The following is a 57671-nucleotide window of genomic DNA, read 5'->3' as shown; positions in this document are numbered from 1 at the left end:
AAATGTCGAGGGCTTGGGGTTGAATGAAGTAGTGGCGAAACTGACGTAAAAAGTGGAGATAGTTGTCCGTTTCAAAGAATATTGGCTGTCGATTATTTCCCCGATTATAGATGTGATAATAACATCCTTGCTGAAATTGCACCTGACGATAGGGCATCGCTCTCACCCCAGAAATCGGGTTTTTAACTTTCCTATTTTATCTTAAGTTGTGGGAGAAGACCCCTGCGTAGACCAGAAACCGGGTTTCTTAGACCTCTCATTCGATCGTAACGAGTCATGAAGTTATAACGATGGGGAGGGAATGATTTGCGCTCGTTCGACTAATTCGGGAAAGAGGGCACTAAATTCTTGTTCGGCTTGCTTTTGAGCGAGTAAGGTCATGAGAGTGGTATAGGAAAAGAAACAGATTCCGGCTAAGTTACGATCGCGCACTTCTTGAGCTTCCTGTTTAATTTTCACCAGAGATGTATTCTGAGTTGATAGACCGAGACTGACGGGAATTTTATGTTTCGCTAGGGCGATCGCCGGATGGTCTAAGGAAGGTTTAGAGTCTGAGTAAACAATGAGTTCTTCAATAACCCGATCGGTTGCCCAAAGTTGGGGATCTTGGAGCGTATCGGTACGCTGAAGATCGGCGACAAAGCTGAGAATACAGTAGGGTTTTTGCGCTTTGATGCGGATAGAAATCTGTTTGAGAAAGTCTGTGAGGCGATCGCGTCTCCATTTCACCCAGGCTGGATCTTGGGGGTTAGAAGGGGGCTGTTTTCCGGAATGGTCTTGCTGATAAAGTTGCTTGGTAACCGCATCATAGCCTAATTCAACGGGCGGACAGAAGGAGGAGTCGAGTTGAATGCCTTCAATTTCATACTGACTGACCATTTCTCCCACTAAATTGAGGATAAAGGCTTGTACTTCGGGATGGAAGGGGTTAAGCCAAACATAACTGGATTCTCCTGTGCCAAATTGGACTCCATCTTGACGGGTAGCGATCCAATGGCGACGGTTTTCGAGTAAGGGAGAGTTCGCGGGAAGTTTCAGCCCTCCTTGCCACCAGCTAATGATGCTAATCCGGTTGCGCCCAGAGGCTTTGAGTAATTCTGTTAGGGGATTGTCAGAGGGTTGAGTAACTCCTGTAAGCTGTTGCAGCAGGGGGCTGGGGTAGAGGGTTTGACCCTGATTCCATAGACTGGGATAGAGAGTGTTGAAATTAAATTGGGATAAATAATCGATCGCCGTTTCCGTATTGTTGGGAAAGAAGTGCGAGTGGGGACTCAGTTGGGTTAACCAGAGTCCCCGCAGTTCTCCGGTAAGCTGAACTGGGGGAGCAATGTTGACTTTAGCAATATATTGATCGGGAACTGGAGAGACACTATTACCCGTTTGTAGGGCTTGGGCAATCATAGCGGCAATTTCGGCGCGGGTGGCGATCGCATCGGGACGCAGTTGGTTCGCGTCCGGATAGTTGACGACTAATTCATGTTCCGCAGCGGCGGCGATCGCCAATCTAGCATATTCGGGAATGCGATCGGCATCCTCAAAAGTTTCGTTTAAAGTCATCTCCACCAAGTTTTGCGGTTCATAGTTTAAGCCATTACTTAAAGCCAATAAAGCTTGCAGGCGGGAGAGCCGATCCGTGGGCTGAAAGCGTTGATTGGGAAAACCGCGCAGAAATCCCGATGCATAGGCACGGCGAATCACCCCATACGCCCAATAGGAAGGAGGTACATCCCTGAATTGAACTCCAGTTTGGCCCGTTTTCGGATGATGGGGAAAGGCGCGGGAGAGTACAGCCGCAAATTCTGCCCGGTTCATGGGTGCATCGGGCTTAAATTGACCGTTGAGATAGCCGCTAAAAATCTTTTGATCCGCCAGTTGTTCAATGACCGCTTGAGCCCAATGGTTTGTAATATCAGTGAATTTAGCCATAAACGGTTGCCCTCAGATTGAGGTGGATGTAACAGTAAATCATTATATTTGTAATCAGATACTTTTCCTTGCGTAAAGTTTAGTTGCAATGGCTTGATCTGACCCCAACAAATGTTTATAGTAAAAACATGAAGCAAGTAAAGCTTCGCTGGCAGATTAACAGCCATTTTGTACACAACCCAATTAAAAGTTAAGAGGTAAATCGCTGATTAACTGTTGTCTGTCTCAAGATAGCACAGCAGCACCCCTACTGAAACTTGAAACTTCCTAAACTGAAATAGCAGGGAGAAAAATCAACCAGTGTTCACGCCCATTTTGGTGAAGAGAGTTGAACTCCAGATAGGCTCAAATAATGAAGGGAAGTTAATCAGGAAGTAAGTCATCCGGGTGCTGTTGTCGTTTTAAAGGAAATATTTTGAACAGGAATTTATTGAGTAAAGTTTAGTTACAATCGCTTGATTTGAGTCGAAGAAATGTTTATAGTAAGAACATGAAGCAAGTAAAGCTTCGCTGGCAGATTAACAGCCATTTTGTACACAACCCAATTGAAAGTTAAGAGGTAAATCGCTGATTAACTGTTATCTGTCTCAAGAGAGTACGGCAGCACCCCTACTGAAACTTGAAACTTCCTAAACTGAAGTAGCAGGGAGGAAAATCAACCAGTATTCACGCCCATTTTAGTGAAGAAAGTTGGACTCCAAATAGGCTCAAACAATACTAGGGAAGTCACTCAGGAAGTAAGTCATCTGGGTGCTGTTGTCGTTTTAAATCAATCATTCAGAATAGATAACGTCTGCACCCTACTCCCTACTCCCTTTTTTGGGCTTATTGCGCCTAGAAAACCGCTGTAATTGCTGAGATCCTTCTTGGAAATGGATCAGGGTCGTCACGATCGCGATCGCCCCATAAACCGCGCGCAACAACCATCCTTGAACAGCAAAGACCCAATCGAGCCATTGGGCGCGATCGCCTAGGAAACCAGCTAAAATCGACTTTAAGCGGCTATCCTCGGCTTCTAATTGGTTAAGGCGATCGATTTGGGTGGGTAGAATGGGAAACTTAGCCGTATAGAGATAAAAGCCTAACATCCCCGTTTTTCCAGTTTTCTCTTCCAGAAACCCATCCGTTTTTTGCACAATTTCTCCAGACGACAACTGGGTATTTTCGGCAATATCATTGAGCCAGTTATTATAGCGAACGACTGTGGGAATGCTGAGAATAAAGGGAATGGTGGGAACGAGCAAGACTAGACTCACTTGTTTGCGAATACGAGGGGGCAAAAAAATGGTGGAGAGTCCAAACCCCAAGCCTAAAATGGCAAAGGAAATCAAGTTAGACAGTTCGCTCAAGTCTAACATGCGAAAAATATCGCCAATGATCGGTAGGGAATAGATATGCTGATCGGCCAGAAAAATAAATAGTAATTTACTTAAGACAACTAAACTGATCACTAAAGGAACGATCAGGATATAAAGGACAATTCGGAAAAGAAGTTTTAACCGATCCATGGGAGTGGGGGTAAGGAGTTCAAGATTCAGAAAGCATTTTTTGCTGCTAGGGTGCATTGATCAATAATAGACAAATCTAGGGCCCCACAGCTATCGGGATCTTCTGAAGCCATTTGTAACCAGAGCAGATATTCAATATTTCCCGCTGGCCCGGTAATGGGAGAATGAGTTAAGCCTCGATAGGACCATCCCAGACTACAGGCGCTTTGGTAGACTGTGGCGATCGCCTGACTATGGTCTTTGGGATCGCGGACAACTCCCTTTTTACCGACTCGCGATCGCCCGACTTCAAACTGGGGTTTGACTAACGCGACTAACTCCCTGGGAGGAGCTAACAATGTCCATAAGGCTGGTAACACTTTTGCTAAAGAAATAAACGACACATCAACTACTGATAAGGTTGCGAGGTCTTCCCCACTATATAACTCTTCGGGACTCAAATAGCGTAAATTGGTTCTCTCTTTCAAAATCACCCTCGGATCGGTGCGAATACGCCAATCTACTTGGCCATATCCCACATCAACCCCGTAAACCTGTTTTACGCCATTTTGTAGCAAACAGTCCGTAAAGCCTCCCGTAGAAATTCCGCCATCGAGGGCAATTCGTCCAGCAACATTTAAGTGAAAATAGTGAAGAGCATGGGCTAACTTTTCTCCTCCTCTAGAGACAAAGGGCGATCGCTCCTTAACTGTTATGGTTGCCTCCGTAGAAACCAACGTCCCGGGTTTATCTATCACCACCCGATCCACCATCACTTCACCCGCACGGATCAAGCGTTGGGCGAGTTGTCGAGAGTCACATAGAGACTGTTCTACCAGTAAAATATCCAGTCGTTGTTTAGCCAATTTTATTCAACGCCCAACCTTAAAAATGGGTTTATTTTAACACTAGAAACGCCATTTTCATGCCCTAATTCTCAGTACAGGACAAAAAACTGTAGTGGTTCATAGGGTTTCTGATCCTTTATACAGCGCTTGTCGATGTTATGGAGTACAGTGTTGAATCCTCAAAGCCCTGTACGACAACCCTATTCCCTATTCCCTATTCCCATTCCCTATTCCCTATTCCCTATTCCCTATTCCCTATTCCCTATTCCCTATTCCCTATTCCCTATTCCCTATTCCCTATTCCCTATTCTCTATTCCCTAGCGCGAAGCGCTATAAATATGCTCTAACTTTCAACTCGCGTAATTTTCCCATAGGGAATGGATTGATTGGCTTCAATAATCACGCCTCCAATGTTTTTCTGGGCGAATATATAATCCTTATCGAACCAGAGGGGAATATAGGGGACTTCTTCGGCTAATCGCTCTTGAATTTCGACTAGGAGCAAGCGACGTTTTTCTGGATCTTGTTCTTGCCGTTGTTGGGCAATTAAGTCATTGACGCGGGGATTATAGTAAAAGGAGCCGTGATATTGACTTGCGCCAGCCTTACAGCCATCGGTTTCTGAGCCTTCAGTACATTCGAGAAAGGGTTGTATATAGTTATCTGGATCGAGGAAATCGGCGTACCAATCGAGCATAAATGTGGGATAAACGCCTTTATCTAGGTTTTGGAATGCGGTGGTGGATTCGACGGAGTTCGGTTGTATATCTAAAAGTCCTTCCAGTTGAGTATCGGCGATCGCCTTCAGGGTACTCGCAATTAATCCCCGTTTGGTGGAGCTGGAGGGATACCAAATCTCCACAACTGCCGGTTTATCGACGGAATAACCGGCTTCAGTTAACCGTTTTTTCGCCAGTTCCACATTACCATCGCCATAAAGAGTTTTAAAAACCGGTTCTGAAGCGGCAAAGGTTTTGGGTATTAAGGTATACGCGGGTTCCGCTTGTCCTTGCAAAACGCGATTGTTAATGGTGGGGCGATCGGTGATGGCTGCTAAGGCTTGGCGAACGGGGAGTTGATTGAGCGGAGCGGATTGAACATTAACAATAATATAGTTCAATGTATTACCTTCGGCGGCAATTTCTTGCCATCCTTCTTTATCCATTTCTTTCTCTAAACTATCAATTTGATTGCTGTCTAATGAGCCGAGACTTACGTCAATCGCTCCAGTACGAAAGGCGTTAAATAAGTTGGCAGGAGAAGAAAAGACTTGAATATCAATGCCTTCATTTTGTGCTACCTCTCCCCAATAGTCAGTAAAGGGTTCTAATCGGAGGACATCGGGAGTAACTTCAGCTACTTTATAAGGACCGGTTCCCACAAAGGTATCGGGCTGAAATTGACCGCTACCGATCTGATAGGATTGGGGTGAAATCGGGCAAAGTCCAGCAAATGCTAGAAGAGAGGTAAAGCCCGCAAAGGGTTGGTTGAGTTTGATGGCGAGTTCATATTCTCCAGTCGCTTCAATGGATTCCACGATATCAGAAAGTAAAAAAGAGGGTCTACCCTGGTTTTCCATAAACCGCTTGAGGGAAAATACCATGGCTTCAGCGTTGAAGGGTGTGCCATCGTGGAACATGATTCCTTGACGCAAGGGAATCGTGTAGGTGAGCCGATCGCCGCTTATAACCGGTAATTCTGTCGCCAACTGTGGTGTTAAGTCCGATGTTCCATCCTGGTAAGTATACAGGCGATCGCCGATATTGTAGAGGACGTTGAGAGCAGGGATTTCATAGGCATCGGCTGGATCGAGGGTACGCAGTTTGAGTGTCGTGCCTAAAATTACTGGTTCATTTTCTCTCTTCGGAGTTTGGGTATTATTCGACTGGGGATTGCAGGCGATCGCCATGAAACAACAAACTAGCGCGATCGCCAAAAATTTACCGAAACCCTGCGATGGTTTTAACCCAGTAAATAGCAACTTCTCTCTTCCTTGCGTGACCATGGCTCTCATCATAATGCGTGTGCTAGAGGAAGGCAATAGTCATTCTCGTAATCGGGAAAACCTCGTTTTACTCTACCGCTTTGGTGGTTGCTGTACAAGATGGCGATTCGGACGATTGTTCACTGCATGCACAGTTTTGTATTTTTGACAACAAAATTTTATATTTTTTACGATACCCTAGTACGAGAAAATGATTAACCGAAAATAAAATAGAAACCACAAAATCACATAAGCACTATTGACTAAAACCATCAGGATTTTACCGAGCCACGATTGGACAAAAGACCAGCAATACACGGTTCCTCCCATCACTAAAAGTATTTCTAGAGCCGAAACCCAAACTCCATAATGGGCAGGATTCCAATAGGAGAAAGGACTAATGAAGCGATGATTGCTGAAGGGGAAGAAATGACGATGGGCATCGTCATGATGGACGGGTAAATCGAGGAGAGAATGACCGATTAAACCGAGAGCAAAGATTTCTAAGGGTTGCCAATTGAGCCAATAGCCGATGAGAAGAAGAATTACTGCTAAGGGGATCGAATGGAAAAGGGCGATCGCCGTTTGCCACCCTTGAGCATAATAAGCTTCTGACCAAATGGTAGCTTCAGGAAGCTTTTGGATCAGTTTTGCCCAACCATAAAATAAGAAAATGGGCACATCTGGCACAATTCCAGACAACAGAATTAAGAGGTTGTACTCTGGAAAATTGGATTTTCCCAAAGCAGTCAAGTTTAAAATGGCATGGCTGGGCGTATTCATAATTGCAAATCAGAATCTTAGCGGATGGAAAATTCTAAAGACCGCACCTTAGAATCTAAAGATCTTACCTTGGATTCTAGCTGACGGACTTGTTGATCGAGCAGACGCAGTTCTTGAGACAATATTTGTACCTCACTAGGACGGATATCTCGATTAAGGGGTTCGGGTGGATCGGACTGTCCGAAACTGGGCAATGAGAGTAGGCCTAAAATAACGGTCATCACGACCAATAAACTGATTAAAAAGGAGGAGGGTTTCATGTGAGAGAATAGGAATAGGGAAGAGTTAGGGGTTAGGGTGGACAAGAGAAGGGATCATCGGATTTACTTCTACAACTCTTGCCCTGGATACCCTATAATTGCTATAATAAAATAGTGCAAGAAATTTTGATCTCTTTTGTCGATCAGTTGGCAAATTAGGGTTTATGCATCCGGTACTTTCGCCTCCGATTCGCAATATGGCAGCCGCTCCTACCCAGGCCCCTGAAAAGTCGGGCCAAGTTATCCGTAAGCCTTATCCGAATTACAAAGTCATTGTCCTTAATGATGATTTCAATACGTTCCAGCATGTTCATGATTGCCTGGTGAAGTATATTCCTGGCATGACAACCGATCTGGCTTGGGAATTAACCAATCAAGTTCACTATGAGGGACAAGCCACGGTTTGGGTTGGCCCCCAAGAGGCGGCTGAACTGTATCATCAACAGTTAAGTCGGGCGGGTTTAACGATGGCTCCCCTGGAAAAGGCTTAAGGGGTGGGGAGCAGCGAGCGTGGGCAAGAAGAAGAAAAAGAAGTCAGAATGCTCTGAGGCGCCATCAAAGTCTACTGAAGCATCGGGTCGCTTGGTGTGGAATCATTCAACTCATTTGGAGGGGTTGATTCCCATTTTGGAGAAGTTGACGACCTATGAAGGCATCTCTACGATTACGCCAGGGGTCATTGGTCGGGTAAAAAGCCATATGCCCCATATGAAGTTAAAGGTTTCGGTTCCCATCCGGGGAGGGTTTAAGCTGATTGCGCGCCAAGGGAAGACGGTGCAAGAGGTGTTTATTGTAACGACTTTATCTCAAGCAGACCTGGAAGAGGCGATCGCCACAATCTTATAGGAACCTGTTCTGAGCCATAAGGTTGCATTCCATAGGATCGAGCCATTCCCAGTGTCCCCAGGTCTATTAAAAAAGGGTTGACTTAAAATTCAATCCTGGTTATAGTGATGGTGTTGATGAAATTATCAAGTCTGTGAGGCCAGAGGTAATGACCCCTACACCATCGAGTAAAAGTCAGTTAATGCAAGCGTTTGAGAAGATTGTCAATGAGAGGAAATCCCCCAATGCGCGGGTAGAAACGAAGGAACAAGAGGCGCAGCGGGAACAGAATCAGCAGGTGTTAGCGAAGGTTTCGAGTTATAGCCGCGATCGCCTGATTACGGGACTCGCCACGCTCCACTTAGATTTAGGCAATACCATTGAGCAGTTAACCGAGAAGTTATCCACAGAAACCGATAAGCTCAAGGAAATCAATCAGGCGATCGCCGTTAAACAGGAACAATTACAAGATCTCAAAAATGTCCGTATCGTTGCCGATGCTCTGCATCTTTTGACTCAAGAACATAACGCTAAACTGAATACGTTTGAGGCTCAAATTACTAGTCAGCAAGAAGCCTTACAAAAGCAACAGGAATCCGTGCGTAAATTCTGGTCAAAAGAGCAACAAGAGTATGAGGGTGTTCTCTCGGAAAAAACTGAACAGATTAACCGCGATCGCCAGCATGAAGAAACCGATTTTCAATATGAATTAGAGCGCTTGCGCCAAATGGAATCAGATGACTATGAAGAGCGCAAACGGCAACTCGAACACGAACTTCGTCAGCGTCAACAACAACTCGATAAAGACTGGCAACAGCGCGAAAAAGTCCTCAACGATCAAGAAGCAGAATACACCGAATCTTGTCAAAAAATTGCCGGTTACGAAGAAGAACTCAAACAAGCTTACACTACAGCTAAAGAAGAAGCCATTCAAGATGCCAACCGTGAAGGCAAAGTCAAGTCCGATCTTTTAGAAAAAGAATGGACAGGTATTCAACAGGGATACGAATTGCAAGTTCAATCCCTAGAAACAACCATTGAACGGCAAACTGAACAAATCACCGCTCTTTCTGAACAACTACAAGCTGCCGTTAATCAAGCTAAAGAACTGGCGATGCGAGCCTTTTCCAGTTCCGGCAGTAATAATTAATTTCTATGTCCCCACGATTGATACATTTTAACCATGGCTAAAAAACCGACAAGTCGCAATACAAAATCAGAAATTCTTGCCTCTTATCAAGAATTACTGCAAGAGAAAAAAGATCTAGAAAACAAAATTGCCCAAACCGCCGAGCCAAAACAAGCACAACCTTTGGTAAAACCAACTCCCGTGATTGAACATCCCAGCGCCCAGAACTCAGTACACCGAGTGACAGAACCTATGAAAAAAGTCTTGCAAGATTTAGAACAAATTCAAGCCACCTTTGGCGGAGCCTTAAATGAGCTTTCCGATCAACTTTTAAAAGAAGCGAGTGAACTCGAAGAGGTTGAGGAACAGGTACATTTAGAACAAGAACAATTGCAACAGTTACATGATTTAGAAGTGGCTGAAACCACCTTAGACGAATTAATTGAACAATATCAAACCCAGGCAAAAACCTTTGAACTCGAATGGGAAGAGCAGCGAGAAACCCTAGAGCAAAGTTTAGCGGAAGCCCAAAAAGCTTGGGACAAAGCACGCCAAACCCATCAACGGGAGATTCAAGAGCGCGATCGCGCCAGTCAGACGCACCAAGACCGGGATGGACAAACCTATGACTATAATTTGCAACTCCAACGCAAGTTGAATACAGAAACCTATCAGCAAACGCGAGAGCAGCTAGAGCAAGAGCTTTTAGAGTTGCGGGAAACCCAAGAGCAAACCTGGCAAGAGCGAGAGAAGGCGATCGCCGAACGGGAAAAAGCCTATACTGAAGCGAAAGCTAAAGTAGAAGCCTTTCCAGAAGAATTACAAGAGAACACCAAACGCGGTAAGGAAAACGGTCGCAATATTGGTCACTATCAAGTCAAAATCAAAGCCGATCTTCGCACTCAAGAAATGGAAAGCCAGAAGAAAATCTATGAGTTGCGCTTACAAGGCTTATCTGAAACCATTCAGAATCAAGAAAACCGGATTCAAAATCTTTCCCAACAATTGGATTCCGCCTTGAAACAGGTACAAGATTTAGCCGTCAAAGCTATTGAAGGAGCCTCAAATGTTAAATCTTCTGAGGCGCTCAAAGAAATTGCCCTGGAACAAGCGAAACAAATGAAAGGGAAATAAGTTTGATGGGGGTGTTTGCCCTCACGATTACAGATTTGGGAGTAGTTTGGGAATTGCACAATTGCGGGTGGATGCAAAGCAATTCCCAATTTTTTGATTTCACACGATATAGCGCTTTGCGCTTCGCGCTAGGGAATAGGGAATGGGGAATGGGGAATGGCTGAGGCGATCGCCTCCTCCCTCTAGCCCAACGCGCTACCATTCTAAATAGATCTTATCTATGCAACCGGTAACCATGACACAAACAGCCTCTTCTTTTGACTTTGTGCCTCAAGCCACTCAAGATCGAGAAATCCTAGAACAATTGGGCTTTTTGCCTGGTGTCAAAGAATTCTTAATGGTGCGCCAAGTTCATGCCTTAGAACATGCAACTGTCTGGGTTTTGACCGAGTTCGATCGCAGGGGCGAACTGTTGGGTGGCATGTCTACAGAACAGGGATTTTACCTGTATGGTAGCGTTAACCCTCAAACCTTACAGCAAGCCGTTTATAGCGCTCTAAACCGTATTACCAGCGGAGAATGGAACCTAGCGGTTCATCCTCGATGCGGAACCAATCTTTCTGTCGCGTTGCTACTCACGGCTGGTTTTACCCTGGGTGTGAATTGGCTGATGCCCAAAGATCCCCTCGGACAATTGCTGGGGGTGGGAGTTGCTGCCATGAGTGCTTCCCAGTTGGCCCCTGATTTAGGGCCGATTGCTCAACGCTACGTGACTACAGCTATTCCCTTTAACCTGGAAATTGTCAGAATTGAGGAGAGTCAAGATATGTGGGGTAAACCCGCCCATTTTGTGCGCGTCCGATGGCAGGATTAGTAACAAAACTTAAAAAACTAAGCGTGCAGATGAGAACCGTTGAGTAGTACCCTGAGAGACAATGCCCGTTAACAAATACTCAAAGGAAACAGTCATCATGGTTAAGCGTGGTTCTAAAGTCCGTATTAAACGCAAAGAGTCCTATTGGTACAACGACGTTGGTACGGTAGCAAGTGTAGACAAAAGCGGGATCAAATACCCCGTTATTGTTCGCTTTGACAAAGTCAACTATACCGGTTTCAGCGGTAGCGCTTCTGGAGTCAATACTAATAACTTTGCAGAAAGCGAACTTGAAGAAGTTTAATCGTTTTGTGGCAAAGCTTATTGGGATGAGCAAGAGTTGTGCCTGAACTACCAGAGGTTGAGACGGTTCGGAAAGGACTCAATCAACTGACGCTAGAGCAGGAGATTGAGGGTGGGGAAGTGTTGTGCGATCGCCGGCCGTCAGGTTGGAGTCACAGCATTGCCCACCCTCCTTCTGTGGATGAGTTTTTGCAGGCGGTGCAAGGAGCGAAGATTAGACAATGGCACCGTCGTGGAAAATATTTGTTAGCAGAGTTGATTGAGGAAGGAACCCCTGCTGGATGGTTGGGGGTACATTTGCGGATGACGGGACAGTTGTTATGGGTTGCTCCTGGGGAACCTCTGGCGAAACATACGAGGGTAAGATTGGAGTTTAGATCCCAGAAAGAGTTGCGTTTTGTCGATCAGCGGCGGTTTGGTCGGGTTTGGTTGGTTCCACCTGATGTGGCTCCAGAGAAGATTATCACGGGATTGGGGAAATTGGGGCCAGAGCCTCTTTCTGAGGGGTTTTCGGTGGAATATTTGCGCTGCACCTTAGAGCGCCGAAAACGACCGATTAAAACGGCTCTTCTGGATCAGAGTTTTATTGCTGGACTGGGTAATATTTATGCGGATGAGGCGTTGTTTCTCTGTGGGGTGCATCCGGAAATGCGCTGTTGCGATCTGTCGGTTTCCCAATGGGAGAGCTTAAAGAGGGCGGTGGTTCAAGTGCTGGAAGATAGCTTGCAAGAGGGGGGGACAACGTTTAGCCATTTTCTGAATGTGCAGGGGGTGAATGGCAATTATGCTGGGGTGGCGTGGGTGTACGGTCGTAGGGGTAAACTATGTCGCCGTTGTGACACGGTAATTGAGCGAGTGAAGTTGGGGGGGCGATCGAGTCATTTTTGTCCCCAATGCCAATCCATTAAAAATTAAAACTTGACCTGCAAACTCGAACAACTGCGATGACTTTACCCATTAAAAATATAGTTTAAAAAATATAGTTTAAGCACAGTCGATCGCTCATTCAGGCTCGCCAATCTGTAGAGATTGAATTTGCTCAGAAAACCAAGACGCAACTTCTCCATTACTGGCTTCTTGTAAACGTCCCAGAGCTTGTTCGAGAAGATCTATGGGTAAACCGGATAAAGCCTGAGATTGATTGCAGTCTTGATATTGATTATTCTCTTGTAACTGAAAGGCAAACACTCGCCGTCCAATAATATCAATGACCCAATATTCACGAATGCCTAAAGAGGCATACAAATGCTTTTTCTCATCTAAATCACTTGATAGAGTCGTATCTGAAATTTCACCCACCAGATCGGGGACTCGCCAGCGATCTAAATTAATATAACGTCTTTCACCAGGATTCCAACTGGGATAATTGTCTCCAAGATAAAGAACTAGATCGGGTGCAGCCGAACTTTGGTTGGATGTTTCTAATAAACAGCCCCCGAAAGAGCTAAATTTTTGTTTTTGGTTTTGACTGAACCAGAGAAAAAAGAGCATGGTAAATAAATCACCGATGCTAGAGTGATTAATTCCTTCTGAACCCATTTCGACTAAGAGTTTCTGTTGATAGTAGTATAACTTGACCGGTTCGGGGCGATCGCGCCAGGCTTCATAGTTTTCCCAAGTAGACAGTTGCCACAATTGTAAGGGAAGTTCGTTTGGGGAAGTATCGCAGATCGGTGCAGCCATAGAATTAAACGTAATTATTTTACGAATTACCTATTGCCTATCATATCTGAAGTTTATTTCTTGTCTTCGGGATCGACACGAACCGTGACAAAGAGGGTTTTAGGATCGCCTCCAGGTTTGATTTGAGTTTTAGCACTCAAGGTTTGTTGGGGGACACCCTCATCGGTTTCTTGCCCAGAGCCTTTCATTTTGGTCGTTTTAGCTTTTTGGGATTTTATGGGTGTAGTGGTCGTTGGGGGTCTCTCTGAGGTCGTTTCTGAAGTCCCCTCTTGAGTCTCTTGAGAGGATTTTTTCTTGGTTTCTGTTTCGTCAGGGGTGGGATCGGGAGCTGGGGTTTCTGTGGGAATATCTGTGGGGGTGTCTTGTTCAGTAACCGTTTCTTGCTGTTGTTTGGGGCCGCTCATTTTAGCCATTTTTTTGAGCATGTCTTCGATTTTTTTCTGGGCAACGGCTCTAGGATTTCCTTGGGCCAAGACTTTATATTCAAAGCTTTGACCAACGGCAGCAAATCCAACGACTTTGACCAGATCGAGGTCAAATTTGAGGGTCACTTCAGCAAGTTTTTTCTGCACCACTTCGGGGCTGGGGTCTTGACGGACAATGGTTTCGATATGTTTGGCAATTAGGGTGCGGGTAAATTCGGGAATTCCAGGTTCCTCGCCTGCTTCAACTGCTTTCATTTTCTGTTTTTTAGCTTTTGTTTTGGTGCGTTTGATTCTCACAAATACTTCTAGACGACCTTTCTTTTTATCGATGTCTTTGTAAACATCAACATCAGTTTTAGTGCGAGATTCATGGAGCTTTATGGCTGTACCTACGGCAACGGCTCCGGCAACGGTGGCTTTTTGTTTGAACTCTGAGGGACTTTCGACTTCGGGAGTTTCTCCAGTGTCAGAAGTTGGGGTTTCTATTTCGGTATCATCGCCACCGCCATCATCGTCTTTCTTGTTTTTTTTGCGCTGGATAAGGGTGAGGTTGTCCCCAAGGCTGAAGAGGGGTTTGGGGGGCGGCCCGTCTCCTTGGCGCTGCACGAGGCGGTCAGGGAAGAAGGGGGTGCGCTGGACTTGGGGTTTGTTGCCGGACTGTTGAACGACGTGGGTGAGTTCGTGGGCGAGTAAATGACCTCCAGAGGGGGTATCTGGACGATAAGTGTGTTTACGGAAGTAGATGTCTTTTCCGGTGGTGAAGGCTTGGGCGTTGAGGGAGCGACTGAGCCGATCGCCTTCACTATTGCGGTGAATTCTCACGCCACTAAAGTCTACCCCAAAAGCGTGTTCCATGGGTTGGCGCACCGGTTCGCTTAGGGGTTCGCCTTTTCCTTGCGATCGCTGAATAGCCTGTTCCAAATTCCCCTGAATGGGCGCATTGAGGAGTTTTCCGGGGGCAGCTTTGCGACTCGCTTCTGTTTCTTCCTTGGGCACAAGGGCGACGATTTCATACTCAACCTCACGGGCGAGGCGATCGAAAATCCCCGTTTTATTATTCAACTCAATTGAAGTTAAATCATACTGTTGTTTCAACTTCGGTAAAACTGGCCTGATTTTGTCCGGGTCTTTATCTTTACGGGCCCTTTTCTCCAAGTCCCGACCCAAATTGGGTAAAACATCCGATTCATCCATCAATTTGGCTTTGAGAACAAACTCATTGCTGACCGAATCATCTTCCACAATCAGCTTATTTTTCTTATCTTTCCACTTATCGGTCTTCCGTTGCACTGTACCACTGCTTGTGCTAGTCTTAGAAATTTTCTCTTTCTTGATCGTTCCAACTACCTTATACTCATTCCAATCAAAGAACCCTTGTTTGAGTTTGAGACTACCAACCGTGGCAAACTCTTTACCTTGTTCTATCGATTGTTCGAGTCCGCCTAGCCCTTGTTTGACTTCCTTGGGATTGCGTTCCGTTTTAATCAACCGTTCGCCGCTGGTTTCTCCCTCGGAAACCATTTCCTTGACTTCATCTTTTTGCTGTTCTAGTTTGCGCTTATATTCTGCTTCTTGGCGCTTGCGTTCCCGGTCTTCTTCTGTTTCTTCCTTGTCGCTCTTAAACGCACTTTTGACTTTCTCTTTAGTCGATTCATACTTCTCTTTTACCTTAGCTTTGACTGACTCATACTTCTCTTTCACCTTAGCTTTAGCCGCTTCGTATTTTTCTTTCGCTTTAGCTTTTAACTCATCAATTTTTTTCTTGATGGGAGCAACCACAGCTTGGAATAGCTTCTCTAGTTTTCTGCGGAAAAATCCGGTAATTTTCTCTAGAATACCACGAATCTTGTTAACAATACCTCCCAGACCAATCAAACTCGCCATGAATCCCAAGGCAATGGGAATAATCCGAGCCAGAGCCATTTCCACCGACAGCGAGAAGGTTGCGGTGTCTCCATTGGCGATCGCCGTCATTCCCGCAAAAATCGTTTTAATTAACTCAACCACCTGTTCATAGTTCTGGGCAAACCAAATAATTACATCGACGATCGCTTTAATGATTTTCACAATTCCGGCTGCTGGATTCAAAATCCCAATCAACCAGGTTGTTGCCGCTTTAATCACTTCAATGCTTGCCATAATGGTGAGTTCTTTGATGAACTCCATTTTCATCTCATTAAAGATATCAATCAGGAATGACCAGGCTTTGCCAATACCATCTTTGACCAAGGTATAAAACAACTGAACAACCATGCCCACTTTTTCATCTAAACCGGCAATTATTCCCTCAATATCGGCTCCTTCGATCGCGCTCCGAATTGCACCAATCAGGTCGCTGCCAAAAACTCCAGATGCTACATCAAAAATGGAGTCAACGGTCAGACCCATGATCTGCATGAAGATTTGGAAAAAGCCTTGAATATCAAATTTTTTCGGGAGTGTAATGGGGCCAAGATTACCAAATAGCCACTCAACCATCCCATTGATGAAGTGTTTGGGGAAATTCTTCGCGAAATTGAGAAAACCATCTTTGAGTCCGGTGAATAGATTTTTCATGAATCCGCCGGGATCTTCAATAATGGCATCTAAAATTGAGGTATCAATGCCAAACTTAGATAACACCCACTTTATGGGAGTCAATAGGGCTTTGATAATGGCGATAATTAAATCCCCAATAAAAGAGAGGGCTTTCTTGACTAATCCTTCATTTGCCGCTTTGAGTGCTTCAATGCGGTCATCAATTTCTTGCAGACCTTGCTTGTAGTTCTCGGTGATATCATTAATTAAGTTGTCTTGATAGGCTTTAACGTTATTTTCTAAACCATCAAATTGTCCTTGAATATTTGCGATCGCACCTTCGGCCAGTTGCTTTTCTTCTGGTCCTAACTCATCCACGGCTGCCTGAAATTGCGCTTTCCCTTCATCAATGGCAGCTTTTGCTTCGATCATTTTCTGCTCCACAAAGGGAGCAATGGGTTGGAGTTTGGCATACAACCCTTTGGTTATTTTCAGGACACTTTTAACTTCCTTGGTTTTTACGGCTGGAGGATAGTTCGCTGTGCCACCAATCGATTGTCTTAGGAAGCTGACATAGACTTCTCTGGCATCGCTATAGATCTGGTTAACTTCGTCAGGAAGACCGGTAAACAGTTTTTCTTTTGCCCACAGAAAAATATTAAAAATCTTGAATTTTTTCCAGAAGATTTTAATTTTAATGCCGTGGCGATGATAGTAATAATTTTTTTTCCATTTTTTGAAAGCAGCTTTTTGCACCATTTCAAAGGCTCGACGGGCTAACTTTAAGCCCATGTCCATGCGATGTTGGACTCCGGCATCCATTTCCGCCAGGATACCATTGACTCTGGCCTGGGATTCTTCGTAAATCTTATTCAGTTTGGCGGTAATTTTGAGGCGAGCTGCTTCATTTGCACCCTTGGTTTCTTGTTTTTTGGTGGTCATATCCACCATGGTTTGGGTGCGAACCCCTTTTTGTTGCTCTTTTGTCTGTTGGGCTTTTTCCTGGTTCTGGGTTTTGGTTTGGGAAATGGTTCCTTCTTCCTGTTGCCGGAACTCTTTCGGGCCTTTTTCGCTAAAGTCCCTAGACTCTTTCAAGCTATCGATCGCCTTATCGCCGCCCATATCCCCGAAGGTTTCCATGTTCTCGGTGGTCAGGGTAATCTCTTTGTTGGGTTGCTCGATAGTTTGGGGTTCAACGGAATTTTTGCGCTGGATGATCCACTGGGGCGATCGCTGGATCATCTCCGCTAACGATTTTGCCCGCATCACATGGGGATCGACGGTTCGCTCTAGTTTCGCCGGCTTTAACTTATTTCGTTTTGGCTCAAGTTCCGGCTGCACTTTCGGCTGCGGATCGGTCTGGCGATCGCCCATTTGCATCACCCGATCCGCCATCGAGTCCGCTTCCTTCTCGTACTTATCCTGGGGTCCTCCAACGATCAACTTCGGTTGAATCGGGCCAAAGGTATCTTCTAAATTCTCCGTTTGTTCCTTCAACGGCTCTTCAACATCCTTGTTAGAAGTCTTTGGCGGAACGGCGAGTTCTGGATTCACCGGCGGCTCATCAACCGCTATCTTGCCCTCTACAGGTGGCATTTCCTTGACGATTTTGGGCGTTTCCACCGTAGGATCGGGGGGCACTTGGGTAGACTCCGGCATCCCTCCTCCCGCTTTTTTGGTCGCCCCTCCTACCTCATCTTTAACGGTTCCTTCAACTTCCGATCCGACTCCACCCCCACTTTCAACATCTTTCATCTTCTTGGGTTCTTCAATACCCAATGCTGCTAAAAGTTTTTGCACAAAGGCTTCGCGATCGAACGTTTCCGGGTCTAAACTTGATGAAGTGTCCGTTTTCTTCCCCTTCGCATCCCGGTCTTGTTTATTTGGGTCAACCACCGATTCCTGAGTTTCCACCACTTCCTTTTGGGGATCGTCATGGCTGGAGAACTGTTCGCCCTGTTGTTCAATTTGTTGCTTAACGGCATTAAAGGCCGGATTTTGCATCGGGTCGCTAAAATCCCCCTGATCCGAAGAAACCTGGGGCACCATAATCGGCATCGGAGGCCCTTTCGGAGGAGTTTGCAGGCCCTGTTCTAGTTCATCTTTAATATCGGGTGGGGTTAATTCGCTCTCATCGGTTGGCGCAGGGACATCTTGTTGTTGATTTTCCTTGTCCTCCCCTTCCTTTTTTCCCTCTTCCTTGCCTTGCTTGTCTTTCTTGCCTTTCTCTCCCTCTTTTTCTGTCTTTTCTGCCCTCTTAGCTAGTTTTTCCCGTTCATTTTCATCCATGTCTTCTTCAGTGATCTCAGTCTTCTGCTCCACTGGCGTTGTACTGGTATCTTTGTTTTCGGTTTCATCTTCCGTGTCCCGATCGTCTGCTTTCTGAACATCCGGCTGAGTTTTCACACTGGGGCCCGTTTGTTGAATGGTGTGGGTGAGTTCATGGGCGAGTAAATGTTTGCCACCGGTAGAACCGGGGTTATATTGTCCCGAATTAAAATAGATATCTTTCTTGTGGGTAAAGGCTTTGGCTCCTAGATCTTTGTTCATTTGCACCGCATCGCTGTCGGTATGCACCCGAACCCCACTAAAGTCATTGTTAAAGCGAGATTCCATGAAGCCTTTGGTCTCTGTGGGTAAGGAGGAGCCGCCCCCTTCTTTACTCTTAATTTTGCTTTCTATGCCACTACTGGCCTGAAATGACCCATCACTATCAGCTTGCACAGTAGCGGGTGCATCATTGATTTCTACAGGGGATTCAATGACTGGGTTAGGTTCGGGTTTGAGGGTAATATTAACGTTCTGTTCATCGGTATTTACTTGTGGGAAGTGAGCCTCTGGAGGTGGCGCGGAAGACTCTTCTGCCTCCTCTTCTCGCTTCAAGGTAATATTAACGTTCTGTTCATCGGTATTCACTTGTGGAAATTCCGCCATTGGGGGTTGAGCGGGAGACTCTTCTGCCTCCTCTTCCCGCTTCAGAGTGATATTAACGTTCTGTTCGTCTTCGCTTTCTTCTTGGTTACCTAATATGGCTGCATAGGGTATGGCTTTGGTGCGACGACGGTTGGGGCGACCATTGACCCGTTGCAGGGTTTCCGGGGAAGACTGTAGGGTGGTGTTATCGGGTTGTTGTTCGGGTTCTTCGTCTCGCTGTACTGGAGTAGAAGCATTCATGACTCGATCGGCCATGAGATCGGCTTCTTGTTCGTAGCGATCGCCTGGCGCACCGACTACCAATTCAGGTTGGATCTTAATGCTCTTTCCTGGTGTTCGTTGAATTCTGGCTGCCAAGGGTTTTAAGTTAACATCTATACCACTATATTCTTCTTTCGGTTGTAAGTTAGTTGTAGTCGTGAGGGGTTTTAGGTTAACATCAATTCCTTTCTCCTCACTCTCTGGTTTCTGTTGAATGGATTTGGGCAGAGGTTTCAGGTTAACATCGATACCACTGTACTCTGGTTTCGGTTGCACATTACTATCTATGGGTTTGAGGTTAACATCAATACCACTCATGGATGCTTTACGCTGAATCTGACCGTCTAAAGACTTCAAATTCACCTCAATTCCCTTCGCTGCTTGTTTTCGTTGAACCTTTTGGGCTAAGGGTTTACGTTTAATCGAATTCTCGGTTTCTGAAGGGATTTTATGCGATTTAGCCGTTTTTTGATCGACTTTTTTGGGCTTGAGTTTCGCACCTTTTTGCTGAATAGTATGGGTCAATTCGTGGGCTAAAAGCCGTTTTCCGCTCGTTGAACCCGGGTTATATTGCCCAGAATTAAAGTAAATATTATGACCATGAGTAAAGGCTTTAGCTTGCAAGTCTTGGCTTAACTGAACCGCATTACTATCGGTATGGATTCGCACTTGGCTAAAATCATTGCCAAAGCGATCTTCCATAAACGATCGCGTCCTATTCGTTAAGGGTTGTCCTTTTCCCTGTTTGGCTTGAATCCGTTTTTCTACTGTTTGACTGGTCTCGAATGTTCCATCTTGCCGCAATCTATGTCGGTCTTCATCCTCGGTTTGAGATGGCAACAAAGCCGGATTAATTTTTCGGGGAGCTACATCAATTTGACTAAATTGATACCCTAGGGAAGATGGGGTGGGGCGATCGCCTGTTCCCTGATCGTTTAGCACTGTACCCTTCCCCTGCTCATTAGGAGGCGGCTCGCTCATCGCCGTCATTTGTACAGTCGCACTCTCAGTATCGGTTTCTAGTAAGGGAATATGCTCAGTAAAGGGTTTCGGTGTAGGGAGAGCATTTTTGGCCGGAACTGCGGGAGTGGGAGTGACCGGAACTTGGGTTTTGGTTTTAGTTGCCATAGCTGACGATCTCGCTTGTGGCCCCAGAAAGGAGAGAGTTGAGTCCTATGTTAACATAGCGATCGAGTTGGATGCCAATTCGTTGAGATTGTTTAGATTTTCTCGGATCAATTCTCCAAGAGTCGAATCTGTTGCCGAAATTCCCGTAAGGTAGGACTTCGTCCTATCTCATGATTTCTTTGCAATCCCTCTTTTACCCAATCTACTATTGGAAATTCTGGAAAAATTTCACTCTGTTTAATCGGTTTATATTCCCCATCTTCTAGGACATACATTTTCAGTAGTATGGTGACTGTAAGCAATGCGACTGGTACGTTTTTCTCCCAGTTCAATTAAAAACTGCTCAAATTCTTCCCAGTTTAGGTCATGAATGAGGAGTCTTTGACCCGGGGGAATATCGAGTTGTTGGAGCTGGAGAGTTAGAGGCAGAGGAATCGGTTTGCAGTCAAAAATCTGAATTATATTGTAACATCAAGTCCCGATCTGCTCTGACTGTTCTGAGGGAGTATTTTCTTGCTCTGATGAGGGATAAGGACAAGATCTGCCATAATGCAAACAAGAAGAGTAAAATCACAGTTATGGCCAAGTCTCGAACCCTCTACATTTGCAATCAATGTGGGGCAGAATTTTCGCAATGGTTCGGTAAATGCTCTGCTTGCAACAGTTGGGATTCTCTGATTGAACAGGTGAGCGGCCCGGTGACCACCAATAACCGTTTGGGGTTACTCAATCAGGAGTGGCGAAAGGATGGGGGGCGATCGCCGACCCAGAGCGGTCAGCCTCGTGCTGCCATTACCTTGGATGCCATTTCTGACCAAGCAGTTTTACGCATGGATTCGGGATATTCAGAGTTAGATCGGGTACTCGGTGGTGGAATTGTCCAGGGGTCTTTGGTACTCATTGGTGGAGAACCGGGGATTGGGAAATCGACGCTGCTGTTGCAAATGGCCAATCAACTCTCCCAAAATCATGCAGTATTATATGTGTCTGCGGAAGAGTCGGGGCAACAGGTGAAATTAAGGGCAGCGCGGTTAGGAGTGGGAGAGGAAGAGGAAGAAGAGGAGAAACCGAAACTTAAGCATGGATTTGATGCCGTCATCGAACCGAAACCGAAGAGCAAAAAAGGGGAAAAGTCCGAGGAAGCTCCATCGAAGTTTTTTCTGTTACCCGAAACCGATTTAGAGGAAATTTTACGGGAGTTGGAAGCGCTGAAACCCCGTTTAGCGGTGATTGATAGTATTCAAACCATTTATTTTCCGTCTTTGTCTTCTGCTCCGGGTTCCGTTGCTCAGGTGCGCGAGTGTACTTCGGCACTGATGCAGGTGGCGAAACGGGAAAATATTACCTTATTTATTGTCGGTCATGTGACGAAAGATGGCTCTTTGGCGGGACCGAGGGTTTTGGAGCATTTGGTGGATACGGTATTGTATTTTGAGGGCGATCGCTTTGCCTCCCATCGGTTGTTGCGATCGATGAAAAATCGCTTTGGCGCGACCCATGAAATTGGCGTGTTTGAAATGGTCGCTCAAGGGTTGGCAGAAGTACCGAATCCCTCGGAGTTGTTTTTGGGCAATCGGGACGAAAAGGTGTCGGGAACTTGTACCATTGTCGCCTGCGAGGGGACGCGTCCGATTGTGGTGGAGTTGCAAGCGCTGGTGAGTCCGACAAGCTACGGTTCTCCTCGTCGCGCGACGACTGGGGTAGACAATAATCGCTTGTTGCAGATTTTGGCGGTGTTGGAAAAGCGGGTGGGTATTCCGTTATCCAAACTCGATACTTATGTGGCTTCTGCGGGGGGGTTAGGGGTAGAGGAACCCGCCGCAGATTTGGGGATTGCGGTGTCTGTGGTGGCTTCATTCCGCGATCGCCTCGTCGATCCGCGCACGGTGATTATTGGCGAAGTAGGGTTGGGGGGACAAGTGCGGGCAGTATCGCAATTAGAACTGAGATTAAAGGAAGCGGCGAAGCTCGGCTTTAAACGGGCGATCGTTCCCAAAGGTCAATCTTTACCGGATTTAGGCTTAACCATTCTCCCCGTTGGACGGGTTTTGGATGCGATCGTCTCTGCCATTCCCGTACAACCTCCCTCCGAAGGTTCCCCAGAGTCCGAGTTGGAATTGGACGAATTAGACCTTTAGATTTTATTGATACTTTTTTTTGGTATTAATTCGCAAGACAGTTGAAAAATGGAAATGATATGATATTCTAAGATGAAATAAAAAAACATAAATCAGTCATTAATGAATCAAAAATCAATCTATTTAATTGAAAATATAAACTTAGCTAGTAGTAATGGAATTGCTGCCAAAACCCCTTTTAGTCAAGCAATGTGTGAAGGTATAGATCTTCAACACTACCACTGTCTGCTAGATGTGGGATGTGGAAGTGGTATTATCGGGATCTATAGTCTCTTAAATCGCCTTCCATTTGTCTATTTTAACGACATTCAGCCAGAAGCCATTGGCTTGACACAGTATAACCTCAAGAAAGAGGGGATTTCCTCAGATCAATATCAGATAATTCAGGGGGCTTTTGACTCAATCGATCTATCAAAATACCCCATTGACTTAATTACATTTAATCCCCCTCAGCTACCAACAGATTGGGTGAATATCAATATCTTTAAAGAAGAATGTGAGAAAAAATTTAGAGATGGAGGCAAAGATGGAAAAGCAGTAATAAATCGTTTTTTTCAATGGCTATCAGGACAAAATACTCAGAATATTAGCATTCAGTTAGGAGTTTCTTCAGTCTTAGCGATCGACTCTTTTTTGAAAAGTATAGAGCAACACTTTGGTTTTTCAGGAGCCAAAAAACATGAAAAAACAGTTCCTGTACGTCAAATATTGTATCCTATAGTTACAGCAATGTCACAAGATGAAAAAAATGCTAGAGATATAACATTTCAAGATGATGCTTTTTACAAAAAAATATACATTTTGGAATTCAACTCCAAACGCTGATTTTTTAAACTCGGAAGGACATGATTATATGGAATATGCCCATCAGTTAGCCTGCAAACATAACTATTTTAAAGTCGATCAATATAATAATCCTAACAACCCAGAAACTTATTATAAAACATTAGTCCCTGAAATTTGGGAGCAAACTAATGGTAGAATTACTCATTTTGTAATGACTGGATCGACCTTTGGTTGTATCACGGGTACAGCCAAGTTTCTAAAAGAACAAAATCATCAAATTAAAGTGATTCTAGCCGATCCTTTACATTCCAATATTTATGAGTATTATTATCATGGATATTGTCAAGATAAATCTGATTATATTGTAAATAAAAATCAGCCCTATATTATAGAGGGAGCAGGTAAATATAAGCCAACAAAATGCTTGGATTTTTCTCTGATTGATGAAGTTATTCAAGTCTCCGATGAACAAGCAATTTCTATGTGTCATAAATTACTGCAAACTGAAGGAATTCTTGTTGGTGGGAGTAGCGGATTAAACATTTTTGCGAGTAAATGCATAGCTGAACAACTCGATGAGGAATCTGTAGTCGTTACAATTTTGTGTGATAGTGGTATTAAATATTTATCAAAAATATACAATCCTGAATTCTTAAGAGAAAGTCAAATTATTTTGGGGTAGACTGATTATGTATAAAATCAAAAAAATATTTGGTTCTGAACAAGGTGATGAGTTTTTTGAACTTGAACTACCTGATGGAGATCGGAAAACAGTAAATATTTGGGATTACTCAACTTTATATTCCTATCCTCATTTATATGAAGATCTAATTTTAGAACAACTCGAATGTAAGGTCTATTTAGTCCTAGAAGAATTTTTGTGTTCTATAAAAGATATCAAACAATGGCGGATCTTAGATATTGCTTGTGGTAGTGGGTTGATGGGTAAATTTTTAAAGACTCACAGTGCTATCTCTGTTGAGCTATTAGTTGGGATTGATATTTTACCTATAGCTATTACAGCACTCCATCGAGATAATCCACACATTTATGACCAAACCTATATAGTTGGACAATATGAACAGGATGATTTAACAAAAGGGCAGTTTAATTGTTTGATTGTTAGTGGAGGTGCGAATCACTTAGAATTTTTTGATTATGAGAGCTATCTTGATGTATTACAGAAGTCTGGTTATCTTATTTTTAATTTGACTAATAATCAGAAGGACAGGCGTAGAATAGAAATTTTGCAGTGGCTTAATTCTCATTTAACTTGTCGTGGAAATATCATTTATGAGCATCGAAAATTAATGAATGGTTCCATTGTAAAACATGAAGCATTTATTTATCAAAAATAAGCAACCCTTTGCTAAACAAGGGACTTCAGCCCCTGGTCTCCCAAGGGTTGATTAATGGACAGCTTAAAGAGATGCTTGTACTTTTGTTCGATGTAGCCAATTAGCACAGGATTGATGATGGGGTCTGAAGGTTCATAATGCTTGATCTTTTTAACGCTTCAACATCATTCACTATTTTAGCCGATAATATTAGAGGATAGGGAATAGGCAAAAAAGTTTTAACTGCTGGTGCAGTTGCTATACCCATTCCTCATTACCCCAATTACAAATCCGACATTTTCACTGAAGATTGTTGTTGTTTTCGGGAAATGGTGGTATGGAGTTTATCTAATAATTCCTCCGTCAATTTTTGAAAGGCTTTGGAGCCGCGACTATGGGGATGGGCTATGACTACAGGTAAATAATTATCGACAGCTTTAGATACATTGATATCGGCAGGAATGCGAGTCTTAAACAGTTTCGCCTCACTATAATCTGTACGTACCCGGTTCATGACTTGGCGATAATAGCGGCCGATAAATCCCCCAGCCATGGTGAAGACAATGCCGAGCATTTGAATATCTAGGGGATGTCCATCTTGATGGACTTCTCGCAGTTTTGCTAACCGACGCTCTAAAAGCTGAATCCCGATTAATGATAGGGGTTCTGGACGAGCGGGGAGTAAGTAAAAATCGCTGGCAGTCAGGGCACTGCGAGTTAAGAGATTATAGCCAGGGGCACAATCTAAAATAATGTAATCATATTCGTCGATGATGGGTTTTAAGATGCTCTCAACCAAGACTCTTTCAAAGCGATTCCATACGGTTTCAAAACTTACTTGTTCCCGATAAACGGCTTTTTCATAAATCATTTCTGAAACTGAAAATTCATCATACATATCAATGTCCCCAGGGAGTAAATGGAGTTTGGGAACATTACAAGCGTAGGGAATGATAATATCTTGGATAGGAAAAGTAGAACTGGCGGCTGGATTAATCGCTTTTTTGACCAATTCTCTTAAGGTGCGTTGATCTCGCCTGAGTTTGGCAAAATCGGAGGGCGACATCATGCTGAGGGTAGCACTGATTTGAGCATCTAAATCGACAATCAACACCCGCTTGTCGTGGTATTTGGCAAGACACGCCGCTAGATTAACCGTGAGGGTGGTTTTGCCGACCCCTCCTTTCATATTGACAGTTGAAATAATATATCCCATAGGTAAGATCCAGTCAGTTCGGTGGAAAAATGTCCAGAAAATGTACAGTTATAAGCCTCTGTGATGCCGAAAGTCAAGCAGAGTTGCTCTCATCTAGCAGTTGTGCCTTTCAAATCATAATGCCTATCTACAGTTCAAGGGGCAAGAGGCAACAAACAAGATGCACAACCTGTTTTTCCTGCTCCCCACTGTCCACACCCTACTCAATTTGCATGGTATTATTAAGACTTAATATCGGTTTGTCAATGTTTGCACTCTGGAGATGGGGTGAGAAACAGATGGTTCTGGTATGGTTAGATGTGGCTGCTCTGAGATTGAGGCAAAGCGGGAATGGATTGGATGCGATCGCTGATTTGGATGGACTATCGGTTAGTGGCACTGGTGGGGATCGGTATTCCCTTGGTGCTGCTGATTTGGTCGCTGGTGAAACAGTCTGTCCCCCTAATCCGCCTGATGATTATCTATTGGCGGGTGGCTAGTTTGCTGATTATCTCCCTTTATTTGATGATTGGGGGAGCGCCCATTGGCTTTGTCAGTTCTATATCCGCCCGGATTTTGATTCCCATATCCCTCTGGTTTTGGATTGACTTGAATGAGGAAATTGAGGATATGCCCCCGTCTCGTGCCCTGAAACTGGCGTTTACGGCTTGGCGCTGGGCGGTAACGATATTGATGGGGATTGGGGCGATCGCCCAATTACCCTCACTACAATGCGCTTTTTTACCTACGCAAGAATTAATCCAAAATAACTTTTGCCGACTCTGGTTAGAAGCACCTTGGGGCTACAAAAACTTATTCCACAATGCCACCAGCGAACGCTTCTTAGGCTTTGTGGGTATCCTAGGATTGCTGATTTATACGGCTTATCTGAGCTATTTTCTCCTGATTCGCCTCGGGAAACAAGGGCGAACAGCCGTTGGCCAATAATACCAATAATAAATTTAAATGCATCATGACAGATAACAGAAGCATCTACAGCCTATCGTCAATAGTCTCTCTAGGACTGATAATACTTACTGGCTGCGCAGAATCTAACATTCCCCTCCTTGAAATTGAAGTGAATGATGGCTCTTTCGTTGCCTATGGCGTTATAGACCGCAGTGCCATTTCCACGTTTGAGATGGCAACCAAGGACAATCCAGCCATCAAAACACTGGTTTTGCAGTGGGTGCCTGGTTCCATTGATGATACGGCTAATCTAGAGCTGGCGAGAATGGTGCGAGATATGGGGTTTACAACCGTAGTCCCAGAAGATGGACTAGTGTCTTCAGGCGGTACCGATCTATTTCTAGCAGGTGTGCAAAGAGATATTCAGCAAGGAGCTTGTCTCGGCGTGCATTCCTGGGGGGATGGTGATAGCCTTGACGGCCGAGACTTCCCTCGCGATGCGGATGTACATCAACCCTATTTGGACTATTACAGCGATATGGGCATCCCCCAGGATTTTTATTGGTTTACTCTTGAAAAAGCTCCGGTGGATGGTATGCACTGGATGCTACCCTCAGAAATTCAGCAATATATGCTGGAAACAAGTGATGCACAGGGTGAAACTTTAAGCGAGATGAATGAAGAAATCTGTGGAAAGCGAGATGAGCAAGCCTGGCTTAAGAGATCGAACTCCTCGGGTAATTGATTTCGAGTGACTCGAATCATTAATTAGCTGCAACCTTTCCCAAATGGAGCGCGATTGCCTATGTTTTCTCGACGCTTAGAACAATACACCCTCAAACGGCCCCAAGAAGTGCTGCTCATCCATGCAGAAATTGAGGGAGAAGCCGATCAAATCCTGGTATTTAAAGGGTTTTCCAGTTCTTTAATGCGATCGACTGCCTTTAATCCAGATATCCCTGTCTTACCAGAAACTGCTAAGATTGTGGGGGGCGATCGCCTGAAAAGTCCCTACAATCCTGACAATCCCCAATATATTCAACAAGGACTCACTTTAGAAGCCCTAGAAGCCTTATTTGCAGAAGTAGGTGTTTAACATAATCAAATAAAATAGCGATCCCCATCAACTCGTCTCAAATTCTTAAATAGCTGAAGCAATTGCCTTAGCTCAATCTATCCCTAATATAGCCTTTATCGAATTAGTGAGGTACATTAGAAGAGAGGAATAATAAACTGGTAAATGAAAGCATACTTTTTATTGTACCTCATCTATTTGAGAAACGCTATAGTATTGTTTTGCTAGATGATGCTCAAGCTAGACGAGTTGGTGTCTATATTGAGCAGTTAAAATTGAGTGGAATTTATATCGAATCCAGCTTGATTGAAGCTATTCTAAGGGATGTAGGAAAAATTGATTAACAAATTTTGACCATTTACCCCTCTTCGATCGCTCTTGCTTGTAGCTCCTTTGATCGGATAACTTAGAATTATCCCTATTTTCATCCCTCCTCACCATGAAACCTCCATCCTCTACTCAACGAAGCTCCCCTTGCATTTGGCCTCTAGAACAATTACCTGGACTCAGTACCAAACACCAAAGCCAACTATCAGATTTAGGGGTCAACACAACTGGCGATCTGCTCAAAAAAATGACTCCCATGCCAAAGCGCATCCAATACGGTCAAAAATTGCATTTGCCTCTCCAAGTTTTGAATAAATGGATTGCTTTGTCTGATTTAGCTAGAATCAAAAGTGTCGGTTGTGAATATAATGGCTTGTTGCTCCATGCGGGAGTTGCTTCAGTTGTTCAACTCTCCCAAATGTCTGCCCATCAATTGCACCGTCAAGTCCTGAAATTGCAAGTTTCTCTTATGCAGCGCCGGGATCTTTGTCCGTCGGTGGATAAAGTTGCACAATGGATTTATGACGCAAAACAATTAATTTTTAATTTTTAATGGATGGGGTAGGGGTTGCTTGTATTGGAGGGGATAATTCTGTTGTTGAATCTCTTCTTCTAGGGCACTAATTCGTTTTTTCGGTGCGGGGTGGCTAGTGAGAAAATCCCAATTGCGAGTGGCATCTTGGCTTAAGCGGCTGAAAAAGTCGGTCGCGCCAGCCACATGACCATAGGTTTGATAGAGTAGGGTGAGGCCAAATCGATCGGCTTGAGTTTCCTGAGATTGGGAATAACGAGAATTGCTAATTGCGACGAGCAAAGTGCTGGCATCATTGAGCCAATCAATATTACCAAATAGGGTAAAAATGGCTAGACGAATGACTAAGGTACGCCCTAACCGTCTTAAATGATCTCGATGGGCAAAATGCCCTAATTCATGACCGAGAATCATCATGAGTTCGTTTTCGGATTGGATGTTTTCGAGTAACCCTTGGAAGATGATGACGACATCCCCAGGAATGGCGATCGCGTTCACCGTGGGTTGATTAATATACAATAGCCGATAGTCGCGATCGCTCTCGTCTAAATGGCTTTCTAAGCGATCGAGCAGTTCGTTAAGGGTGTCTTGCTCTACGGAGTCTTCTGCTTGCTGCTCATATATAGGAATAATAACACTCCCCAACTGTTGCTCAACGCTGATGGGAATTCGGGTAATGGCGAAATCAGCGATCGCCATTCCTACCCAAATAGTAAGGGCGATCGCCAGTAAAAATAGACCGGCGAGAATCAGTAACTGACGGTTGCTGGTGGGAGGATTGCGATCGCTCATCGTTAGCTACTACTTTTAACCGGACGAAACGGATATAAAAAGTTGAGTAACGGATAAACTCCACGGGTTTGAATCCACAATCGTCCTTGTCCACTAAAGCGACAAACTAGACCTTCTCCCCCTAAAATTCCCGTTTTCAAACTCTTAAAACTCAATCCGCCAATCATCTCCACATTATACTGCAAAGTGTCCTCAAAAGCAACGATATAACCCGTATCAACGACATAAGCTCCTTCCACCGGAATTTCGATAATTGCTCCATAAGAACTAAACCAAAAATCACCGGCTCCACTGGCTCGTAACAGGAACAAAGATTCACCGCTGAAAAAGCCTTTTACTCCTTGAAACTTGGTGTCTATATCGATCGTCTCACTGCAAGCCACAAACCCAGAAGATTGTACGATCAACCCCTTACTGCCATCGAGGGCATAATACTGAATATCTCCTGGCACTCCAGGAGATATATATAACGATCCTCCCGCTTTTTCTGCTGTGAATTCATTAATAAACAGAGACTCACCCCCTAACATTCTGCCCACACTTTTGAGCATACCGCCCTTCATTTTTGACTGCATAGTGATACTGCTATCCATGGCTGCCATGGCAGAAGCTTCAACTAATACCTTCTGTTGGGGACGTAAATTCAACACCAGGGAGGCATAAGCTGGGGAATGGTCAATTTGATAAGTAAATTGTGACATGATAATGGGTAATGGGTTACAAGTTAAGGCTGTTGCTAGAGGAGAGAATAGGGAATAGGGAATAGGAAAAACCCGTTTGTACCTTTTCCTTCGTTGTTGCGCTTTAGCGCTTAAGAGCGATCGCGGCACTAGGATGATTGGCCATTATCTACGCTCAGGCAATTGCGATCCTACCGTCAATCCAAAGCTACCTGAATTATGGGTTTGGCAGTACACTTTTCCCTTGCCTTTGAATCGACAAATAAATCCTTCTCCCCCAAAAAATGCACCCAACCAACTAGAATTGGCTTTACCAATTTCAAAATCTAAACTCCGTTCAAAGGCGACAATATGCCCCGTATCTACAATATATTCCCCATTGACATCAATCTCATAAATTCCACCAAATGAGGTAAGAATTACGGGACCTATCCCTGAGATTTTTAGCCAAAAAATGGCTTCACCTGAAAATAAGGATTTTAAGCCTTCAAAGCCAATGTCAATAATCACATCAGACGCACAAGCTAAATAAGAGGCGGCTTGTACCACTAATTCTTGTCCTGTCATCTCGTAAACCATGACATCTCCCATCAGTGTAGGAGCTAGAAAAACTTCACCATTAGGAGTGGGCGATCGAAATACACTTAAAAAGAGGGATTCTCCGCCTAACATGCGCTTGAGTCCTCCCATAATTCCGCCCCCTTTTCCTTGGCGGAGGGTAGTACTGGTGTTGATAGAAGCACTCATTGCTACCATTGCTCCAGCTTGAGCAATGACTTCTTCGCCACTGTTGAGTGTAACTTTGGCGATCGCACTATCAGGCTGCTTTAGTAATTGAATATCCATAAGCTATAATTAAATCATCTCTTAATTGCGGACTTTCGGACGTAAAAAACTGACCAAACCACTCAGACTTCTCGATTGCAGGTAAATCACGCCTTTTCCTTTTAGACGATTAACAAAGCCTTCTCCAGAAGCGATTGAGCTAAAAATGCCCCCTGATAAACCAATACTCATTTTGATATTGGGACTATAGGCAACTAAATGGCTATTATCAACAATAAATTCTCCCGATACACTCTGTTGGGAGATGCCACCATAAGCACCAAAAAAAACTTTTCCGCTACCGCTTACTTTCAACTTAAAGAGTCCCTCTCCAGCAAACCAACTGGCAAAACCAGCCCAACGTACCCCTAATTGAATATTAGGATCGCTAGCGATATAAGCCCCCGGTTGTAAACAAAGGGCATTTCCCGTTAATTTGACACATTCAATATCGCCAATTAAGGATTGAGTAAATACTACAGTTAAAGGCTTTTGGGTCTTATTTTGAAAGCGATTGACAAATAGGGATTCTCCTCCGAAAAACTTCCGCAGTAGGGCAGAGAAAAAGCCCCCAGAAAACTCGGTTTTCATGGATAATGCAGCATCCATACTCGTCATCGCTCCTGCTTCAGCAATGATTTGTTCTCCAGGGTTCAGGGTGACAAACACAGCCGCGAATGCGGGTTTATAGCGAATTTCATAGGACACAATGTTTAAACCCCTGTACAATAAATCTTGATTTACGGACAGGGGTATCATATTTTTTGAGTCGGAAGGGATTTTTTAGGTTTATTTTAAGCTTCCGTCACTCACAGTACTTAAGAAAAATCATTAAAACTCTTGGACAGGACTTCTGCAAGAAGTCTCTTAAAAGCGATCGCTCTCTGGAGCCGTTCCTCCAGGATTAAGTCCGGGCTGACTGAGGAAGAAGTTTTCAGCACTATCATTTTGATACACACAATTGACCTTCGGGTTACTGTCAATACTGCCCGTATAAGCAAAGGTATTCATCCGATTCTTACAATCATTAAACTTATCACGGGGCAGGAGATTGCGCTGTTCCAAAATCACCCAGTTATTGCGCCGGAGTACGCATCCCGGTTGCATCGCCGGTTGAGAGATATACACACTAAAGGGGTTTAAGGTAACATACAGGCGAGCATCCATAACCATCGCACTCGCTCCAAATTTGACACATAATTCTGGATCGGGGGCACTGCGATCGATAAAATCACGGGAAGCCACATTTTCCGGGGATAGAGTAGTGGTGGAGCTAAAGGCGATCCCAATCCCGATCCCCAGAACAAAGATCCCTCCCATCAAAGCCACCAACGTATAGTTAAATGGAGAAGATTTAGGGCCAAAATTACCGGTTGATTTGCGTCTTGAGCTGGTTCGAGTCATAAATTTTAGATTAGCACAGAGGAACGGGAGAAGCAGGGTTGAGCCACTCTAAACTCTAGTATGACGAGTTTGGCCACAGATTGCCTACTGATGCGATCGCCCCAGCCGCCAAAACTCTTTTGCTTGGTGCCATGAGGCACTATAGTAAAACAAAGGCCATACCTGGCTTAACCCATTTGCTTGCTCGTGTTAGGAGAGTACATTATGTCAATTCTATTTCAACTATCCCTATTTGCCTTAGTTCTTTTATCCTTTGTCTTAGTCGTGGCTGTTCCCGTTGCCTATGCTCTCCCCCAAAACTGGGAACAATCTAAACCCTTGCTGTATGTTGGTTCTGGCTTCTGGGCAGCCCTGGTTGTCCTGGTTGGCATCTTGAATTTTTTTGTTGTTTAAGATTCTGGGCATGGGGCAATCCTTAGTTATCTTTGAGACTAACTGTTGTCCCTTCCTAGAGATCAGCCTTTTCAAGGGCAATGACTTGAAAAGTTGGATGAGAGCAAGCCTTAGAAATGGGGACTCTACCGTGAAAAATAGTTCTCCCCTTACCGATTACCGATTACCGCGCAAAGTGCTATAACTATGACCGTTTTTGAGGGAACATTTACTCAGACCGAGGGACTGCGGTTTGCCATTATTATTGGTCGGTTTAACGACCTCGTCACTGGAAAACTGCTCACTGGGTGTCAAGATTGCTTAAAAAGACATGGGGTAGATATCGATCCCAATGGGACTCAAGTCGATTATATCTGGGTTCCAGGGAGTTTTGAGATCCCCCTAGTAGCTCGGCAAATGGCGATCGCCAATCAATATGATGCCATCATTTGTTTAGGAGCCGTGATCCGAGGCGATACCCCCCATTTTGACTATGTATCGGCTGAAGTTTCCAAAGGCATCGCTGCGGCTGGATTTCAAACCGGAGTCCCGGTTATCTTTGGTATCCTTACCACCGATACCCTACAACAAGCCTTAGAACGAGCTGGAATTAAAAGTAACCTGGGTTGGAATTATGCCATGAATGCCCTAGAAATGGCCACCCTCATGCGGCAAATCCCGACCTCGAATCCTTCCTAAGCAAGGAATACAGCTCATTGAGAGCATTTTGATGTATGAGGAGATGGCTTGATTGCGCCCCATCTTCACCCTCTCCCCTATCTTTTTCTAAGACTCCCCCTCAACAAGTTTTAGACTAGGGGACTGGTATGGAAATACAAAAATAGGGTATTATAGAATGTCTGTGTTATAAGCAGATTCGGGTTATTCCCAGGGTAACTGGTAAAACCCCCTTGTAGAGGTTTGGAGGCTGCGAAAATGCGTCCCCACTGTAAACCCCAGCAAAAGATACGGAGATAATTACTAGGAAATCATTCGCATGGTCAATCAGGAATTAATGGCTACAGACATCGGTTTTACGCACGAAGATTTTGCTGCACTGCTCGATAAATATGACTATCATTTTAGCCCCGGCGATACCGTAGCTGGTACGGTTTTCAGTCTGGAGCCAAGGGGCGCTCTGATTGACATCGGCGCGAAAACCGCAGCATACATTCCCATTCAGGAAATGTCTATTAACCGCATCGATACCCCAGATGAAGTCTTACAATCTAATGAAACCCGTGAGTTCTTCATCCTTACCGATGAAAATGAAGATGGACAACTGACCCTCTCCATTCGCCGCATCGAATATATGAGAGCGTGGGAAAGAGTCCGGCAACTGCAAGCAGAAGATGCAACGGTCAGGGCCCAGGTATTCGCCACAAACCGAGGTGGAGCCTTAGTGAGAATTGAAGGACTTCGGGGATTTATTCCTGGCTCCCATATTAGCACCCGCAAACCGAAAGAAGATTTAATGGGTGAAGAATTACCCTTAAAATTCTTGGAAGTGGATGAAGACCGCAATCGTTTGGTTCTCAGCCACAGAAGAGCGCTTGTAGAACGCAAGATGAACCGCTTGGAAGTGGGCGAAGTCGTCTTAGGAATGGTACGCGGTCTCAAACCTTATGGAGCATTCATCGATATCGGTGGAGTCAGCGGTTTGCTGCACATTTCAGAGATTTCCCACGACCATATCGATACGCCCCACAGTGTATTCAATGTCAATGATGAGATCAAAGTGATGATTATTGACTTGGATGCCGAGCGAGGCCGGATTTCTCTGTCTACTAAGCAACTCGAACCTGAACCGGGCGATATGGTTAAGAATCCCGATTTGGTTTACGATAAAGCCGAAGAAATGGCCGAGCGCTATCGTCAAAAACTCCGCGCCCAAGCGGAAGGGATTGAACTTCCTCAAGAAGACTCGACTCCAACGGCTGAAACTCCTGTAGAGGAAGGGACAGCAGAAGAGACACAAGAGTCGGTTGAGGCTGTAGAAGAAGGCCCAGCAGAACCCCAGGTAGAAAATGAGGCTGAGGCATCGGAGCCGGAAGAAACGGTTTCAGAAATCCCAGAAGAACAGTTAGCGGCTGCTGAATAGAAACCAAGGAAGGAGCTATGAGACCCTGGTGTGGGTGGGCGAGTCCCACCCAACTTTTGGTTATGGCGCTTCGCGCTAGGGAATACGGAGTCGAAGTATGGTAACGGTTGTATGTCACGATCGCCAGTTTGAGAACATCAGCGCTATCCTATTCGATAAGGATGGAACCCTGGCCCACTCAGAACCTTATCTACGCCATCTGGCCCAGCGAAGAGCGCGCCTTATTGATGCCCAAATCCCTGGAGTCGGAGAACCGCTACTGATGGCCTTTGGGGTGGACGAACAGGGGTTTAATCCAGCCGGATTAACCGCTGTGGGGAGTCGTCAAGAAAATAAAATTGCAGCAGCGGCTTATGTGGCTGAAACGGGACGGTGTTGGCTGGAATCGTTGGAAATCATTAACCAAGCGTTCCAGGAAGCAGATCGGGTCATGCAGAATAAGGCTAAAGAAACAGTAGTACTGCCTGGAGTGGCCGAAGTGTTCGACCGTTTGCGGCGATCGCATCTAAAATTAGGCGTAGTCTCCTCCGATATCCGTGAAAACATAGAAAAATTTCTCGATTTTTATCAACTCAGCGACTATATTCAAATTATTCAAGGAGCAGAACCCCACCTAACCAAACCCAATCCCCAAGTATTTTGGTCTGCCTGCGAACAGTTAGGAGTCTCTCCCCAAGAGGTGCTGATGGTGGGTGATGCTCCGGGAGATTTTACCATGGCGCGCAATGCCCAAGCCGCCGGAAGCATTGGTGTAGCTTGGGGATGGAGCCGACGACCGAATCTAGACAAAGCGGATGTGGCGATCGCCAAATTAGACGAAATACAAGCGATCGGTTAAATTGGGATGTTAGCTGGAGTTAAGGATTTTCTGACTCTACACAATTGAATCAACTTTATGGAAACCAGTTCCTAGTTTCTGTAGGCTCTCTTAGACAAGAGATAAAATCACTTGATTCGAGTTCAACCTCATTAAACAAAAGGAGATTTTTCCTTGGTTCGTCGCTATTTATTTACCTCAGAATCTGTAACTGAAGGCCATCCCGATAAAATCTGCGATCAAATCTCAGATACCATCATTGACGCTCTGCTGGCCGAAGACCCTGCCAGCCGCGTAGCCGCCGAAGTGGCTGTCAATACTGGATTAGTCTTAATCACTGGTGAAATCACCTCCCAAGCCCAAGTCAACTACATTGATCTGGCGCGGAAAAAAATTGCTGAAATTGGCTATGTGCATAGTGAAGGCGGCTTCACCAGCAACAGTTGCTCCGTCCTAGTTGCCCTTGATGCCCAATCTCCTGACATCGCTCAAGGAGTTGATGCTGCCGCCGAACAGCGGGAAATGTCGAGTGAAGAGCGCTTTGACTCCACGGGTGCAGGAGACCAAGGGTTGATGTTTGGCTTTGCCTGCAACGAAACCCCCGAATTAATGCCCCTGCCTATTAGTTTGGCTCACCGCATTTCTCGTCGGTTAGCCGCAGTCCGCAAAACAGGGCAACTCTCCTATCTGCGTCCTGATGGTAAAACCCAGGTGACCGTTGCCTATGAAGACGGTAAGCCTGTTGCTATTGATACCGTGTTGATTTCCACCCAACATGCAGCCACCATCGGTGAAGTGACTGACAACACGGAAATTCAGAAAAAAATTAAAGCAGATCTCTGGGATGCCGTGGTGCTTCCCTCATTTTCTGATTTAGAGATCAAACCCAACAGTGCAACCAAATATTTTGTTAATCCTACCGGTAAATTTGTAGTTGGTGGCCCCCAAGGGGATGCGGGTCTAACTGGACGTAAAATTATTGTTGATACCTATGGTGGCTATTCTCGTCATGGTGGCGGCGCATTTTCCGGTAAAGACCCCACTAAGGTAGACCGTTCTGCTGCCTATGCTTGCCGATATGCAGCTAAAAATATCGTTGCAGCAGGACTCGCAGAAAAATGTGAAGTGCAATTGGGTTATGCCATTGGGGTCGCTCGTCCCGTGAGCATTATGATTGAAACCTTTGGGACGGGTAAGGTCGATGATGACCAATTGCTAGAAGCAGCCCAAAAGGTCTTTGAATTCCGTCCAGCGGGAATTATTGAAACCTTTGGTTTGCGTACCCTACCCCAGGAACGGGGAGGACGTTTCTATCAAGATGTAGCCGCCTATGGTCATTTCGGCCGCAATGACTTAGATCTGCCCTGGGAAAAAACCGATAAAGTGGAATTACTTAAGGAAGCCGTCAGTGCAGCCACGACAGCCGGTTAACTTGACTCAAAACCTTAGCCAGTAGGGGGAATCATGAACGGACCCTACTGGAGTATTTTCCTGAAAAGCGATCGCTTCTAAGTTTAGCAAGCGATCGCTTTTATATAGCAAGGAACTTGTTAAGTTAGGATAGCTAAATTATGGGTTTAAGAAACAGGGAATGAGGAACAGAAAATGTCCTAATTCTCCCTTCCCTTTCTATAGTACCTCTCTCTTCTGGAGCAGTAAAGCTTGAAGCATTAGATTCTAAGCAATACAAGTATTGTCCCTATTCCCTAGCGCAAAGCGCTAGGGAATAGGGAATAGGGAATAAGCTTTTGGTACATAGCTTTGAGGATTCAACACTGTCCCTCATAACAGCGCAAAGCGCTGTATATCATTACTGTATGATCTTGCCCTTGACAAGGAGCTTAAACCCCTGGTTATTGTATAGGGCAAAAAATTAATTTATATTTAGATTTTTCAGTACATTCACTCTTCAAAAAATAAAATATGTAGGAAAACTTAAATAAGATTAGTGATTCTTAGTTTCCCTGTATAGTTATTCCTGAAAACTAAACTTAATCTAAAAAATACTGTATGCTAAAAGAGAGACAATATTAGGAGCTTCCTTTGTCCTAGAAAAAATGGGTGTCAGGAGTCTCAGTTTCTTTAAAATTCAATCTTTGAAATTTTTTTCCCTAAAAACTTAACTTTTTTTAACTTAACACCATGATTGTTCATCAAAATCCATTAAGGAAGTTTGACATTTACCAACAGTCTCCTCGCAAAAAGCGGTACATCAGCATTGTTGCTTATTTTGACCGCCATGGCATCCTGAATGACTATGTTGTACTCAACAAAAGTCTCAAGGTAGATTGGGCCAGAGTCATTTTCCAGGCGATCTCCCTGAAACTGTTGATGGCTTCTTTTCTGGGTTTAGAAGGATGTCAAAAAGTGACGATCAAAGGTGAAGGATTTAAGGCCGTGGTTATGCCCATTAATAGCGGATATCGAGCCATGCTCTATGAGCAATGCTCTGAACTCGAAGAAAAATTAAGTAATGTAAAAAATGATTATACTAGTCATCTGGTTAATTATAATTAGATAATTACTCCATGAACCTTCTGCAAGAAAGAGGGACGTGGGCAAGATTTTCACGGAGGACTAGGGATTTGATCGGATGATATTCTCAGCGTAAACTCAGGAAAATTAGGTATTCAATGAATAGATTAATTCCTGACCAGACCGGTTAAGTAGGTTTGGTCTAAATGATGTCCTACAAACTGATCGATTTTATGCAACGCTGGATCAAGCAGATTTTACTGGGGTGTTTAACCCTAATCACCATTATCTCCTGTAGTCAATCTAATCCTGATAATGCTCAACTGACAGAATTGAAATTTGGCGTTGGGCCGTATTTTCCAACTCCCGGTGAAAACCGAAGCCAATTTGAGCCGTTATTTAACCAACTGGCAGAAGGAATAAATCTTAAAGCTGATGTGACGGTGACGGAAGACTGGGTGGGAATTTCCGAAGCCTTGCGATCGCGGACCTTAGATGTAGCCTGGTTAGGCCCGTGGGGCTATGTCTTGGCCAACCATAATGATCCGTCGATTGAAGCGATCGCCACCGTAAAATATAAAGAACAACCGGTTTATTACTCTATTCTCATGGCTAAAGCGGATGCGCCCTTTGATACCCTCGATGAAGCGATCGCCCAAAGTCAGAACGGCCCCAAACTTAAACTCAGTTTAGCCGACGTTGGCTCTACATCCGGCTGGCTGATTCCCCAAGGAGAATTTAAGCGACGCGGACTCGATCCAGAAGCTGTATTTGACTATAATGAAGGGGCATCCCACGCAGCTCAGGCGATCGCCGTTTTAGAAGGTCAAGTTGACATTGCCTCTGACTATGACCGGAATATAGATGTCCTCAATAGCACCGGACGCATCGACCGCTCCCAACTGAAAATCATCTGGCAATCCGATCCTCTCCCCAACGATCCCATTGCCGTGCGTGGTGGACTACCTCCAGAGCTTAAAGCTCAATTGCAACAACAGTTAGCAAATCTTTCAGCAGAAGAAGCACAAACTTTATTACCGGAAAACTATACCGGGTTTGTGCCTTCCGATGGCAGTAACTATTCACCCATCCAAGCAGCCGGTAAATCGGTCGGTAAGCTCTAATGCTGGTAATGGGTAATTGGGATAATTATCAATGACTAAACTAGAACCGCGATCGCTCCATTCTTTCTCCAAGTGGGAGTCTATTCTCAATACCCATGAGCAAGAGCAGCGCAGTTTGGGGCGACTGCTGAAACAAGGATTTTGGGGAGTCGTGGCGATCGCCGTTTTAATCGCTAGTTGGCGGTTATCGGAAATCTCTCCAGCAGACTTTTGGGCGGGTTTACCGCGCTTGGGGAACTGGTTAACGCGACTTTGGCCCCCAGATTTTGCGGAGTTACCCGATTTTTTAATTGCTACGGCTGAAACTTTGGCGATCGCCATTATGGGAACCCTCACCGCCACGATCGCTGCTATTCCCCTCTCCCTCTGTATCGCTCGACCCCTCTCTCCCATTCCCCAACTCGCTCCCGTCTTGCGTTTGCTACTCAATCTTCTGCGGGGTATTGATACAGCTATCTTTGCCCTCTTTTTCGTCTCCATTGTCGGATTAGGCCCCTTTGCTGGAGTCTTAGGAGTCGCTTTTCATACAACTGGATCGATGGCCAAGCTCTATGTTGAAGTTCTAGAAACTTTGCCATTAGAGCCGATAGAGGCGATCGAAGTAACAGGAGCCGATCGCCTGCGGACATTTATTTTTGCCGTTCTTCCCGAAGCCCTCCCCGGACTCATTGGTATTACGCTCTACCTGTGGGAATTTAACGTGCGCTCCTCTGTCATTCTCGGTATTGTCGGTGCAGGAGGAATCGGTTATGAAGTGCTGGTGAGCCTGAAACTGTTAGATTTTTCCCGCTTAACCACAATTTTGTTATTGATTTTAGCCATGGTGAGTGCGATCGATGCCCTCAGTGCCTATGGACGAAAGCAATTAACCCTTAATCCTTAACACTTATAGCCGTTCCCTCTCCCCACGCCCTATCCATCTCTTATCCAAACGATAACCTCACTTAGAGAATCCATCTTCTATACTGGGGCCATCTATGTTCGTTTTTTCTCCTTGAGAGGATAACTGGGTTGAAGACCATGAAAAGACGTTATTTCCTAACCTTCTCCCTCGGACTGTTGGTTAGTTGTGCCGCAAGCCGGCAGACTTCAGATAATACCATCCCTGTGGACAATGCTTCTGTAGCCCCCTTAAAATTAGCCATTAGCGATGTTCAAGGACTTGAAGACCTCAAAAGAGACTATGAACCCTTTCGGGTTGCCTTAGAGGAAAGCTTTGGGAAATCGGTAGAATTTTATGCAGTTGATAGTTATACAGAAGTTGCTTCAGCCTTGCAAGCAGGAGCAGTAGATCTATCAATTATTGGGCCTTCTGAATATGTGTTAATTCGCGCTCGGACAAATGCCATTCCTGTGATTGGCATTACTCGACCGAATTATCATGCAGCGATCGCCCTTCCCCCCAACTCGCCAGTACAATCGATCCCAGATCTACAAGGGAAAACCATTGCCATGATCAAAGTAGGTTCTACTAGCGGTCATTTAGGGCCAACTGATATGTTTGTCAGTGCGGGACTCGATCCCAAAACTGATTATCAAGTCAAAATGTTAGGTCGAGAAGGCTCCTTAGCCGCACTAAAAAATGGGGCAGTAGAGGCTTGGGCGGGGCCAATTACCGATTATGAAGACTTTTTAGAAGCAGAAGGGGTTTCTCCTAGTGAGTTTCGCCTCTTAGCTAAGGGGCCTGCTCTACCCAGTGATGTATTAATTGTCAATAGTCGGATGAAACCAGAGGAAGTAGAAAATCTGCGCGATCGCATCTTAGCCGATCAAGAGACAATCGTAAGAGCTTTAGGGTTTACCACAGCCAACAAAAGTAAGTATAAAGCCTCTACATTAATTGCTGTAGACGATCGAGATTACGATATGATACGCAATGTGTATCGCGCGATCGGAGAAGGGAATTTCCTCTAAGGTAATTGGTCTTTTTCGATCTCAGAAGGCTTGAGTATAGCAATAGTCAGTAACTCCCTACGTTGGACGATGATTGATCGATTAAACCAGTGGTGGACTAACTCATCCTTCAGGGATCGGGTAGTCAAGCAGATCAATCATCTGAGTATTGGTCAGAAAATTGCGATCGGATATGGGTTCTCCTTGGGAGTTGCCATTTGTGGTTCCTTAGCTGGGCTGTTTATTGGAGAATATTATCAGCATAGAGCAAATGAAGAATTGGCGATCGCCTCGCGCCAACAACTGCTCTTAAAAGATCAGGAAAATGCCATCCTCGCCATCCGCTTACATCCCCAAAGACTCATTGGCATCCTCGGAGATACAATTTGGTTTAGCTATGAAGCGGATAAATTTATTGCTGATATCAACCGGGTAGAAAAAGCAAACCAAGCCTTTGAGCAGTTTTTGCAAAACTATGCTTGCGCTTCCGATGTCGATCTGCCAAAATTGCAAGACACCCTAGCCAGATATCGTCAGGTAACCCAACAGTATAAAGCTCTCATTCTCAAACTTTGGCAACAACTTGACCCCCCTAGTCTCACCGCCAACCAAATTGCACCCGCACGGCAAACAATTATCAATACTCTCACCTCCCAAGAAGCCACAAAAATTGAAATTGAATTTGACCGCTTGCTAGAAAATTTGGTTTGGATTGAAGAAGTCATTGATAACCAATATCACAGAGCAGAACATGAACGCATACAAGCCGAATATCTGCGGCGGTGGATTATTGTTGTCAGTATTGCCAGTTCTCTCCTCCTCTCTAGTTTACTGGTTTTCTTAACCAGTTCGGCGATCGCTCGTCCCCTCCAGTCCCTAGAACAAGTTGCCACCCAAATTACCCAACAGTCTAACTTTAACCTCCGTTGCCAAGTCACCACCCAAGATGAAGTTGCCACCGTTGCCCAAGCCTTTAACCAACTAGTAGAGCGCATCAGTATCTATACCCAAGAACTCGAGCAAGCTCGCGTCGCTGCCGATGAAGCCAATCAAGCCAAAAGTGAATTTCTCGCCAACATGAGTCATGAACTGCGAACTCCCCTCAACGGCATTCTCGGCTATACCCAAATCATGGAACGTACCCAAGACCTCAATACCCAACGCCACGGAATAGAAATTATTGAACAATGTGGAACTCACTTACTCAATCTGATCAACGATATCCTCGATTTAGCCAAAATTGAAGCCCGCAAACTCGACCTCATTCCCCAGGAATTTCATTTGCCAGCCTTTCTTTCGGGTATCGCAGAAATGTCTAGAGTTCGTGCAGATAAAAAAGGAATTCAATTTCAATATAGCGAACACCCAGGACTACCCAAGGCCGTAATGGCAGATGATAAACGTTTGCGTCAAGTCCTCTTAAATCTCTTAGGAAATGCGATTAAGTTTACCCATCAAGGGCGCACCATCTTACAAGTTTATCCCCTTGAAGACTTACCGACAACTACCGAAAAAAACCTCTGGTTAAGATTTAGCATCCAAGATACCGGAGTGGGCATGAGCTTAGAGCAAGTACAAAAAATATTCTTGCCCTTTGAACAAGTCGGCTCGAAAAGTCAACAAGCCCAAGGGACTGGACTCGGTTTAGCCATTAGCCAACAAATTGTACGCTTGATGGGCAGCGAAATTCAAGTCACCAGTATCCTTAGTCAAGGGAGTCAATTTTGGTTTGATTTAGAACTACCTAGGGCTGAATCTTGGGGCACCGTTATTCATCAAGAACAGAACGAAATTGTAGGCTATGTTGGCCACCGACGCAAAGTGCTGATTGTTGATGATAAGGAAGTCAATCGACAAATGCTACGAGAAATGTTGCGCTCTCTAGGTTTTGACTGTTGCGAAGCGTCCAATGGAGAAATGGGATTAGCTCAAGCACAAATATTCCATCCCGATCTGATTATTACCGATTTAGTCATGCCCATTTTAGATGGTTTTGAAATGACCCGTAGACTTCGCACTCAACCCCAGTTTGAAGGGCTCACGGTTATTGCTTCGAGTGCCAGCGTCTTAAGTCAAGATCAAGTCGCCAGTCTTGAGGCTGGGTGTGATGATTTCTTGAGTAAACCGATTGATTTTCAGCAATTGTTTTCTCTGTTGAAAAAGTATCTATATTTGGACTGGGAAACTCGCTCTCTAGTCCCTTCCAACCCGGCTGTTGAACCGATCAATCTTCCAAAATCACAAGAAATCCCGCCTCTAGAATCGTTGGAAAAAATTATTGAAGTGGCGAAAATTGGCGATATTGAGGCTATTGAAATAGAGGTAAAAGCGATTCAAAAAAACAATATCGGTTATCATGGATTTTGTCAGCAAATCATGCAAAAACTGGATGAATTTGACGATCAAGGGATTATTCAATTGATCAATGGTTATACGAAGGGTTGATGTTAGCCTTTTTTCTTTACGATAGCAGTGAATGAGCGAGTAAGGACGATTAGGTTATGATTTGGCAATAGGCACGAATAGCAATAGGAAAAAGGAAAAACAGGGTTTTTGCCAAAAACCCTGTTTTTCCAACATGATGTGGGCAAATAGTGGATTATCTACAGGATATATAACAAGGTAAACAGGACAATCCAGACCACATCAACAAAGTGCCAGTAAATCTCGGCGGCTTCTACACCAAAGTGGGACTCTTGGGAATAGTGACCGGAAACGCGCGATCGCCACAATACACCCAAAATTAACACTAATCCGAACAAAACGTGTAAACCATGGAAGCCTGTCAGCACATAAAACGTACTGGCAAACACATTATCGGTTAAGCCAAAGCTGAGATGGAAATACTCATACAACTGTCCGATGAGGAACACAATTCCCATGAGGGCAGTAATTCCAAACCAGAGTCGGAGTCCTTTTTCATCACCTTTATTTTTAATCGCATCCCCAGCCTTATGAATGACAAAACTACTGGAAATCAGAATGATGGTATTAATGCCAGGTAGAAGCAATTCCAGTTCTGTGCCTTCCGGTTGCCAGTCGGGTGAGGTGAGCTTAAACGTAAGATAAGCGGCAAACAATCCCAAAAAGATCATCGACTCCGCAATCAGGAACATCAGAATCCCGAATATGCGATGATCTGGATGTTCTTCATGATGGGATACCCCGTGAGTTTCTTCGGCATATCCCATTACAGTTGCTGTGGCTTCAGCAGAACTTTGCATACAAAAATCCTCCAATTAGGGAATAGGGAATAGGGAATGGGGCGTTGGGAGAAACCGGGTTTCTGGCAAGTTTTGCGATTCTATGCCAGATTTTCGTAGAAACCCGGTTTCTAGTTTCCGTGCCCAACTAAGCAGAGGGTTTCATTTCTGCTAACAATTCATCCACCGATTTTTCCTCTTCTGATTCTTCAGTATCAATCCCATAATCATAGGGGCCAGACCAAAGAACGGGGGGTTCTAAGAAATTTTCCACTGGCGGTGGAGAAGCGGTTAACCATTCTAGGGTTAAGCCATTCCAAGGATTAGCCGGTGCAACAGAGCCAGCTAACCAACTCCAAGTGGCATTAATTAAGAAAGGCAAGGTGGAGATAGCGAGAAGAATTGAACCCACTGTACACACCATATTAATGGTGGCAAATTGAGGATCGTATTCGGCTACCCGGCGAGGCATTCCTTGTAAGCCTAACCAATGCATGGGGAGGAAGCAAAGGTTAAAGCCGAGGAATGTTAGTACAAAATGTACTTTACCCCAGGTCTCATTGAGCATTCTGCCGGTCATTTTGGGGAACCAGTGATAAATCGCACTATAAATGCCGAAAACACTGCCCCCGAATAGGACATAGTGCAAGTGGGCGACGACAAAATAGGTATCGTGAACGTGGATATCAAAGGGGGCAGAGGCTAACATGATGCCGCTTAAGCCACCCACCACGAAGAGGGAAACGAAGCCGAGGGCAAATAGCATGGCACTGTTGAGCCGAATTTTACCGCCCCAAAGGGTGGCGATCCAGCTAAAGACTTTGATTCCAGTAGGTACGGCGATGATCATGGTGGCAACCATGAAGAACATCCGCAACCATCCGGGAGTGCCGCTGGTAAACATATGGTGGGCCCAAACAATCAAGCCCAGGAAACTGATGACGAGACTGGAGTAGGCGATCGCCTTATACCCAAAGATAGGTTTACGTGAATGCACGGGAATAATTTCTGAAATTACACCAAACAGGGGGACAATCATGATGTACACCGCTGGATGGGAATAAAACCAGAACAGGTGCTGATAGACAATCGGATCGCCGCCACCGGTGGGATTAAAGAAAGAAGTCCCCGCCATTAAGTCAAAGGCTAACAGGACCAGTGCGCCCGCTAAAACCGGGGTAGACATCAAAATTAAGATGGAAACGGAAACAGTTGCCCAGCAAAATAGGGGCATATCATAAATCCCCATGCCAGGCATTCTCATGTTCACAATTGTGGTCATGAAGTTGATCCCCCCCAGAATGGAAGAGGTTCCCAACAACAGCACACTGATAATCCAAATGAATTCCCCTGCCTTATCGCCTGTCGTACTTAAGGGAGGATAGGCAGTCCAGCCTGCTCCAGGAGCGCCAACAAAGAAACTTGACATCAACAAAATGCCCCCTGGAATAATTAACCAGAAGGCAACAGCGTTGAGCCGAGGAAAGGCCATATCCTTAGCCCCAATCATCAGAGGAACCAGGTAGTTGGCTAAACCGGCACCAGCAGGAACAATCCAAAGGAAAATCATCACGGTTCCATGAACCGTAAACAAACCGTTATAGAGTTCGCGGCTGACAAAATCCACTTCTGGAGTGGCTAATTCGGTACGGATACCAACGGCTAAGAGTCCTCCGAGAATGTAGAAAACAAAGGAGGTCACCAGGTATTGCATCCCGATTATTTTGTGGTCGGTGCTGAAGCTTAAGAAATCTCGCCAACTGGGACGATAGGCTTCAACAGCGGCTGATTCTTGTGGTTGTGACATAGATATTAGGGAATAGGGAATAGGGAATAGGGAATAGGGAAACCAATTTTTCCCTTAAAAATCCCCCTTTTAAGGAATGAGCTAGACCTGAGATTACAGGGAATGATGGTGTTCATTGCCCATAGTGCCCATGGCTTTGAGGGCACTCTCGTCCATACCCATTTCTTGGGTATAGGGCGCTAGATATTCCTCGGAGGAGAGGTTGGCTACTGGGGTTCCCAGATTTTCTCCATCCACTGAGGCGATTTGCTCATTTACCCATTGGTCAAAGTCTTCTGCGGATTCAACGATGGTTTGGGTTCTCATCCCTCCATGGTAGGAACCGCACAATTCAGCGCAAACAACGGGATAGGTTCCCGGTTCTCTGGGGCGCAAGCGCAGTTCTGTTTCCCGACCGGGGATGGCATCTTGTTTGACCCGGAATTGGGGTATCCACAGGGAGTGAATCACGTCAGCAGCTTTAATGTTCAGTTGTACATCTCGGTCTACAGGCATATGTAGGTCTCCACTGACAATGCCGGTTTCTGGATAGGTAAAGATCCAAGCATATTGGAGACCGAGAACATCCACAACGAGATCGGGGGCTTTGCCGATTTCATCGGGATCTGCGCCAATACCGATCGCCACTCGACGATTTGCTTTTTCCAGTGTCGGTGCTTCTTGTGACAGGGACGCGGCGATCGCAGCTCCCTCTATATGGGCTACCTGTTGACCACGATCGTGGGATGCCATCGGATCGAGTCCGCCCATATTGGTATACACATCGAAGCTATAGACCCCCAAGCCTAAAACAATCATGGCTGGAATTGCTGTCCAGACAATTTCTAGGGGAATATTGCCTTCAATCGGGGGACCATCCGTTTCGTCTCCCGGCCGCTGGCGGAAGCGCACGATCGAAAAGATCAGAATACCCTGAACCAGTAAGAACAGACCGATGGAAATGGTCATCATAGTATTAAATAGTCCATCGATCCAGGGCGCTTCCTCGGAAGCAGCTACAGGCATCAAACCATGATTTTGACCAAACCAGAGGCTGATCAGAGTTAAGAGAATACCAGCAATTAGGGTGATAATGTTACTCGGAATATTCACAGTGATTATGCTGATCCATCTTCAAGGGGTTGAACGTTTGACATCCTCACCGGGCGCTGTTGCCACGGTGATTCCTAATTCATGTCCGCGAAGCGGAAACCTCACGTTAGCGAGAGCTACCCTCCGCAGGAGGCTTTAGGTTTCTGCTTCTGAGAACTGCCTCCACCCTAGTCGCGAGTTTATGGTTTATGTTCGCTCCACAGACTATTCCCGCGAGCCACGCGGTTCTGAAGCATGAGATCCCTTTTTATAAAGAAGAGAATCTTCACTTCTCTACTTACGTTAGAGCAGGTCTTCTCGATCCAGGCGTTATCCTAAGCTATCCTTAATACTTTTTTCAGGAATGGGGAGACACTCCAGACGCAAAGAGAGTCACTTACCCATTACCGATGATTGAGAATCGAAAGAAAAACAAAAGCCTGGCTGGGATTGGCGATCGCCTGATTACAGTAGTAGACCAGTGGCATTAGGCCAAATGGTCTTACCCTCTATTTTCGGTTGGTGAGCATTCGCTCACGAATTGTTTAACATGGATTGATAATTTATTGCATAAACGAACGTGAGTAGGGACATGGCTAATTTCACTCTCCATGAACAAATAGAATCCAAGCATCAAGTTCACCCTAAACAAAGAATCCTCAATTTAGTCGTCAAGCTTGTAGTAGCCACCGTACTTTTAATGGCAGTGGGTAGCGCGACTCGGGTGATGAATGCGGGTTTAGCTTGTCCAGATTGGCCCCTGTGTTACGGAACCTTAGTGCCAACCCAACAGATGAATCTACAGGTATTTCTGGAATGGTTCCATCGTTTGGATGCCAGTTTAATTGGCTTAGGGGCAATTTTCCTCATGGGTTTATCCTGGTGGTATCGTCAGGAACTCCCCCAATGGTTACCCTGGGCTGCAACTGGGAGTTTAGGGCTAGTGGTCTTCCAAGGACTACTTGGAGGCCTCACAGTTACTCAACTCTTGCGGTTTGATATTGTGGCCGCTCACCTGGGAACTGCTCTCTTATTCTTCCTCAGTCTGGTCATCATCTGGATGTTATTGTTACCCTATAACGGCACAGGAGCAACCGGGAAACTGCCCTGGATCGGCACAGTAGCGGCCAGCTTGGTCTACATTCAAAGTATTTTAGGAGTGCTCGTCGCTTCCCAATGGGCCGTTCATCAATGCTTAGGCGGAAATCAGCTTTGTGCAATTATGCATAGCCATATTGCTGGCGTACTTCCTCCCTTGATCGCCACTGCTATCCTGATTATCTGGGCCCGACGTACTCCGGCGCTGCACCCCCTGCTACGGCGCTTAATTCACTATGCAGCAGGTCTTTTAGTCTTACAAATTCTGCTGGGAGTGGGGACGTTGTGGTTACATCTACAAGTGGAACCCCTAACAGTTGCCCATCAAACCATTGGCGCATGTTTATTGGGGATTTTAACTGCCTTTTCAGTTTTAGCATGGCGCGATAATGCTCCGAATCACTGAGGCGATAAAACTCCGTTTCGCTTCGCGATCGCCACATTCTCCCCGATCTCCAGTAGGAAAAACATTTCTTTGATCACTAATGCCCTATATCAGCGCGAAGCGCCATATCGATCTATGCAAGACACCGCAAGACTTTCCATCTCTTCTGTTCAACACGCTCTTCTGGAGACCTGGCGCAATTACTATCAACTCACTAAACCTCGTATTATCCCCCTACTCCTGATTACCACAGCCGCCAGTATGTGGATTGCTTCAGAAGGCAAAATCGATCCCATCCTCTTACTCGTTACCCTTACTGGGGGAACCTTAGCTGCTGCGTCCGCCCAAACCCTCAACTGCATTTATGACCTGGATATTGATTATGCGATGATACGCACGCGCAAGCGTCCCCTTCCTTCTGGAAAAGTCCAACCGCGACATGCACTAATTTTTGCCTTAATTCTGGCTGGATTATCCTTTGGATTATTAACCCTATTTGCTAATCTGCAAGCCGCTCTTTTGGCCATGATGGGCATTGTCTTTTACATGGTCGTCTATACCCACATGCTCAAGCGCAATACCCCCCAAAACATTGTCATTGGTGGAGCGGCTGGGTCAATCCCTCCCTTAGTGGGTTGGGCCGCAGTTACTGGGGAATTAAGTTGGGCAGCTTGGTTATTATTTGCCTTAATTTTCCTTTGGACTCCACCCCATTTCTGGGCTTTAGCTCTGATGATTCGGGAAGATTATGCCACTGTAAACGTGCCCATGTTACCTGTGGTAGAAGGGGAAGAAGTGACCACCGAGCAAATTTGGATCTATTCTTTATTGGTGGTTCCCGTTTCGTTGATGTTGATTTATCCCTTGGGAGTTTGTGGAGCAGTCTATGGCGGGTTTGCTTTGGTTTTAGGAGGAATTTTCCTTCAAAAAGCTTGGGTTTTATACCAAAATCCCAAGGATCTGCCGTTAGCCAAATCCATGTTTAAGTATTCGATTTTGTATATGATGGTATTGTGTACGGGAATGGTGATCGATAGCCTCCCCATGACCCATCAGATGGTACAAGCTTGTACCGGTCATTTAGAGACGTTGATGGGTATGGTGTTGAGTATGAGTTAAGATCATTCATCTCTGTCTGTTCTCTGTTGTTTGTTTTGCCCGCTACGGCGGGTTTTTTAGTGATAAAATAAGCTTTAACTCAAGGGGCGAAGGCGATCGCGAAAATCCATTACTGCATCGAATTGTTCGCTAGGTTTGACATGACTGGCTAAGAGAGATACATCTAGGTTGGGGAGAAGCTCACTTTTGGCGATCGCCTCATATCCTGTAGAGTGCAAGTGATACAACGAAAACTTCCCCTCTTTCCATTGCCACACTTCCTGGACTCCCAAACCTTGATAAATCTGCAATTTATCCACCATACCGCTTGTGACGACCACTTCGATCGCTAGATCCGGGAATTCTTTCTTATGATCCAGACAGTAACACTCATCGGGTTCCAGTCCTCTTTGCGCCATCTCCTTACGAAACGTCGCTGAACCGATAGCATGAAAACGAATCCGCGCTTCTTGAAAGTAGGCTTCCAAAAGCATTCCAATCATTTTTTTCAGTTCTTCATGCTCTGCGGAAGTGGCCATAATTTCGAGGACTCCTTCTAGGTAACTCAGTCGCAAGTTAGGAAAATCATTTCCCAGAGTGGCTAACAAGAGTTCATATTGCCGCCAACTGACTCCTGACAAAACTAGGCGTTGTTCGGCAGTGGGGAGGATAGAAGGAGAGACGGCAAAAGAACTCATAGGCAATCTCTATTCTTACAAGCGATCGGGTTATACTACTTTGATATTAACATCTGTTCAGAAAAGTGCGATCGCTCTTAATCATGTAGGATCTCCATTCCCCGCTCGTACAACATCTTTGCATAATCCGTCCAAGTTCCCTGTCCCCAATAGCGAAAACAACTGGTTTCCAGCAGTAGAACATAGAGCAGCGCCTGTTGATAATCTTCCTGTTGAGTAACGGTTGAATCTTGGGCTACTAAACCCTCATACTTTTGATGAAACAAAGCACTTAAATGATGCATCGGTTCTAAGACATTTTCATACCCTTTTATCCAACTCAGATCGTTTGTCCAAGAGGCTCCATCCAGATGAAAATTGGGGTCATTTTCCTTTAATTGATTTAACATCCCTTGCACTTTCTCTGGATTCACATCATCCCCCAATTCTTGCCAGATTCTATGCTGCTGTACAGCCTGACAAACGGGATAATCTTCTGGCTTCACTCCGGCACTTTCGAGTAATTCTAAATATTCTGTCCCATTCAAGCCAACAACTCCATTATTTTCTTGACCATTGCCTTTAATCTGATGCCATACCGGATGAAAATCACGGGGATACTCATTCATCATCACACCCCCATTTTCACCATCAGCAATTTGAGTGACACAACTAGGCAAATTCACATTTCCCAAGGTTCTTCTAGAGCGCGTTTTCGCTTCATGATAGGGTTGCATTTGTGCGACCAACTTCGTATCTGAACCTTGAGTTTTAATCAAAGCGATAATACTGATTTCTTGCCCTTGGGAATTGCGAGCAATTAAACAATTGGGCACATATTTATCGTCCCGATCCAGAGGGCTGCCATCTAAACGCTCAACTGAATGTTCCTGTACCAATAACCAGCGATAGCCACATTCTTTTAAGGCTTTAATATATTCAAAGAGGGTATCTGGATGGTTGGGAAGATGCATTTCTGGTGGCGAAAATCCCTTAACTCGCTTTAGAGCTTCTGTACCAAAAATTGCTCTAAATTGATGCTGCCATGCCAGAATATGCAATTTAAGATCGGGAATGGGCGTAGAGGGAACTACGGCATGACTCCACATCGTTCCCAACCATTCTACACAATCAGAATAAGGGGATTTTGTCAAGATTTTTAGAGAGTCTAGAATATCCTCGCGCCCCATTTGTTGTAATCCCCAAAGCAGGTTACCGGAATAATCCAACATGATGCGTGGATGACAGCCTTGATTAACCAATTCTGGGATAAATTCTCCCATCCGTTGATAACACCAAGCAAAGGGAGCTGCGTTGTGATTATCTCCTTCTTGGAGATGCTCAAACATATAGTGTAAATTGCTGATCAATGCCCCATTTTTCCCTGCGGGAATCGTCGGTTGGTGCATATGCAGGGCACAAGCAAAGGCAGCACTAATCTGGTTGATATTCCAGGTTGCAGAGCGATAAATGGAGGTTTGTTCTTGGACAATGGCGCTAATTTCTGCTTCTGAGCCACAGATAGGAGGTAAGGGAGTGGGATTCATGGGGTTTAGACGGCGATCGGATTGTGATTTACAATTATTTTATTCCTTAAATCTATAGGGTATCAGTCATGACCCCAAAAGTAATTATTATTGGTGGTGGTATTGGTGGATTAACCTGTGCTATTGCCTGTGTCCAAGCTGGATTAGAGGTAGAACTCTATGAAAAACGGACATGGGAAGGCATGGTATCGGGGCCGGGAGGTATTTTTATCCAACGCAATGCCATGAGTGTCTATGAGAAATTGGGCTTGGCTAAAGCACTTTATGAAAAAGGGGGGAAAATTAAGAAAGGGGGCTTTAGCAATGCACAAGGAAAGCCTTTATATATTAACTCTCCTGAGTTTGTTAATTGCTCGGATTTAGGGGTTTGTCTGGGTCGTCCTGTCTTACAGAAACTGTTATATGATGCACTGCTGTCAGGTATTGTGCAAACCAACAAGAAGTTTGTGGAGGTTAGGGAAAAGGAGGAAAAAATCGAGGTTTGTTTTGAGGATGGGGAGACAACCTGGGGTGATGTTTTGGTTGGTGCGGATGGACTCTATTCTCAAGTTCGAGTATCTTTGAATGCAGACGAGGTGCTAGAACCCCCGGTGTATAGTGGGATGCGATGTTGGCGTGGATGTTTTAACCCAGAAGGAATTAATTTTAATCCAGAGTATAGTTGGATGGAATATTGGGGAAAAGGCAATCGCCTCGCTTATTTTACCATAGGCGACGGTCAACGCTCCTTTTATGCCTTTGATAATGTGCCTCTAGAGAGTCCTAGGAGTCAACCCGGAACCCGAAAATCGCTCTTGCGCCAACTGTTTAAACACTACAGCTCACCAGTGCCTCAAATTATTGAAGCCCTTGAAGAAACCGATATTTATGAAGATAACATTTATGACCGTTTACCTCTAACCCCAGTTTGGGGCAAAAATCGAGTTACCTTAATTGGAGATGCTGCCCATCCTGTGCAACCGAGTATTGGTCAAGGGGGATGCATGGCCATTGAAGATGCCTATGAATTAGTGTACTCAATTAAAACTTGTGCCGATTTATCCCAACTTGCTCAAACTCTACGACAATTTGAGCAACGCCGTACACCACGCATTACCCAAGTGTTTGAATCTTCGCGCCAAATCAGTTCTTTGGGTCAATTAGAAAATTCTCTGAGTTGTCAGGTGCGGAACTGGATTTACCGCTTAACACCGACTTGGTTAGGAGATTTACAGTTTAAGTGGTTGTTTGATTATCAACCTTCTGGGCAATATAGTGCTTTGCGGGGTAATGAGTAATTAGATAGTGGATGTGAAAAAAACTGAAATTATTGCTTTTGAAATGATGAGCAATGGTGGGAGTCGAAGAATCCGAGAATCGATGGTGTTACTGGGGTTAGCAATTGGACTGCTGGAAATGGGTTTGGAGCGCGATCGCACTTCCAATAATACCACAGTCGGCACTTGGTTTCTTGCCCAACTCCAGAACTCAAGCGCAATTAACCCTTCTGGAGAGTAATATGACGCTCCGAGTCTAGGGTTAACCATTGATCTTGGCGCAGCTCTTTCATTAACCGAGTGACGGTTACCCGGGTTGTGCCAATGGTTTTGGCTAAATTCTGATGGGTTAACTTCACCGGTAAGCGTATACCTCGACCTTCTTCAGTGGGTTGGCCCATTTCGTGAGCTAATAATAACAGTAATTGTTCTAAGCGCTCTTTTACGCGTCGATAACTGACTAAAGCCAGAATTGATTCAGTTTGCCGTAAACGACGACTCAATTGCTCCCATAAACTGCTGCATAAGATGGGAGATGTTTCAATTTCGGTCAGGGTAAAGCGCATTAAACCGACATTCGACAGAGCAATAGCTTGATAACTTTCAATCCGGGTTAAGGGTAAACCAAAGGGCATAGAAGGGACTGCGAAGCCTAATAAGGATTCCTCACCATTGGTTTGAATGGAACTTAAACTCACTACACCCCGACAGACCACCCAAATATCACTAGAATTGAGGGGAATTATTTGCCCACCAACAAAGTCTACTAAACTCCGACCTTGATAGAGGTCTTCAAGCAGTTCACGGAATTGGATTTGAGAATTACGGGTAGGCAGAAGTGAGGAAACCATACAAAAGTCCTAGTGTATGAGTTAATGTCGGTTCCCTTACTAGTCTAGGACGTTACATTCATAAACAGGTAATCTTCAGGTTAAGCTTTGGTTGAGAGGGTGCTAAATGGCTGTTCTAGCGATCGCCTCGGCTTGGAGTTGGAGAAATTATGAGGCGATCGCCCAGTGGGCAGAAGACTACTTGGTTAATGGAGAATACAGCACCATTGAATGGATTGTCCATTACCTCCTCCATCATCAAGTGTCCGAACTGCAATGGATTGCCAGAATTGCTAGTGTTTATGCCCTAGGATTAGGCACAGCAACCCTAGGGTTATGGTATGGAAAATCCTGGGGAAATTTCCTCGTTATCCTATTAGCTGGGTTACCTCTACCGGTGGAAGTTTGGCAATCGATTCACCATCCTTCCGTTAATCATGTCATCCTTTTAGGGTTGAATTTATTCGTCTTTTTCTATTTGCTCAATCATCTCCAGCAGCAACAGAAAACAGCAAACAGCAAAATTGTCCCGATCTCTAGCAGAGAAAGAGTTGATTAGGACAGAACTGTGAAGCACTCTAGCAATAGCTATACATTTCGGCAGTGCGTTACAAAATACTTTTGAAAAACGCTAAAGTCTCTTTCAGAGCAACAATAAAGCGATCGATTTCTGCAAACGTATTATAGAAATATAAACTCGCTCTAGCGCTGGAATTAATCCCTAAAATTCGGTGTAAGGGTTGAGTACAATGGTGTCCGGTACGAATTGCTACGCCCGATTGATCCAACAGAGAGGAGATATCATTAACGTGAATCTCGCCCGTGGTAAAGGTTGCTAGAGAAGCTCTAATCTTGTTTTTCCTCGGTTTTGGGCCATAAATTCTGACTTCGGGAATCTGTAGGAGTTGCTCAAACAAGTAATCGGTTAACTCCAATTCGTAGGCGTGTATTTTGTCTAATCCAATACCGGTTAAATAATCGACGGCTGCACCCAGGGCGATCGCCTCGGCAATGGCAGGGGTTCCGGCTTCAAATTTATGGGGCAGTTCGGCATAGGTGGCGCGATCGAGAAATACTTCAGCAATCATTTCCCCACCCCCCAAAAAGGGCGGCATCGCTTCAAGTAATTCTAATTTGCCATACAAGAACCCAATGCCAGTAGGACCGCACATCTTATGACCAGAAGCCACTAACCAATCACAGTCAATGGCTTGAACATCTAACTTTAAATGGGGGGCACTTTGGCAGGCATCAATTAAAACTTTTGCTCCGATTTTATGGGCTTCCTGCACGATGTCTTCCACTGGATTAATACAGCCCAATGTATTAGAACCATGGACAACTGTAACTAATTTGGTTTGGGAACTGAGCAAGGACTTAAACTGCTCAAAATTGAATTCTTCCGTGTCTGTTAGCTCGACAAACTTTAGGACTGCGCCGGTTTTCTGGGCAATCATTTGCCAAGGCACTAAATTACTATGATGCTCCATCACCGAAGTAATGATTTCATCCCCTGGCTTTAATGTATTTAATCCCCAAGCATAGGCAACGAGGTTAACCGCTTCACTAGCATTCCGGGTAAAGACGATTTCATTACGCGATCGCGCATTCACAAACCCTGCAACCTTATCCCTAGCCCCTTCATAAGCTTCTGTAGCGCGACAACTGAGTAAATGAACCCCCCGATGCACATTGGCATTATCTCGCTGGTAATAGTGCTGTAAAGTCTCTAAAACAACCCTGGGTTTTTGGGAAGTCGCCGCATTATCCAAATACACTAAAGGATGTCCGTGAGCTTCCTGATGAAGAATAGGAAAATCATCTCGGACAAGGGCAGCTAGGGGTTTGGGCTGGGTAAACGTCATCATAGGGTTATGAATAGAGAATGATTAGGGAAAGTTTGGGGGATGGGGAGATAGGGAGATGGGGGGATAGAGATGTTTTATTTCCCCCCTTTTTTAGGTTGGCTCACACAGATCAAAAATGAGTCCGGCACGAGAGACACTGAGCCAGGGTAGTTTGCAAGGAAGTTAGGGGAATACGAGATAAAATATCATTGGCAAAGGCATCAATTAACAAATGACGACTCGCTTCTTGAGATAAGCCTCGACTTTGTAAATAAAAGACCTCTTCCTCTTCTAACTGACTCACCGTTGCCCCATGGGAGCATTTGACATTATCGGCGGTAATTTGCAGTTGGGGTTTGGTGTCTACTTTTGCTTTGTCTGACAAAATTAAATTGCGATTGAGCTGCTGGGCATTGGTTAACTGAGCAGCTTTAGGCACAAAAACTTTGCCATTGAAAATAGCATGGGCATTCCGATCCACAATGCATTTATGCAGTTGGTTGCTGTTGCCATTGGGATACAAATGATTAATACTACTATGGGTATCAGAGCATTGTTTGCCGGTGATTTCAGTTAAGCCATTGAGAGTCGTTTGGGTTCCTTCTCCCTGCTGGATCGCATCAATGGTGTGACGGGATAAACCCGCCCCTAGACTAATGCCATTCAGGGTATATCGACTGTCGCGGTTTTGGAAAATTGCGGTTTTGCTGATGTGGATACTTTGCTGTCCTTCTTGCTGAATGCGAGTATGGTTAACCTGGGCGTTATCCTCTAACCAAACTTCCGTAACTGCATTACTGAAATAGGGCGTAATTCCGGGAGCGGCGGGACAACTGCTAATGGTAACGTACTGTTCAACTAGGGTAACAGAACTGTTCGCTCCAGCAACCACTAAAGTCCGAGGACTGGCAAGTGCCGGTTCCCCATTCTCCGCCGATAAAAACAGCACATGAATCGGCGTTTCGACAACCTGATTGGCTGGTATCCAAACCAGCGCCCCATCCTGTAAGCTGGCGCTATTTAGGGCAGTAAACACCTCTTGAGTCCCCGGTTGTTTGCCCAAATAGGGATTGAGTTTAGCTTCCGGAACCACCCCTGATAAGAGATGGGTGACGGTTTCTAAATTCACGCCAGAGAGATCCGAGAGATCGGGAGAATACACCCCATTGACGAATACCAGGCGACTGTTTGCTGCCTCGGGTAGGATAAAGGGCGTAATATCAATCTTGAGGGTTTCCTCCGGAAAAGTAGCGGGTTGGAAATTCACCCCCAAGAGGCGAGAAATATCTGTAAACCGCCATTCCTCATCCTGGGAGCTGGGGAACTGAAGTTCCGAGGCGATCGCCGCTCCATATTCCCGTACTGCTTGAATTAAAGACACCAGAGCTGGATCGAGTTGCGGGCGATCGAACCCTAGACGAGTGTTCAGAAGCTGTTGTACGGCTTGAAATCGGGGACTTTCCCGATTCAGATCCATGGAGGCGATCGCCCCAACTGAAAGCGTATTCATCCTACTTCACCCCCTGTAGAGCTTCCTCTAGAATCCAGTCATATCCCCTAGATTCAAGTTCTAAAGCCAACTCCTTATCCCCCGTGCGTAAAATTCGGCCATCTGCCATCACATGCAC

Annotated in this window: 53 protein-coding genes and 1 pseudogene (2 of these 54 cut by a window edge); 30 read left to right on the top strand and 24 right to left on the bottom strand. The window is 45.0% G+C overall.

Annotated features, from left to right (window positions below):
- From J7545_RS20525 to J7545_RS20495, 7 genes are all read right to left on the bottom strand, one after another.
- Window positions 1–157, bottom strand: partial view of an REP-associated tyrosine transposase gene (locus J7545_RS20525; RefSeq protein ID WP_318701569.1) — the beginning only. It extends 413 nt beyond the left edge of the window; only the first 157 of its 570 coding nucleotides appear in the window; its start codon is at window positions 155–157; its stop codon lies beyond the left edge, outside the window.
- A gap of 125 nt (window positions 158–282) precedes the next feature.
- A complete protein-coding gene (locus J7545_RS20520) occupies window positions 283–1926 on the bottom strand; it encodes a glycoside hydrolase family 10 protein (protein WP_318720073.1) in 1644 nt (547 codons plus the stop codon).
- Between the two features lie 800 nt (window positions 1927–2726).
- Window positions 2727–3434: a hypothetical protein gene (locus J7545_RS20515; RefSeq protein WP_318720072.1), complete on the bottom strand. Its 708-nt coding sequence runs from the start codon at window positions 3432–3434 to the stop codon at window positions 2727–2729.
- Between the two features lie 26 nt (window positions 3435–3460).
- Window positions 3461–4279, bottom strand: coding sequence for a TlyA family RNA methyltransferase (locus tag J7545_RS20510; RefSeq protein ID WP_318701564.1), 819 nt, complete (start codon window positions 4277–4279; stop codon window positions 3461–3463).
- A 326-nt stretch (window positions 4280–4605) separates the two neighbouring features.
- Window positions 4606–6279, bottom strand: coding sequence for an ABC transporter substrate-binding protein (locus J7545_RS20505; protein ID WP_318720071.1), 1674 nt, complete (start codon window positions 6277–6279; stop codon window positions 4606–4608).
- Window positions 6280–6444: 165 nt separating this feature from the next.
- Window positions 6445–7029 (bottom strand): hypothetical protein, encoded by a 585-nt coding sequence (locus tag J7545_RS20500; RefSeq protein WP_318701562.1) that lies wholly within the window; start codon window positions 7027–7029, stop codon window positions 6445–6447.
- A gap of 17 nt (window positions 7030–7046) precedes the next feature.
- A complete protein-coding gene (locus J7545_RS20495) occupies window positions 7047–7289 on the bottom strand; it encodes a hypothetical protein (protein ID WP_271940571.1) in 243 nt (80 codons plus the stop codon).
- Between the two features lie 164 nt (window positions 7290–7453).
- Here J7545_RS20495 and clpS point away from each other — a divergent pair, with 164 nt between their 5' ends.
- The 7 genes from clpS to J7545_RS20460 all read left to right on the top strand — a co-directional run bounded on the left by clpS (window position 7454) and on the right by J7545_RS20460 (window position 12409).
- Window positions 7454–7780, top strand: coding sequence for an ATP-dependent Clp protease adapter ClpS (gene clpS, locus J7545_RS20490; RefSeq protein WP_318701560.1), 327 nt, complete (start codon window positions 7454–7456; stop codon window positions 7778–7780).
- A gap of 94 nt (window positions 7781–7874) precedes the next feature.
- A complete protein-coding gene (locus J7545_RS20485) occupies window positions 7875–8135 on the top strand; it encodes a DUF2103 domain-containing protein (protein WP_318701558.1) in 261 nt (86 codons plus the stop codon).
- 148 nt (window positions 8136–8283) lie between these two features.
- A complete protein-coding gene (locus J7545_RS20480) occupies window positions 8284–9264 on the top strand; it encodes a hypothetical protein (RefSeq protein WP_318701556.1) in 981 nt (326 codons plus the stop codon).
- A 33-nt stretch (window positions 9265–9297) separates the two neighbouring features.
- Entirely contained in the window at window positions 9298–10377 is a 1080-nt protein-coding gene (locus tag J7545_RS20475) for a hypothetical protein (protein ID WP_318701554.1), read from the top strand.
- A gap of 235 nt (window positions 10378–10612) precedes the next feature.
- Window positions 10613–11191, top strand: a complete 579-nt coding sequence (locus J7545_RS20470) for a DUF6391 domain-containing protein (protein ID WP_318720070.1) — start codon at window positions 10613–10615, stop codon at window positions 11189–11191.
- A 97-nt stretch (window positions 11192–11288) separates the two neighbouring features.
- Window positions 11289–11495, top strand: coding sequence for a photosystem I reaction center subunit IV (locus tag J7545_RS20465; protein ID WP_271940587.1), 207 nt, complete (start codon window positions 11289–11291; stop codon window positions 11493–11495).
- Between the two features lie 38 nt (window positions 11496–11533).
- On the top strand, window positions 11534–12409 hold the full coding sequence (locus tag J7545_RS20460) for a DNA-formamidopyrimidine glycosylase (protein WP_318701551.1): 876 nt from the start codon (window positions 11534–11536) through the stop codon (window positions 12407–12409).
- An 87-nt stretch (window positions 12410–12496) separates the two neighbouring features.
- Here the strand turns inward: J7545_RS20460 and J7545_RS20455 are convergent, their stop codons facing one another.
- Window positions 12497–13177 carry a Uma2 family endonuclease gene (locus J7545_RS20455; RefSeq protein WP_318701550.1) on the bottom strand — a complete coding sequence of 227 codons (681 nt, stop codon included), beginning with the start codon at window positions 13175–13177 and terminating at the stop codon, window positions 12497–12499.
- Between the two features lie 53 nt (window positions 13178–13230).
- On the bottom strand, window positions 13231–20442 hold the full coding sequence (locus J7545_RS20450) for a DUF4157 domain-containing protein (protein WP_318720068.1): 7212 nt from the start codon (window positions 20440–20442) through the stop codon (window positions 13231–13233).
- Between the two features lie 578 nt (window positions 20443–21020).
- Here J7545_RS20450 and radA point away from each other — a divergent pair.
- The 4 genes from radA to J7545_RS20430 all read left to right on the top strand — a co-directional run bounded on the left by radA (window position 21021) and on the right by J7545_RS20430 (window position 24724).
- The gene (radA, locus tag J7545_RS20445; protein ID WP_318701548.1) at window positions 21021–22580 is read left to right on the top strand and encodes a DNA repair protein RadA; all 1560 of its coding nucleotides are present in this window, start codon (window positions 21021–21023) and stop codon (window positions 22578–22580) included.
- A 102-nt stretch (window positions 22581–22682) separates the two neighbouring features.
- Window positions 22683–23405: a methyltransferase gene (locus J7545_RS20440; protein WP_318701546.1), complete on the top strand. Its 723-nt coding sequence runs from the start codon at window positions 22683–22685 to the stop codon at window positions 23403–23405.
- Entirely contained in the window at window positions 23353–24048 is a 696-nt protein-coding gene (locus tag J7545_RS20435) for a PLP-dependent cysteine synthase family protein (RefSeq protein ID WP_318701545.1), read from the top strand. Before J7545_RS20440 ends, J7545_RS20435 begins: the two co-directional genes overlap by 53 nt.
- A gap of 7 nt (window positions 24049–24055) precedes the next feature.
- Window positions 24056–24724 (top strand): hypothetical protein, encoded by a 669-nt coding sequence (locus tag J7545_RS20430; RefSeq protein ID WP_318701544.1) that lies wholly within the window; start codon window positions 24056–24058, stop codon window positions 24722–24724.
- A gap of 262 nt (window positions 24725–24986) precedes the next feature.
- On the opposite strand, the gene J7545_RS20425 is transcribed toward J7545_RS20430, so the two are convergent.
- Window positions 24987–25919 (bottom strand): ParA family protein, encoded by a 933-nt coding sequence (locus J7545_RS20425; RefSeq protein ID WP_318701543.1) that lies wholly within the window; start codon window positions 25917–25919, stop codon window positions 24987–24989.
- A gap of 339 nt (window positions 25920–26258) precedes the next feature.
- Here J7545_RS20425 and J7545_RS20420 point away from each other — a divergent pair, with 339 nt between their 5' ends.
- The 4 genes from J7545_RS20420 to J7545_RS20405 all read left to right on the top strand — a co-directional run bounded on the left by J7545_RS20420 (window position 26259) and on the right by J7545_RS20405 (window position 28762).
- Window positions 26259–26846: a DUF3177 family protein gene (locus J7545_RS20420; RefSeq protein WP_318701542.1), complete on the top strand. Its 588-nt coding sequence runs from the start codon at window positions 26259–26261 to the stop codon at window positions 26844–26846.
- Between the two features lie 25 nt (window positions 26847–26871).
- Window positions 26872–27552: a hypothetical protein gene (locus J7545_RS20415; RefSeq protein ID WP_318720067.1), complete on the top strand. Its 681-nt coding sequence runs from the start codon at window positions 26872–26874 to the stop codon at window positions 27550–27552.
- A 60-nt stretch (window positions 27553–27612) separates the two neighbouring features.
- On the top strand, window positions 27613–27903 hold the full coding sequence (locus tag J7545_RS20410) for a hypothetical protein (protein WP_318701540.1): 291 nt from the start codon (window positions 27613–27615) through the stop codon (window positions 27901–27903).
- A 418-nt stretch (window positions 27904–28321) separates the two neighbouring features.
- Window positions 28322–28762 carry a DUF4332 domain-containing protein gene (locus J7545_RS20405; RefSeq protein WP_318701539.1) on the top strand — a complete coding sequence of 147 codons (441 nt, stop codon included), beginning with the start codon at window positions 28322–28324 and terminating at the stop codon, window positions 28760–28762.
- Here J7545_RS20405 and J7545_RS20400 read toward each other — a convergent pair.
- The 5 genes from J7545_RS20400 to J7545_RS20380 all read right to left on the bottom strand — a co-directional run bounded on the left by J7545_RS20400 (window position 28745) and on the right by J7545_RS20380 (window position 32442).
- Window positions 28745–29533 (bottom strand): M48 family metallopeptidase, encoded by a 789-nt coding sequence (locus J7545_RS20400; RefSeq protein ID WP_318701538.1) that lies wholly within the window; start codon window positions 29531–29533, stop codon window positions 28745–28747. The genes J7545_RS20405 and J7545_RS20400 overlap by 18 nt on opposite strands.
- Window positions 29534–29535: 2 nt before the next feature.
- On the bottom strand, window positions 29536–30234 hold the full coding sequence (locus J7545_RS20395) for a TIGR00266 family protein (protein ID WP_318701536.1): 699 nt from the start codon (window positions 30232–30234) through the stop codon (window positions 29536–29538).
- Window positions 30235–30378: 144 nt separating this feature from the next.
- On the bottom strand, window positions 30379–31059 hold the full coding sequence (locus J7545_RS20390) for a TIGR00266 family protein (protein WP_318701535.1): 681 nt from the start codon (window positions 31057–31059) through the stop codon (window positions 30379–30381).
- A 21-nt stretch (window positions 31060–31080) separates the two neighbouring features.
- Window positions 31081–31746: a TIGR00266 family protein gene (locus J7545_RS20385; protein WP_318701534.1), complete on the bottom strand. Its 666-nt coding sequence runs from the start codon at window positions 31744–31746 to the stop codon at window positions 31081–31083.
- A gap of 159 nt (window positions 31747–31905) precedes the next feature.
- A complete protein-coding gene (locus J7545_RS20380) occupies window positions 31906–32442 on the bottom strand; it encodes a DUF3172 domain-containing protein (RefSeq protein WP_271940628.1) in 537 nt (178 codons plus the stop codon).
- 204 nt (window positions 32443–32646) lie between these two features.
- On the opposite strand from J7545_RS20380, the gene psbZ reads away from it, so the two are divergent.
- The 10 genes and pseudogenes from psbZ to J7545_RS20330 all read left to right on the top strand — a co-directional run bounded on the left by psbZ (window position 32647) and on the right by J7545_RS20330 (window position 43669).
- Entirely contained in the window at window positions 32647–32835 is a 189-nt protein-coding gene (psbZ, locus tag J7545_RS20375; RefSeq protein WP_318701533.1) for a photosystem II reaction center protein PsbZ, read from the top strand.
- Window positions 32836–33021: 186 nt separating this feature from the next.
- Window positions 33022–33492: pseudogene (gene ribH, locus J7545_RS20370) on the top strand (6,7-dimethyl-8-ribityllumazine synthase); the annotation flags it as partial.
- A gap of 319 nt (window positions 33493–33811) precedes the next feature.
- On the top strand, window positions 33812–34915 hold the full coding sequence (locus tag J7545_RS20365) for a S1 RNA-binding domain-containing protein (RefSeq protein WP_318701530.1): 1104 nt from the start codon (window positions 33812–33814) through the stop codon (window positions 34913–34915).
- A 97-nt stretch (window positions 34916–35012) separates the two neighbouring features.
- Complete coding sequence (locus J7545_RS20360) at window positions 35013–35753, top strand: HAD family hydrolase (RefSeq protein WP_318701529.1); 741 nt, start codon at window positions 35013–35015, stop codon at window positions 35751–35753.
- 153 nt (window positions 35754–35906) lie between these two features.
- A complete protein-coding gene (gene metK / locus J7545_RS20355) occupies window positions 35907–37163 on the top strand; it encodes a methionine adenosyltransferase (protein ID WP_318701528.1) in 1257 nt (418 codons plus the stop codon).
- A 711-nt stretch (window positions 37164–37874) separates the two neighbouring features.
- Complete coding sequence (locus J7545_RS20350; RefSeq protein ID WP_318701527.1) at window positions 37875–38249, top strand: hypothetical protein; 375 nt, start codon at window positions 37875–37877, stop codon at window positions 38247–38249.
- A gap of 164 nt (window positions 38250–38413) precedes the next feature.
- Complete coding sequence (locus tag J7545_RS20345; protein ID WP_318701526.1) at window positions 38414–39331, top strand: phosphate/phosphite/phosphonate ABC transporter substrate-binding protein; 918 nt, start codon at window positions 38414–38416, stop codon at window positions 39329–39331.
- A gap of 31 nt (window positions 39332–39362) precedes the next feature.
- On the top strand, window positions 39363–40214 hold the full coding sequence (gene phnE, locus J7545_RS20340) for a phosphonate ABC transporter, permease protein PhnE (protein ID WP_318701525.1): 852 nt from the start codon (window positions 39363–39365) through the stop codon (window positions 40212–40214).
- Between the two features lie 137 nt (window positions 40215–40351).
- Entirely contained in the window at window positions 40352–41245 is an 894-nt protein-coding gene (locus J7545_RS20335; protein WP_318701524.1) for a PhnD/SsuA/transferrin family substrate-binding protein, read from the top strand.
- A 69-nt stretch (window positions 41246–41314) separates the two neighbouring features.
- Window positions 41315–43669, top strand: coding sequence for a response regulator (locus J7545_RS20330; protein WP_318720065.1), 2355 nt, complete (start codon window positions 41315–41317; stop codon window positions 43667–43669).
- A gap of 158 nt (window positions 43670–43827) precedes the next feature.
- Here the strand turns inward: J7545_RS20330 and J7545_RS20325 are convergent, their stop codons facing one another.
- The 3 genes from J7545_RS20325 to J7545_RS20315 all read right to left on the bottom strand — a co-directional run bounded on the left by J7545_RS20325 (window position 43828) and on the right by J7545_RS20315 (window position 47326).
- Window positions 43828–44448 (bottom strand): heme-copper oxidase subunit III, encoded by a 621-nt coding sequence (locus J7545_RS20325; RefSeq protein WP_413038708.1) that lies wholly within the window; start codon window positions 44446–44448, stop codon window positions 43828–43830.
- A 127-nt stretch (window positions 44449–44575) separates the two neighbouring features.
- Window positions 44576–46234 carry a cytochrome c oxidase subunit I gene (ctaD, locus tag J7545_RS20320; protein ID WP_318701522.1) on the bottom strand — a complete coding sequence of 553 codons (1659 nt, stop codon included), beginning with the start codon at window positions 46232–46234 and terminating at the stop codon, window positions 44576–44578.
- A gap of 93 nt (window positions 46235–46327) precedes the next feature.
- Window positions 46328–47326: a cytochrome c oxidase subunit II gene (locus tag J7545_RS20315; RefSeq protein ID WP_318701520.1), complete on the bottom strand. Its 999-nt coding sequence runs from the start codon at window positions 47324–47326 to the stop codon at window positions 46328–46330.
- A gap of 571 nt (window positions 47327–47897) precedes the next feature.
- Between J7545_RS20315 and J7545_RS20310 the strand changes: the two genes are divergently transcribed.
- Window positions 47898–48809: a heme A synthase gene (locus J7545_RS20310; protein ID WP_318701519.1), complete on the top strand. Its 912-nt coding sequence runs from the start codon at window positions 47898–47900 to the stop codon at window positions 48807–48809.
- A gap of 114 nt (window positions 48810–48923) precedes the next feature.
- Window positions 48924–49907 (top strand): heme o synthase, encoded by a 984-nt coding sequence (locus tag J7545_RS20305; protein WP_318701518.1) that lies wholly within the window; start codon window positions 48924–48926, stop codon window positions 49905–49907.
- 74 nt (window positions 49908–49981) lie between these two features.
- On the opposite strand, the gene J7545_RS20300 is transcribed toward J7545_RS20305, so the two are convergent.
- Both J7545_RS20300 and J7545_RS20295 read right to left on the bottom strand, forming a co-directional pair.
- The gene (locus J7545_RS20300; RefSeq protein WP_318701517.1) at window positions 49982–50584 is read right to left on the bottom strand and encodes a Uma2 family endonuclease; all 603 of its coding nucleotides are present in this window, start codon (window positions 50582–50584) and stop codon (window positions 49982–49984) included.
- Between the two features lie 77 nt (window positions 50585–50661).
- On the bottom strand, window positions 50662–52110 hold the full coding sequence (locus J7545_RS20295) for a glycosyl hydrolase family 57 (protein ID WP_318701516.1): 1449 nt from the start codon (window positions 52108–52110) through the stop codon (window positions 50662–50664).
- Window positions 52111–52178: 68 nt separating this feature from the next.
- Here J7545_RS20295 and J7545_RS20290 point away from each other — a divergent pair, with 68 nt between their 5' ends.
- Together J7545_RS20290 and J7545_RS20285 are read left to right on the top strand one after the other, a co-directional pair.
- Window positions 52179–53387 carry an FAD-dependent monooxygenase gene (locus J7545_RS20290; protein WP_318701515.1) on the top strand — a complete coding sequence of 403 codons (1209 nt, stop codon included), beginning with the start codon at window positions 52179–52181 and terminating at the stop codon, window positions 53385–53387.
- Window positions 53388–53400: 13 nt separating this feature from the next.
- Window positions 53401–53607: a hypothetical protein gene (locus tag J7545_RS20285; RefSeq protein ID WP_318701514.1), complete on the top strand. Its 207-nt coding sequence runs from the start codon at window positions 53401–53403 to the stop codon at window positions 53605–53607.
- On the opposite strand, the gene J7545_RS20280 is transcribed toward J7545_RS20285, so the two are convergent.
- The gene (locus J7545_RS20280; RefSeq protein ID WP_318701513.1) at window positions 53588–54217 is read right to left on the bottom strand and encodes a Crp/Fnr family transcriptional regulator; all 630 of its coding nucleotides are present in this window, start codon (window positions 54215–54217) and stop codon (window positions 53588–53590) included. The two genes, J7545_RS20285 and J7545_RS20280, sit on opposite strands and share 20 nt — an antisense overlap.
- Window positions 54218–54323: 106 nt before the next feature.
- Here J7545_RS20280 and J7545_RS20275 point away from each other — a divergent pair, with 106 nt between their 5' ends.
- Window positions 54324–54755, top strand: coding sequence for a DUF2127 domain-containing protein (locus J7545_RS20275; protein WP_318701512.1), 432 nt, complete (start codon window positions 54324–54326; stop codon window positions 54753–54755).
- Window positions 54756–54804: 49 nt separating this feature from the next.
- Here J7545_RS20275 and J7545_RS20270 read toward each other — a convergent pair whose 3' ends face one another.
- The 3 genes from J7545_RS20270 to sufC form a co-directional block, all read right to left on the bottom strand.
- A complete protein-coding gene (locus tag J7545_RS20270) occupies window positions 54805–56061 on the bottom strand; it encodes a SufS family cysteine desulfurase (RefSeq protein ID WP_413038709.1) in 1257 nt (418 codons plus the stop codon).
- A gap of 112 nt (window positions 56062–56173) precedes the next feature.
- Window positions 56174–57553, bottom strand: coding sequence for a Fe-S cluster assembly protein SufD (sufD, locus tag J7545_RS20265; protein ID WP_318701510.1), 1380 nt, complete (start codon window positions 57551–57553; stop codon window positions 56174–56176).
- A gap of 1 nt (window position 57554) precedes the next feature.
- On the bottom strand, window positions 57555–57671 hold the final stretch of the coding sequence (sufC, locus tag J7545_RS20260) for a Fe-S cluster assembly ATPase SufC (protein ID WP_318701509.1). 651 nt of this gene lie beyond the right edge of the window; 117 of the gene's 768 nt are visible here — the last part of the coding sequence; the start codon falls outside the window, past its right edge; the stop codon is at window positions 57555–57557.

This window comes from Roseofilum sp. SBFL (assembly GCF_017746885.1).
Taxonomy (GTDB): Bacteria; Cyanobacteriota; Cyanobacteriia; order Cyanobacteriales; family Desertifilaceae; genus Roseofilum.
Note: the sequence above shows the minus strand (reverse complement) of the source record. Positions and strands in the feature narration are given on the sequence as shown.

Excerpts from the sequence above, each read along its gene's own strand:
- J7545_RS20500 (WP_318701562.1), bottom strand. The coding sequence starts at position 7,029 with ATGAATACGCCCAGCCATGCCATTTTAAACTTGACTGCTTTGGGAAAA.
- J7545_RS20380 (WP_271940628.1), bottom strand. The coding sequence starts at position 32,442 with ATGACTCGAACCAGCTCAAGACGCAAATCAACCGGTAATTTTGGCCCT.
- J7545_RS20405 (WP_318701539.1), top strand. The coding sequence starts at position 28,322 with ATGAAACCTCCATCCTCTACTCAACGAAGCTCCCCTTGCATTTGGCCT.
- J7545_RS20360 (WP_318701529.1), top strand. The coding sequence starts at position 35,013 with ATGGTAACGGTTGTATGTCACGATCGCCAGTTTGAGAACATCAGCGCT.
- radA (WP_318701548.1), top strand. The coding sequence starts at position 21,021 with ATGGCCAAGTCTCGAACCCTCTACATTTGCAATCAATGTGGGGCAGAA.
- J7545_RS20290 (WP_318701515.1), top strand. The coding sequence starts at position 52,179 with ATGACCCCAAAAGTAATTATTATTGGTGGTGGTATTGGTGGATTAACC.
- J7545_RS20280 (WP_318701513.1), bottom strand. The coding sequence starts at position 54,217 with ATGGTTTCCTCACTTCTGCCTACCCGTAATTCTCAAATCCAATTCCGT.
- J7545_RS20420 (WP_318701542.1), top strand. The coding sequence starts at position 26,259 with ATGCGATCGCTGATTTGGATGGACTATCGGTTAGTGGCACTGGTGGGG.
- J7545_RS20300 (WP_318701517.1), bottom strand. The coding sequence starts at position 50,584 with ATGAGTTCTTTTGCCGTCTCTCCTTCTATCCTCCCCACTGCCGAACAA.
- J7545_RS20350 (WP_318701527.1), top strand. The coding sequence starts at position 37,875 with ATGATTGTTCATCAAAATCCATTAAGGAAGTTTGACATTTACCAACAG.
- J7545_RS20415 (WP_318720067.1), top strand. The coding sequence starts at position 26,872 with ATGACAGATAACAGAAGCATCTACAGCCTATCGTCAATAGTCTCTCTA.
- J7545_RS20275 (WP_318701512.1), top strand. The coding sequence starts at position 54,324 with ATGGCTGTTCTAGCGATCGCCTCGGCTTGGAGTTGGAGAAATTATGAG.
- J7545_RS20330 (WP_318720065.1), top strand. The coding sequence starts at position 41,315 with ATGATTGATCGATTAAACCAGTGGTGGACTAACTCATCCTTCAGGGAT.
- J7545_RS20305 (WP_318701518.1), top strand. The coding sequence starts at position 48,924 with ATGCAAGACACCGCAAGACTTTCCATCTCTTCTGTTCAACACGCTCTT.
- J7545_RS20515 (WP_318720072.1), bottom strand. The coding sequence starts at position 3,434 with ATGGATCGGTTAAAACTTCTTTTCCGAATTGTCCTTTATATCCTGATC.
- J7545_RS20455 (WP_318701550.1), bottom strand. The coding sequence starts at position 13,177 with ATGGCTGCACCGATCTGCGATACTTCCCCAAACGAACTTCCCTTACAA.
- J7545_RS20475 (WP_318701554.1), top strand. The coding sequence starts at position 9,298 with ATGGCTAAAAAACCGACAAGTCGCAATACAAAATCAGAAATTCTTGCC.
- psbZ (WP_318701533.1), top strand. The coding sequence starts at position 32,647 with ATGTCAATTCTATTTCAACTATCCCTATTTGCCTTAGTTCTTTTATCC.
- J7545_RS20395 (WP_318701536.1), bottom strand. The coding sequence starts at position 30,234 with ATGTCACAATTTACTTATCAAATTGACCATTCCCCAGCTTATGCCTCC.
- J7545_RS20465 (WP_271940587.1), top strand. The coding sequence starts at position 11,289 with ATGGTTAAGCGTGGTTCTAAAGTCCGTATTAAACGCAAAGAGTCCTAT.
- J7545_RS20505 (WP_318720071.1), bottom strand. The coding sequence starts at position 6,279 with ATGATGAGAGCCATGGTCACGCAAGGAAGAGAGAAGTTGCTATTTACT.
- J7545_RS20335 (WP_318701524.1), top strand. The coding sequence starts at position 40,352 with ATGAAAAGACGTTATTTCCTAACCTTCTCCCTCGGACTGTTGGTTAGT.
- J7545_RS20425 (WP_318701543.1), bottom strand. The coding sequence starts at position 25,919 with ATGGGATATATTATTTCAACTGTCAATATGAAAGGAGGGGTCGGCAAA.
- J7545_RS20440 (WP_318701546.1), top strand. The coding sequence starts at position 22,683 with ATGAATCAAAAATCAATCTATTTAATTGAAAATATAAACTTAGCTAGT.
- ctaD (WP_318701522.1), bottom strand. The coding sequence starts at position 46,234 with ATGTCACAACCACAAGAATCAGCCGCTGTTGAAGCCTATCGTCCCAGT.
- J7545_RS20310 (WP_318701519.1), top strand. The coding sequence starts at position 47,898 with ATGGCTAATTTCACTCTCCATGAACAAATAGAATCCAAGCATCAAGTT.
- J7545_RS20270 (WP_413038709.1), bottom strand. The coding sequence starts at position 56,061 with ATGACGTTTACCCAGCCCAAACCCCTAGCTGCCCTTGTCCGAGATGAT.
- J7545_RS20480 (WP_318701556.1), top strand. The coding sequence starts at position 8,284 with ATGACCCCTACACCATCGAGTAAAAGTCAGTTAATGCAAGCGTTTGAG.
- J7545_RS20450 (WP_318720068.1), bottom strand. The coding sequence starts at position 20,442 with ATGGCAACTAAAACCAAAACCCAAGTTCCGGTCACTCCCACTCCCGCA.
- J7545_RS20410 (WP_318701540.1), top strand. The coding sequence starts at position 27,613 with ATGTTTTCTCGACGCTTAGAACAATACACCCTCAAACGGCCCCAAGAA.
- clpS (WP_318701560.1), top strand. The coding sequence starts at position 7,454 with ATGCATCCGGTACTTTCGCCTCCGATTCGCAATATGGCAGCCGCTCCT.
- J7545_RS20345 (WP_318701526.1), top strand. The coding sequence starts at position 38,414 with ATGATGTCCTACAAACTGATCGATTTTATGCAACGCTGGATCAAGCAG.
- J7545_RS20325 (WP_413038708.1), bottom strand. The coding sequence starts at position 44,448 with ATGCAAAGTTCTGCTGAAGCCACAGCAACTGTAATGGGATATGCCGAA.
- J7545_RS20435 (WP_318701545.1), top strand. The coding sequence starts at position 23,353 with ATGATGCTTTTTACAAAAAAATATACATTTTGGAATTCAACTCCAAAC.
- phnE (WP_318701525.1), top strand. The coding sequence starts at position 39,363 with ATGACTAAACTAGAACCGCGATCGCTCCATTCTTTCTCCAAGTGGGAG.
- J7545_RS20430 (WP_318701544.1), top strand. The coding sequence starts at position 24,056 with ATGTATAAAATCAAAAAAATATTTGGTTCTGAACAAGGTGATGAGTTT.
- J7545_RS20295 (WP_318701516.1), bottom strand. The coding sequence starts at position 52,110 with ATGAATCCCACTCCCTTACCTCCTATCTGTGGCTCAGAAGCAGAAATT.
- J7545_RS20390 (WP_318701535.1), bottom strand. The coding sequence starts at position 31,059 with ATGGATATTCAATTACTAAAGCAGCCTGATAGTGCGATCGCCAAAGTT.
- sufD (WP_318701510.1), bottom strand. The coding sequence starts at position 57,553 with ATGAATACGCTTTCAGTTGGGGCGATCGCCTCCATGGATCTGAATCGG.
- J7545_RS20520 (WP_318720073.1), bottom strand. The coding sequence starts at position 1,926 with ATGGCTAAATTCACTGATATTACAAACCATTGGGCTCAAGCGGTCATT.
- J7545_RS20365 (WP_318701530.1), top strand. The coding sequence starts at position 33,812 with ATGGTCAATCAGGAATTAATGGCTACAGACATCGGTTTTACGCACGAA.
- J7545_RS20470 (WP_318720070.1), top strand. The coding sequence starts at position 10,613 with ATGACACAAACAGCCTCTTCTTTTGACTTTGTGCCTCAAGCCACTCAA.
- J7545_RS20495 (WP_271940571.1), bottom strand. The coding sequence starts at position 7,289 with ATGAAACCCTCCTCCTTTTTAATCAGTTTATTGGTCGTGATGACCGTT.
- J7545_RS20400 (WP_318701538.1), bottom strand. The coding sequence starts at position 29,533 with ATGAGCGATCGCAATCCTCCCACCAGCAACCGTCAGTTACTGATTCTC.